The organism is Mesorhizobium sp. M2A.F.Ca.ET.042.01.1.1 (genome assembly GCF_003997405.1).
Classification (GTDB): domain Bacteria; phylum Pseudomonadota; class Alphaproteobacteria; order Rhizobiales; family Rhizobiaceae; genus Mesorhizobium.
Window position 1 is genome coordinate 1 of record NZ_RZRX01000018.1, and the last position, 42,439, is coordinate 42,439.

Genomic DNA, 42,439 nt, shown 5'->3' on the forward strand with positions numbered 1-42,439 from the left:
GCGGGATCGACCGGCCGCCCAACTTTGCCCGTTCCAAGGCGATGCTGGAGAAAGCAAAACGTTTCCTGCCCGGGCTCGACCCGTCAGGCGGCCGCGAGTGGATGGGCTATCGCCCGTCGCTGCCGGACTCATTGCCGGTGATCGGCGCGGCGCGCGCGCCAAATGTCTGTTATGCTTTCGGCCACGGCCATCTCGGCCTGACCCAATCGGCGGCGACCGGCCGCTTGATCCGCGATCTCATCCTCGGGCAGACTCCGCCGCTCGACCTCACCCCTTTCCGTGCGCAACGGTTCTGACAGTCAGGAAAAATCCATGGCCAAGAAATCCTTCTTCTGCATCGACGGCCACACCTGCGGCAATCCGGTGCGTCTCGTCGCCGGCGGCGGTCCGCTGCTCGAGGGCTCGACGATGATGGAACGGCGGGCGCATTTCCTCGCCGAATATGACTGGATCCGCACCGGGCTGATGTTCGAGCCGCGCGGCCATGACGTGATGTCGGGCTCTATCCTCTATCCGCCGACGCGCGAGGATTGCGATATCGCCATCCTGTTCATCGAGACGTCGGGCTGCCTGCCGATGTGCGGCCACGGCACGATCGGCACGGTCACGATGGCGATCGAGCATGGGCTGGTGAAGCCGAAGACGCCGGGCGTGCTCAGGCTCGATACGCCGGCCGGCCTGGTCATCGCCGAATACAAGCAGGTCGGCGAATATGTCGAGGAGGTGCGCATCACCAATGTGCCCTCCTTCCTCTATGCCGAAGGCCTGACCGTCGAATGTCCGATGCTCGGTGAGATCAGCGTCGATGTCGCCTATGGCGGCAATTTCTACGCCATCGTCGAGCCGCAGAAGAATTACCGGGACGTGGCCGACTACACGGCGGGCGACCTCATCGCCTGGAGCCCCGTCGTGCGGCAGCGTCTCAACGAGAAATATTCCTTCGTGCATCCGGAGAATCCCGGCATCAACCGGCTGTCGCACATGCTGTGGACCGGCAAGCCGAGGAATGCGGAGGCCGATGCGCGCAACGCCGTGTTCTATGGCGACAAGGCGATCGACCGCTCGCCCTGCGGCACCGGCACCTCGGCGCGGATGGCGCAGCTTCATGCCAAGGGCAAGCTCAAGGAGGGCGACAGTTTTGTCCACGAATCGATCATCGGGTCGCTGTTCAAGGGCAGGGTCGAGAAAGAGGTTTCCGTTGCCGGCAAGCCGGTGATCATCCCTTCGATCGGTGGCTGGGCGCGGATGACGGGGTTGAACACCATCTTCATCGACGACCGCGATCCGTTCGCGCATGGCTTCATCGTGACGTGATCGTCAGCCGGAATATCCAGCCGGCTTGCTGTCAGGCCTCGGCTTTGGCCGATACCTGATCGCGGAACCATTCGGCGAACCTGGCCTCGGCAGACGAGGGCTGCGCCGACATCGTCAGGAAATAACCCTTGTCGTCGTCCGTCGAAATATCGGAGAGGACGACGAGGTCGCCGCGCCTGAGCTCCTCGCGAAAAACCTCGACCGGGCACAATGCCACGCCGTGCCCGGCGATGACCGCGGTCGCCAGTATGTTGAAATCGGCAAAAACCGGGCCGCTCCCGACATCGCGCTCTTCGACCCCGGACTTGGAAAACCATTCCTGCCAGCCCTGGCGCGTCTCGTCGTGCAACAGGTCCGCCGCCGCGATGGCCGCCGCCGTTTCCAGCCGCCCCTTGCGCGCAAGATAGTGCGGACTGCAAGCAGGCCGGCTGATGCGGGAAAACAGCTTGAGGCTCGTGACATGCGGCGAGGGATCGGCGCCGAGCGTGATCAGGATGTCGTTGTCGTCCTCGAGCCGATCCTCGGCCTTGGCGTAGGCTACACGGATCGCGATCTCGGGATGGCGCGCCGTGAAATCCGACAGGCGCGGCACCAGCCAGCGGCTGGCGATCGAGGGAATGCAACCCACCGACAGCGATGCCTGGGCGGCGCTTCTGCGAATGCGGCGACAGGTCGCGCCCAGCTCCGACAGCGCCGCGCCCGCTGACGCCTGCAGGATCAGCCCGGCCTCCGTCAGGCGCACCTTGCGGGCGTCGCGATGAAACAATGCGACGCCAAGCCACTCCTCCAGCCGCCTGATCTGGTGACTGATGGCAGGGTGGGTGACATGCAGTTCCTCGCCGGCAGCGGAGAAACTGAGGTGGCGAGCGGTCGCCTCGAAGGCCCGGATGGCATTCAGCGGCAGATAGTCCATCTGTAAAATTCTCTAACAGAAAGGGCCAAAATCCATCATTTGAAGCATGGCGCAACCTGAGTCATTGATCTGGGCCGACGGCGCAAAATCTAACCAGGCCAGACCAAAAAGTCGATGCCTGCCGTCGAATTCGAGGCGCGACGCCGCTTCTCAAACCTGATTTCATGGAAAGACGACGATGTTCACCAGACAATTGGCTGATGTAGAAAAAACTGACTTCTTTGTCGATTGGGGCAACGGCACCAGCCATCGGCTGCTGACAAGCCAAGACGGCATGGGCTTCACCATATGTCACACGGTGGTGCGCGCCGGCAGCGAATCGCGACTGCAGTATCGGCGGCACCTGGAGGCCTGCTACTGCATCTCCGGCAGCGGCGAGGTCGAGGACATGACCGGCGCCGTCCATCGCGTCGAGCCGGGCACGGTCTATGTGCTTGATGCCCATGACGACCACTTCCTGCGCGCCGACAGCGCCGGCGACATGGTGCTGGTGAGCGTCTTCAATCCGCCGCTCAAAGGCACTGAAAAGCACAGTCTCAATGGCGAGGGAGGCTCTGCCTACTGAGACGTCGCTTCAAGGTTCTTTATTGTGGCGCGGCGCCTTCGACCGAAGGGCGCCGCACCGTCACATGCCCGTGACAGATGACGGAATCCTGACCTTGCGGAAGGTGCGGTGACAGGAAACCGGGCGCTTCGGTTGGCGCAAGGATTCTTCTCATCAACTTATTTTGACGCTGGTTTCTTCGACACGAGGCCCATCATAGGGTTGAATCGTCAAAGACATTGCGTTGTGCCAATGCTAGGGTCCGCGATAGTCCAGGGGTCGGGTGTGAAAAAACGGGCAATCGGACGGCGTGCTTCCAAACCACGCAGAGCGATTGAAAAATCACGTTGCAATCCGGGCTCGAAACTTTACGACTAGGGGAAATACGACAAGGAGTGCGATCCGAAAACGGGCGACATTCCAGGGGAGCCGCGTAAATATGCAGTACTTCGTCCAGCAGCTTATCAATGGGCTGACGCTGGGATCTATCTATGGCCTGATCGCGATCGGCTATACGATGGTCTACGGCATCATCGGCATGATCAATTTCGCCCATGGCGACATTTTCATGGTCGGCGCCTTCACCGCGCTCATCGTCTTCCTGATCCTCGGCGCGTTGTTCTATTCGGTGCCGGTCGTGGTGGCGCTTCTGATCATGATGATCGTGGCGATGCTTCTGACCAGCCTCTACAACTGGACGATCGAGAAGGTGGCCTACCGACCGCTGCGCGGTTCGTTCCGGTTGGCGCCGCTGATCACCGCCATCGGCATGTCGATCGCGCTGTCCAACTTCGTGCAGGTCACACAAGGTCCGCGCAACAAGCCGATCCCGCCGCTGGTCAGCCAGGTCTACACGATCGACGGCATCAGCATCTCGCTGAAGCAGATCATCATCGTGATCGTTACCATCGCGCTGCTCGCGGTCTTCTGGTACCTGGTCAACAGGACGGCGCTCGGTCGCGCCCAGCGCGCCTGCGAGCAGGATCGCAAGATGGCGGCGCTGCTCGGCATCGACGTCGACCGCACCATCTCCATCACCTTCATCATGGGCGCCGCCCTTGCCGCCGTCGCGGGCACGCTGTTCCTGATGTACTACGGCGTCGTGGTGTTCTCCGACGGCTTCGTGCCGGGCGTTAAGGCCTTCACCGCGGCCGTGCTCGGCGGCATCGGCTCGCTGCCCGGCGCGGTGCTCGGCGGGCTCCTGATCGGCTTCATCGAGAGCATGTGGTCGGCCTATTTCTCCATCGACTACAAGGACGTGGCCGCGTTTTCGATCCTGGCGATCGTGCTCATCTTCCTGCCCTCCGGCATCCTCGGCCGGCCTGAAGTCGAAAAGGTCTGATCCTCATGGCCGTTACCGTGTCCTCGGAGCGCGACACCGTCGCCACTCCCATCCAGCGCGCTTTTCGTGAGGCGCTCTATGCCGGCGCCATCTCGCTCGGCCTGTTCGTGCTGTTCATCGGTCTCAGGACAGACCAGAACATCAGCAACGAACTGATCCTGGTGCAGCGCTGGGGCCTGCTCGCCATCGTGGTCATTGCCGTCACGCTCGGCCGCTTTGTCTATGTGGCGTATGCGATTCCGGCGATGGAGCGGTCGAAGGCCGAGAAGGCGACGGCACCCGCCGTCGTCGCCGAACCGGGCTTCCTGAAGCGGAACTTCAACAGGATCGGCCTCGTCGTCCTACTGCTCTATCCAATCGCGATGGTGCTCCTGTTCGGCTTCCAGGGCTCGCTCAAATGGGTCGACAATTTCGGCATCCAAATCCTGATCTATGTGATGCTGGCCTGGGGCCTCAACATCGTCATCGGGTTGGCCGGCCTGCTGGATCTGGGCTACGTCGCCTTCTATGCCGTGGGCGCCTATGCCTACGCGTTGCTTGGCACGCATTTCGGCCTGTCGTTCTGGATCCTTTTGCCGGCCGCGGGCTGCATGGCGGCCTTCTGGGGCGTCATGCTCGGCTTCCCGGTGCTCAGATTGCGCGGCGACTATCTGGCGATCGTGACCCTTGCCTTCGGTGAGATCATCCGCCTGGTGCTTATCAACTGGCGTGAGGTCACCAATGGTTCAGCAGGCATCTCGGGCATTCCGAAAGTGTCGTTCTTCGGCCTGATGTCTTTCAACGTCTCCGACCCGAATTACATCGCCAAGGTTCTGCACATTGCCCAATCAGGGGCCTACTACAAGATCTTCCTCTACTATCTCGCCCTGGCGCTCTGCCTGCTCACCGCCTTCGTCACCATAAGGCTTCGTCGCCTGCCGGTGGGACGCGCCTGGGAAGCGTTGCGCGAAGACGAGATCGCCTGTCGCTCTCTCGGCATCAACACCACCACCACCAAGCTGACGGCGTTCGCCACCGGCGCCATGTTCGGCGGCTTTGCCGGCTCGTTCTTCGCAGCCCGTCAGGGTTTCGTCAGCCCTGAATCCTTCGTCTTCCTCGAATCGGCGATCATCCTCGCCATCGTCGTTCTCGGCGGCATGGGTTCGCTGGGCGGCATTGCCGTGGCGGCGCTGGTCATGATCGGCGGCACCGAGATCCTGCGCGAACTTGACTTCCTCAAGGCCGTGTTCGGACCCGACTTCACACCGGAACTCTACCGCATGCTGCTGTTCGGCATGGCCATGGTCATCGTCATGCTGTGGAAGCCGCGCGGCTTCGTCGGCAGTCGAGAACCGACGGCCTTCCTGAAAGAACGAAGAGCGGTCTCGGCGTCCTTCACCAAGGAGGGGCACGGCTGATGAACGCGCAAGCTTCCGCAAACGACTTCATCCTGCAGGTCGAACATCTTTCGATGAAGTTCGGCGGCCTGGTCGCCATTGGCGACCTGTCCTTCCAGGCCAGGCGCGGCGAGATCACCGCGCTGATCGGACCGAACGGCGCCGGCAAGACAACCGTGTTCAACTGCATCACCGGTTTCTACAAGCCGTCGGAAGGCATGCTGACGCTGAACCGGCGCGACGGCTCGACCTACCTGCTCGAGCGCCTGCCCAACCACGAGATCCCGGCGCGCGCCAAGGTGGCGCGCACTTTCCAGAACATCCGCCTGTTCTCGGGCATGACGCTCCTGGAAAACCTTCTGGTCGCGCAGCACAACAAGCTGATGAAGGCTTCGGGCTACACTTTCCTTGGCCTGTTCGGCTTCCCGAGCTATCGACAGGCGTCCGCCGAGTCGATCGACCTTGCCAGGCACTGGCTGGAAAAGGCCGACCTCGTCGATCGCGCCGACGATCCGGCCGGCGATCTGCCCTATGGCGCGCAGCGGCGCCTGGAGATCGCGCGCGCCATGTGCACGGGGCCGGAGCTTTTGTGCCTGGACGAGCCGGCCGCCGGCCTCAACCCGAAGGAATCGGCGGCGCTGAACGACCTGCTGATGGACATCAAGAACAACACCGGCACGTCCATCCTGCTCATCGAGCACGACATGTCGGTGGTCATGCAGATTTCCGATCACGTCGTGGTGCTCGAATACGGCCGCAAGATTTCCGACGGCAATCCGCAATCGGTCCGTACCGATCCGCGCGTCATCGCCGCCTATCTCGGCGTCGACGACGAAGAGGTCGAGACGGTGCTGACCGAAGTCGGCGACGAGGACGTCATCGAGCAGCTCGATACCGGTCCCGACTCCGCGCATGGCCCAGGCAACTCCGCTTCGATGATGGCGGGTCCGGTTTCCGACAGTGTCGAGCACGCGGACGAGGGCGAGCGGGTCACCGTATCCAAGGGCGCGTCGAAAGCGGCGCAGGTCGACGCCCGCGCCGCCTCGATCGCTGGTAAACCCCAATCGGCAGCCAAACCGGCCGCGAAATCCAGCGCAGCGAAAGCGGCGCCTAAAAAGCCGGCCGCCAAGGCTTCAGCCACGAAAGCCGGAAGCGCTTCGAAGGGCAAGGAAACAGCGGCCAAGCCCACAGCGGGCAAGCCTGGAGGGCGCAAGTAATGGCCGGCACAACGCTGCTCGACATCAAGGGGATCGAGACCTACTACGGCAACATCCGGGCGCTGAACGGCGTCGATGTCAGCGTCAACCAGGGCGAGATCGTGGCGCTGATCGGCGCCAACGGCGCCGGCAAGTCGACGCTGATGATGACCATCTTCGGGGCCCCGCGCGCCCGCGCCGGCACCATCACCTTCGCCGGCACCGACATCACCAAGATGCCGACGCATGAAATCGCGCGGCTGCGCATCGCGCAATCACCGGAAGGCAGACGCATCTTCCCGCGCATGACGGTGATGGAAAATCTGCAGATGGGCGCCAGCCTCGACAATCTCAGGCATTACGACGAGGACGTCGAGAAGGTGTTCACGCTGTTCCCGCGCCTGAAGGAGCGCATCGGCCAGCGCGGCGGCACGCTATCGGGCGGCGAGCAGCAGATGCTGTCGATCGGTCGCGCGCTGATGGCGCGGCCGAAGCTCCTGCTGCTCGACGAGCCGTCGCTGGGTCTTGCGCCGCTGATCGTCAAGCAGATCTTCGACGCCATCCGCGAGCTCAACAAGACGCAGGGGCTGACCGTGTTCCTGGTCGAGCAGAATGCCTTCGGCGCCCTGAAGCTCGCCGACCGCGGCTATGTCATGGTCAACGGCAATGTGACCATGAGCGGCTCCGGCAAGGAACTGCTCGCCAATCCGGAAGTGCGCGCCGCCTATCTCGAAGGCGGTCATCACTAAGAGAGGTCTTCATCATGCAAGGTATTCTCTACGAAGAAGCCTCGATCTGGCAGTTCCTGTTCGTCACCTGCCTGCTTGGCGGCTGGGCGGCATGGATGACCGGCAAGGCGGCGGCGCAGACCTGGAGCAGCCACGTTCAGCTGTTCTTCTACATGCTCGGTCTCGGTATCGGCATCCGGTTCATCCATCACGCGCTGTTCGGCGGCACGATGTTCTCGCTGCATTACTATATCGTCGACACCATCGTGCTGATGGTCCTGGGCTTCCTCGGCTATCAATACACGCGCACCAACCAGATGGTGACGCAGTATAACTGGCTCTATGAAAGAGCTTCCTTATTAAGCTGGAAGCCGAAGGTTTGACGTTTATGATTAGCGCCTTTTCGGGGATAAATTGGCGTGACAAGTGCCTGAAAATCGGCATTCTATGCTTTCTGCGATAAGGGTGGGCATCGCATGAAAGTATCATCCACGCCCACTCCGTAAATGGGAGCGTTTCAATGAAAAAATCACTCTTGTCCGCCGTTGCGCTGACCGCGTTCATCGCGTTCAGCGGCAGCGCGTGGGCCGATATCCTGATCGGCGTCGCCGGTCCGATCACCGGTCCGAACGCGGCCTTCGGCGCACAGCTGCAGAAGGGCGCGGAACAGGCTGTCGCCGACATCAACGCGGCAGGCGGCGTCAATGGCCAGCAGCTCAAGCTCGAGATCGGCGACGACGTCTCCGACCCCAAGCAGGGCATCTCGGTCGCCAACAAGTTCGTCGCCGACGGCGTCAAGTTCGTCGACGGCCACTTCAACTCGGGCGTGACCATTCCCGCGTCGGAAGTCTATGCGGAAAACGGCATTCTCGTCATGACCCCGGCCGCGACCAATCCGAAGCTCACCGAGCGCGGCCTGTGGAACACCTTCCGTACCTGCGGTCGCGACGACCAGCAGGGCAAGGTGGCGGGCGACTATATCGCCAAGAACTTCAAGGATGCCAAGATCGCCATCATCCACGACAAGACGCCTTACGGCCAGGGCCTCGCGGATGAGACCAAGAAGAACCTCAACGCCAACGGCATCACCGAAGTGCTTTATGAAGGCGTGAATGTCGGCGACAAGGACTTCTCGGCCCTCATCGCCAAGATGAAGGAAAGCGGCGTCACCCTGATCTACTGGGGCGGCCTGCACACGGAAGCCGGCCTCATCATCCGTCAGTCGGCCGACCAGGGCCTGAAGGCGCCGCTGTTCTCAGGCGACGGCATCGTCTCCAACGAACTGGCCTCGATCGCGGGTGACGCGGTCGCCGGCACGCTCAACACCTTCGCTCCGGATCCGCGCAAGAACCCGGCCGCGAAGGAAGTGGTGGAGAAGTTCCGCGCCGCCGGCTTCGAGCCGGAAGCCTACACGCTCTACTCCTATGCCGCCGTGCAGATCATCTCGCAGGCCATCGCCAAGGCCGGCTCGGCCGACGATGCGCAGAAGGTTGCCGAGATCATCAAGTCCGGCGGTCCGTGGAAGACGGCTATCGGCGAGATCGGCTACGACTCCAAGGGCGACATCACCCGTCCCGACTACGTCATCTACGAATGGAAGAAGGGTGACGACGGCAAGTACAGCTACTTCGAGAAATAAGCCGGCAAATAGAAGCCGACTTGCAACGGATGCCCGGCGCTTGCGCCGGGCATTTTTTTGCGCGGCCGCGGCCGGCCGGAAGCCTCGCCCGGCGAGCTCGGAACGCGCCCTCGCCGCCCGCGACAGACCGGCGGAGGAGCAACAACGGCGCGCCTGCCGCAAACAAGCGAGTTAAACCGTTTTAGGTGTCGCGCAAATTTGTTTGCGCTGCAGCATTTTCACGTTAATCATTGCGCCGTTCACCTCCTTTACGCTGCTGGAGCCCAGTCCTTGGCCATCACGAAGATCCTCGTCGCCAATCGGTCCGAAATCGCCATCCGCGTGTTCCGCGCGGCCAATGAGCTCGGTCTCAAAACCGTGGCGATCTGGGCGGAGGAGGACAAATATTCGCTGCACCGCTTCAAGGCCGATGAAAGCTACCAGGTCGGGCGCGGGCCGCATCTCGCCAAGGACATGGGTCCGATCGAGAGCTACCTGTCGATCGAGGAGGTGATCCGGGTCGCCAGGCTGTCGGGCGCCGATGCCATCCATCCCGGTTACGGCCTGCTGTCGGAAAGCCCGGAATTCGCCGAGGCCTGTGCGGAGGCCGGCATCACCTTCATCGGCCCGAAGCCGGAAACGATGCGCCGGCTGGGCAACAAGGTCGCCGCGCGCAACCTGGCGATCGAGGTCGGCGTGCCGGTCGTGCCGGCAACCGATCCGCTGCCCGACGACATGGACGAGGTGAAGAAGCTCGCCGCGCAGATCGGCTATCCGGTGATGCTCAAGGCCTCATGGGGCGGCGGCGGCCGCGGCATGCGCGCCATCCGTGCCGAGGCAGACCTCGCGCGCGAGGTGATGGAAGGCAAGCGCGAGGCCAAGGCCGCCTTCGGCAAGGACGAGGTCTATCTCGAAAAGCTGATCGAGCGCGCCCGCCATGTCGAGGTCCAGGTGCTGGGCGACACCCACGGCAATGCGGTGCATCTGTTCGAGCGCGACTGCTCGATCCAGCGCCGCAACCAGAAGGTCGTTGAGCGCGCGCCAGCACCTTACTTGAGCGAAGAGCTGCGCCAGGAGCTTTGCGGCTACGCGCTCAAGATCGCGCGCGAAACGAGCTATATCGGCGCCGGCACGGTCGAGTTCCTGCAGGACGCCGACACCGGCAAGTTCTACTTCATCGAGGTCAATCCGCGCATCCAGGTCGAGCACACCGTCACCGAGCAGGTGACCGGCATCGACATCGTCAAGGCGCAGATCCATATCCTCGACGGCTTCGCCATCGGTACCAAGCAATCAGGCGTGCCGGCGCAGAAGGACATCAGGCTCAACGGCCACGCGCTGCAGTGCCGCATCACCACCGAGGATCCGGAGCACAATTTCATCCCGGACTATGGCCGCATCACCGCCTATCGCGAGGCTGCCGGCTTCGGCATCCGGCTCGACGGCGGCACCGCCTATTCGGGCGCGGTCATCACCCGGTTCTACGATCCGCTGCTCGAAAAGGTGACGGCCTGGGCGCCGACGCCCGGCGAGGCGATCTCGCGCATGAACCGGGCGCTGCGCGAGTTCCGCATCCGGGGTGTGGCCACCAACCTCACCTTCCTCGAAGCGATCATCAACCACCCGCGCTTCGCCGACAATTCCTACACGACCAAGTTCATCGACACGACGCCTGAACTGTTCGAGCAGGTGAAGCGGCAGGACCGCGCCACCAAGCTGCTCACCTATCTGGCCGATGTCAGCGTCAACGGCCACCCCGAGACGCGCGGCCGCCCGGCGCCGAAGGCGAATGCGGCCGCACCCGTGGTGCCCTATCTCAACGGCCATATCCCGGATGGCAGCAAGCAGAGGCTCGATGCGCTCGGCCCGGAGAAATTCGCGGCCTGGATGCGCGAGCAGCGCCAGGTGCTGGTCACCGACACGACGATGCGCGACGGGCACCAGTCGCTGCTCGCCACGCGCATGCGCACCTATGACATCGTGGGCATCGCCGGCACCTATGCGCGCGCCCTGCCGCAACTCTTGTCGCTGGAATGCTGGGGCGGGGCGACGTTCGACGTCGCCATGCGCTTTCTCACCGAGGACCCTTGGGAGCGGCTGGGCAAGGTGCGCGAGGCGGCGCCCAATCTGCTGCTGCAGATGCTTTTGCGCGGCGCCAACGGCGTCGGCTACACCAACTATCCCGACAATGTCGTGCAGCATTTCGTCAAACAGGCGGCAAGCGGCGGCGTCGACCTGTTCCGCGTCTTCGACTGCCTGAACTGGGTCGAGAACATGCGGGTCGCCATGGACGCGGTCGGCGCCGAAGGCAAGCTGGTCGAAGCGGCCATATGCTACACCGGCGACATCCTCGATTCGGCGCGGGCGAAATACGACCTCAAATACTATGTTGGGCTGGCCAAGGAGCTGGAAGCGGCCGGCGCCCACATCATTGCCGTCAAGGACATGGCCGGGCTGCTCAAGCCGGCCGCGGCGCGCGTGTTGTTCAAGGCGCTGCGCGAGGCGACCGACCTGCCGATCCATTTCCACACGCACGACACGTCGGGCCTCTCGGCGGCGACGGTGCTGGCGGCGGTGGAGAGCGGCGCCGACGCCATCGACGCGGCGATGGATTCCTTCTCCGGCAACACCTCGCAGCCCTGCCTCGGCTCGATCGTTGAGGCGCTGAAGGGCACCGAGCGCGACCCCGGTCTCGACCCGCAATGGATCCGCCACATCTCCTTCTACTGGGAGGCGGTGCGCAACCAGTACGCGGCCTTCGAAAGCGATCTCAAGGGGCCCGCCTCGGAAGTTTATCTGCACGAGATGCCGGGCGGCCAGTTCACCAACCTCAAGGAACAGGCGCGCTCGCTCGGGCTGGAGACACGCTGGCATGAGGTGGCGCAGGCCTATCACGACGTCAACCTGATGTTCGGCGATATCGTCAAGGTGACGCCGTCGTCCAAGGTGGTGGGCGACATGGCGCTGATGATGGTCAGCCAGGACCTCACCGTCGCCGATGTCGAGAACCCGGCCAAGGACATCGCCTTCCCGGATTCGGTCGTGTCGATGCTGCGCGGCGATCTCGGCCAGTCGCCCGGCGGATGGCCGGCGGCGCTGCAGAAGAAGGCGCTGAAGGGAGACAAGCCGATCACGGTCAGGCCCGGCTCGCTGCTGAAGCCCGCCGACCTCAAGGCCAGCCGCAAGGACATCGAGACGAAGCTCGAGCGCAAGCTCTCGGAGTACGAGTTCGCTTCCTGGCTGATGTATCCGAAGGTGTTCACCGACTTCGCCGCCGCGCAGGAGACCTACGGGCCGGTGAGCGTGCTGCCGACGCCGACCTATTTCTACGGCATGAAGTCGGAAGACGAGATCTTCCTCGACATCGAGAAGGGCAAGACGCTGGTGGTTCGCTGCCAGGCGTTCGGCGATGTCGACGACAAGGGCATGGTCACGGTCTTCTTCGAGCTCAACGGCCAGCCGCGCCGCGTCAAGGTGCCGGACCGGGCGCATGGCGCTTCCGCCGCCAAGGCGCGCCGCAAGGCCGAGCCCGGCAATGAGGGCCAGGTCGGCGCGCCGATGCCCGGCGTGGTCTCGGCGCTAGCCGTCGTGCCTGGACAGGCGGTCAAGGCGGGCGACGTGCTGCTGTCGATCGAGGCCATGAAGATGGAGACCGCGCTGCACGCCGAACGCGACGGCGAGATCGCCGAGGTGCTGGTCAAGGCTGGCGACCAGATCGATGCGAAGGATCTGCTCATAGCCTTTAAGTGACGGTCGGAGCGCGATGCCTGGCGGGCGGCTGACAGCAGCCGTCCACAGCCGCTCGACAAGTGTCTTGACCCGCCGCGCCCGCTCGGGCAGGGAACCCGCTCCAATTCGCCGTGGTGGGAATCGCCTTGGCTTCAGAAGACGCGGAGAGAAAAATGGCCGACGAAATCACCGAGACCAGCCAGACTGTAGCCGCCGGCCAGCTGCGCACCATCATCGAGCGCATCGAGCGGCTCGAGGAAGAGAAGAAGACGATCTCCGACGACATCAAGGATGTCTATGCCGAGGCCAAGGGCACCGGCTTCGACACCAAGGCGATCCGCACCATCGTGCGGCTGCGCAAGAAGGACCAGGCGGAGCGGCAGGAAGAGGAGTCGATCCTCGATCTATACAAGGCCGCTCTCGGCATGGTCTGAGGAGACTGTTTGGAAATTCTACTCCGGCGGCCATCTGATGGCGTTTTCTGCGCTTCCGTTGCTCACGGACCCAAATGTCCGCTGCGCTACGGTTCTCGAAACCGCCACCACATGACTCGCCAGAGCGAATTTCGAAACAGTCTCGGCCAGCGGGGCAACCGGTCATGACCGAATTCGACTTCGGTGGCCGTCGCGCCTCGGAGTTCCGCCATCGCGGCTTCTGGGCCCTGTTCGCCGAACGGCATCCGCAAGAAAGAGCCACGCTGGCGCGACGCGGACCTTGGTTCTGGCAGCGCGGGTTGCCGGATTTCGCCCTGGTGCTTTCGATGTATGTCGCGCCGGCGCAGAACCATGTCGGCGTGTTCTTCGGGCGCAACGAAAAGTTCGGCGCGACGGACTCATGGTCGCGGCTGAAGCCGTTTCAGCCGGCCATCGAGGCGAAGCTGAAGCTCAAGCCCGAGCAGAGCTCGCAAGGTCTCGGCATCAATTCGCTTTGGCACGTGAACTGCTATGCCGAGGACAACTGGCCGGCCATGACCGACTGGCTGGTGAGGGAATGCTCGCGCTTCGAAGAAGCCGTGACCGACGTCCTGGGGCGGAGATAGGTCGCCGGGATGACGGATTTTTTCCGCACGCGCTGGAGGGGTGAAGCGCCGCTCGATCGGCTGTTCTGGCGCGACATGCTGCTCGTCGCGACGATCCTGAGTATCGCCTCTTCGGCGCTTGCGTTGATGCTGCTTGGATTGAAGCTGCCGCTCTGGCTGGTGCTGGCGGTGCATTTCCTGCCTGTTCCCTACAACATCTTCCTGACCATCGCCGTCTGGCGGACGGCGGAGAAGAGTGGCGGGTTCAAGGTGCAGTTGATGATGCTGGGTTCGGCGCTCTGGCTGATCGCGACGGTCGTGGCATGATGATCTTTCCCGGAGTAATTCCGTGCGGAAGGCTACGGCGAAGGCGCCGAGCCCAACCGCGTCGCACTTTCCCTAGAATCGCTCCAGACGAAAAAGGGCGGCCGAAGCCGCCCTTTGCGAGGTCATATCCAAAACAGGTCAGGCCGCAGGCTCGAAGCGCAGCGCCACGCCGTTGATGCAATAGCGCAGGCCGGTGGGCGGCGGGCCGTCGTCGAAGACATGACCGAGATGGCTGCCGCAGCGCGAGCAGTGGCATTCGGTGCGGACCATGCCGTAGCTGCGGTCGACAGTGGTCTCGATCGAGCCCGGGACCGGATCGTTGAAGCTCGGCCAGCCGGTGCCGCTCTCGAATTTCAGCTTGGATTCGAACAGCGGCTGGTCACAGCCGACGCAAAAGAAAGTGCCGGCGCGCTTCTCATAGAGCAGGGCGCAGCTGCCGGGGCGCTCGGTGCCGTGGTTGCGCATGACGGCATACTGCTCCGGCGTCAGCCGGGCGCGCCACTCGGCATCGGTGCGGGTGACGGGATAGGCGTGGGTGTCCATGAAATCTCCTCGGCCTTGGCGGCTCGTTGTTGCTTGCAACGGGTATTCGTCGGAACATAGGCGTTTGTTACAGATATATTCAGGTGAGGCCGGTCTGCAAATGCCGGCATCCTGCGCTTCCGGTGCTCACGTACTTTAAGTACGCTCCGCTCCGGTTCTCGGATGCCACCATTTTCGACTCGGCCTGACCTGAATTTCAACGTTGCAACCAGCAGTTCAGCGCTTGCGCGACAAATGCCTGGTCGCGGCTTCCAGCCCGGCCAGTGTCAGCGGGAACATGCGGCCGCCGAAGATCTCGCTGATCATGGCGATCGAGTGCGTGTAGCGCCAATTCTTCTCGGCTTCCGGGTTCAGCCAGATCGCGTTCGGCCATTGCTGCAACAAGCGCACCAGCCACACGCTGCCGGCCTCCGGGTTCCAGTGCTCGACCGAGCCGCCCGGATGGGCGATCTCGTAGGGGCTCATCGAGGCATCGCCAACGACGATCACCTTATAATCCGGCCCGTATTTGTGGATCAGGTCGAAGGTCGGGATCGTCTCGGCCAATCGCCGGCGATTGTCCTTCCAGACGCGCTCGTAGAGGCAATTGTGGAAGTAGAAATATTCGAGCTGGCGGAACTCGGCGCGCGCGGCCGAGAACAGTTCCTCGACGCCCCGTATATGGTCATCCATCGAGCCGCCGACATCGAAGAACATCAAAAGCTTCACGGCATTGCGCCGCTCGGGCCTGGTCTTGACGTCGAGATAACCGTGCTCGGCGGTAGCGTGGATGGTGCCGGGCAGGTCGAACTCTTCCTCGGCGCCCTCGCGCACCCAGCGGCGCAGCCGCTTCAGCGCCACCTTGATGTTGCGGGTGCCGAGCTCGACGGTGTCGTCGAAATTCCTGAACTCGCGCTTGTCCCAGACTTTCACCGCGCGGCGGTGCCGGCTTTCATGCTGGCCGATGCGCACGCCTTCCGGATTGTAGCCATAGGCGCCGAAGGGCGAGGTGCCGCCGGTGCCGATCCATTTCGAGCCGCCCTGGTGGCGGCCTTTTTGTTCCTCGAGCCGCTGCTTCAAGGTTTCCATCAGCTTTTCGAAACCACCCAAAGCCTCGACCAGCTTTTTCTCCTCCTCGGTCAGGTGCTTTTCGGCCAGCCGGCGCAGCCATTCCTCGGGGATGTTGGCGACATCGACAGCATCAGGGCCGCCAAGCGCCTCGACGCCCTTGAAGACATGCGCGAAGACCTGGTCGAAGCGGTCGATATGGCGCTCGTCCTTCACCAGGGCCGAGCGCGCGAGGTAGTAGAAAGCCTCGACGTCATAGTCGACCAGCCCGGCCTCCAGCCCTTCCAGCAGCGACAGATATTCCCTGAGCGAAACGGGAACCCGCGCGGCCTTCAGTTCGAGGAAGAAGGGGATGAACATGGTTGAATTGTTATCTTTGTCCCTCGATCTTCTCGCGTGCCGCGCTTGCAATGAACGCAGAGCGGGTAAGGCCGCGCCGGCCCGCTTCTTCGTCTATTGCTGCCAACAGACCTGCATCAAGGGACAGATTGGCTCGGACAGGTCTCCCTGAATCGATCAGCACGGGGATCATCACCGCCGATTCGCCGGCAGTGCTATCAATCTCACCTGACCGCAACAATTGCGTCATCGTGCGAGGGGCAGGCATCGGCAGTTGCTTTGCTATTCGGGCCTCAGCCCATTCACGCATGGCCGACGTCGCGTCGGCGATTGCTTCCTCGGGATTTGCCCCGCCGCCATGGCAGCCGGGAAGATCGGGGACCCGTACGCCCCAGACGTCGTCGGCTACGTCGAGTATTCCGACATAGTGCGTCATGTGAATAGTCCTCAAATCCATCCAGCAAGTCGAGCGATCGAACGCGCCACGCCCAGGGACTGTTCGCGGTGACGAGGCACGATGATCGTTACGTCCGGCCTTTCCGGATGCTCATACTTTTCATGCTTGCCGCCGCCGACATTCAACCAACTTTCGCGCAAGAGCCTGCCATAACCCGTGATTACAGCAGATCGTACTCGATAAAGCCCGTCCGCCTTGCCACATGATCATAGAGCCGGCGCGCCGTGGCGTTGGTCTCGTGCGTCATCCAATAGACATTCTTCACGCCGATCTTGCCGGCCTCGTCCTGCACCGCTTTGATCAGCGCGGCGCCCACGCCTTTGCCGCGCACCTCGGGGTCGGCGAACAGGTCCTGCAGGTAGCAGTTGTTTTTCTCCGACCAGCCGGAGCGGTGGTAGAGGTAATGGGTCAACCCAACCGCCTTGCCGTCGAGCGTGGCGATGAAACCTTTCGGCTCGAACTCACCGTCCGTGAACAGCCGCTTCCAGGTGATGGCGTAGACCTCTTCCGGGAGCTTCATCTCGTAGAAGGTCAGATAGTCGGTCCAAAGCCGGCGCCAGTCGGCGTGATCGGACTGCGCGAGCGGGCGGATGGTGATCTCGGACATTTCATTCTCCTCCGAAGCCTGGGCTCCGCAATGGAATCAGGCCCAGAAGACTCCTTTGCCCTATCCCGGCGGCAAATTGTACTCGCGAAATGCGGTGGTGAGCATGCTGAGCGCCTCTCGCGCCCGCGGCGCCAGGGCGTGCGAATGCAGGACGATCTCGGAAGACGGAATTGGTGGCAAACCCAGCTTGCGGCCGACATCTATCAGGCCGTGAGGAATGACGCGATGGGCAAGCGCGGCAACGGCGAAACCCGCGGACACCGCGATGTTGACGGCGGTGCCGCCGCCACCCAGGAACGCCTCGTCCCAGGCGATGCCGGCCCGGTCCAGCGCCTCGATCGCTCTCAGACGATCCGGACAGGTGCATACCGTGCTTAAAAGCGCTAAGCGCAGCGGCGTCCCGTGCCGCCATTCGAATGTGGGCGCGGCGAACCAGCCATATTGCGTGCGCGAGAGTGTCTTGCCTCGGCGGTCGCTTTCGCGGTGGACGATCACCGCATCGAGCTCGCCGCGGTCGAAGGCTTCCTCCAGCAGAGACGAGGTCTCGATCCTCATGCTGAGCGCTAGCGACGGATCATGCGCGTGAAGCTGCGCCAAAAGCACGGAAAGCTCCGGTCCGGCGACGTGGTCGACAAAGCCGAGCGCGAGGCGACACGGTGTGGTGGAAAACTCGGCCATGGCACGCTCATGAGCGGCAAGGAACTCGCGCGCTGCGGGCAGGAAGACGGCTCCCCTTGCCGAGAGGCTCACGCGACGCGGGGTTCGCTCGATTAAACGCGCGCCCAGCTTCTCCTCAAGCCGGCGCAACTTGACGCTGATCGTCGCCTGCGTGCTGTCGAGTGCCGCGGCCGCGCGCGTGAAGCTCTGCAACTCGGCCACCATCACGAAGGTCCGCACGGCATCGACGTCAAGGCTGGTCATTGTGTGCATTCCATTTTGTCATGTCTGAAATAGATACGCATAGCCTTTTTTCATGGTCAAGCCTCCTCTATGTCCTCGGCGACTGCCGTTGAAAAACGGCGGCGCCCGTTCTTCAAGCCAGATCGAAAGTGACCGACATGACGTTTCATCGAAACACCATTGCGCTTACCGGCGTTTGTCTTGCCTCGCTGCTGTTCGGTCTCGAAATCTCCAGCGTGCCGGTGATCCTCCCGAAACTTGAAAGCGTGCTTGCGGCCAGTTTCAAGGACCTGCAATGGATCAGGAACGCCTATACCATTGCCTGCACGACGGTCCTCATGGCGACGGGGACGCTGGCCGACCGTTTGGGCCGCAAGCGCGTGATGGTGATCACCACTGTCGCCTTCGGACTCGCCTCGCTGCTGTGTGGCCTTGCGCCGAGCGCGTGGCTCTTGATCGTTGCTCGGTTCCTGCAGGGCCTCGCTGGCGGAGCGATGCTGACCTGCAGCGTCGCGGTGCTGTCGCACCAGTTCCAGGACGGCCGCGAACGCGGCAAGGCGTTTGTCGCCTGGAGCGTGGTCTCGGGCATCGGCCTCGGCTTTGGGCCTGCGATCGGCGGCTTTATCGTCGCGCTGTCGAGCTGGCAGTGGGTGTTCCTGATCCACGTGCCGCTCGCGATCCTCGCTTTGGCCTTCATCGGCGCCGGAGTCACGGAATCGCGCGACCGCAACGCTCAGAAGCTCGATTGGGCCGGCATGCTCACGCTCTCGCTCGCGGTGTTCGGTTTCTCCTATCTGATCACCCAAGGGGCGGAGCTCAGCTTGGGTGTCCGCATCGGCGTGACGGCCGCGGCGGCCGTCTCCTTCGTTGTGTTCCTTGTCGCGGAGACGATCAGTTCCTATCCGATGTTCGATTTCTCCGTGTTCCGCATCCGCCAGTTCTCTGGCGCGATCATGGGCGCCATCGGCATGAATTTCAGCTATTGGCCGTTTATCATCTACCTGCCGATCTATTTCTCGGGCGTTCTCGGCTACGACAGTACCACCACCGGCCTGCTGCTGCTCGCCTACACGCTCCCCTTCATGCTGATGCCGCCGATTGCGGAGCGCCTGCGAGCCCGCTATCAGGCACGAGTCGCGGTGCCGCTCGGGCTGCTCACATTGGGGATCGGGTTCCTCGCCATGCGGATCGGCTCGGGCCTCGATGGCGCCAATTGGCTGACCATGTTGCCCGGCACGCTGATCGCCGGCATCGGCATCGGCCTGACCAATTCGCCGACCACCCACACCACAACCGGGTCGGTATCGCCCGATCGCGCTGGCATGGCGTCGGGCATCGACATCAGCGCGCGCCTGATCACTTTAGCCATCAACATCGCCGTGCTCGGGCAGTTGTTGACGCAAGGGATCGTTTCCCATCTGCGTGCCGCATTCGGGCCCGCCATCGATGGGAACGAGCTGCGCTTGCTGGCGGAAAAAATTGCCGGCGGCAATCTCGATGATCTGACGCAAGCCTCGCCGGAACTCGCTGCTCTCGATCCAACCGGCGCGATCGTTCACGCCTCTCTGGTCAACGGCTTTGGCTGGGTCATGCTCTATAGCGGGATCGGCGTGCTTCTGCTGTCGGTGATTGGCTTCGTCATCTTCGGCCCGGGCAGCGCCCTCTCAGCAGAGAAGGACTCGGCCCGGAGCGTGGCGGAGGCCTAAATTAGGCGCCAGATGCGAGAACCGCGCGTCATCCCTGCCGTTTGGCCATGAACGCGAGCCGCTCGAACAAATGCACGTCCTGCTCGTTCTTGAGCAGCGCGCCGTGCAGTTTCGGCAACATGTTCTTCGGCTCGGCGCGCAAATCCTCTGGTGCGATGTCGTCGGCGACCAGCAGGCGGATCCAGTCGAGCGCCTCGGAGGTCGACGGCTTCTTCTTCAGGCCCGGCACCTCGCGGATCTCGTAGAACTGGGTTAGAGCCGCGCGCACCAGATTCTGCTTGATGCCGGGGTAATGCACCTCGACGATGCGGTGCAGCGTGTCGATGTCGGGGAATCGGATATAGTGGAAGAAGCAGCGGCGCAGGAAGGCGTCGGGCAGTTCCTTCTCATTGTTCGAGGTGATGATGACGATCGGCCGGAACTCGGCGCGGATCGTCTCGCCGGTCTCGTAGACGAAGAACTCCATCCGGTCGAGCTCCTGCAGGAGGTCGTTGGGGAATTCGATGTCGGCCTTGTCGATCTCGTCGATCAAAAGCACGACCTTCTTTTGCGCCGCGAAGGCGTCCCATAGCTTGCCGCGCTTGATGTAGTTGGCAATGTCGTTGAAGCGCTCGTCGCCGAGCTGGCTGTCGCGCAGCCGCGACACGGCGTCATATTCATAAAGGCCTTGCTGCGCCTTGGTGGTCGACTTGACGTTCCATTCGATGAATTCGAGCCCAAGCGCTGACGCCACCTGGCGGGCGAGCTCGGTCTTACCGGTGCCGGGCTCGCCCTTGACCAGCAACGGCCGTTCCAGCGCGATCGCGGCGTTGACCGCGACCATCAGATCCTTGTCGGCGACGTAAGCCGCGGTGCCTTCGAAACGCATTTTTTCTCCTGTCCGTGGGGCTGGACCGTAAGGAGGCGAGGCCGGCCGCGCAAGGGCGGTTGCCGAGAGCCTCTGATCGAGATGGTCCGCAAGGCGAATTACGCGTAATTGGTCGCTCGTGTCTCTGGCGAACGGCTAACCATCGGCCTATATTTGTCCCCGGCGGTCTGTGCTTCCCGGCAGGAGAAACTTATCCCCGGGGCCTTATCGATCCTTAGGGAGCTGTCCCTGGGAAGACCCGTGGGTTTTCTCACACGGCGCCCACCTACTTTGTAGGCACCCGGGATCGACCTCTCCACCGGTTGTGTGGATCGTCACTCTCCCGATTTCGGGAGACATGCGCTAGAAAACGTCGTTCCTAAGACTCCACCCAATTCCGGCCCTTTCTAGCGTCTGAGCATGAACTCACCGAAAGACCTGAAGAAACAGCTTCGCAAGGAAGCGCTGGCGCGCCGCGATGCGCTCGACGAATTCTGGCGCGTCGAGATCGCGCTCGAAATGGCCGAGGCGGCAAAGGAGAAGATCGACTTCGAGCCCGGCCGCATCGTCTCCGGCTTCTGGCCGATGCGCTCGGAGGTCGATGTGCGGCCGCTGATGTTCGCGCTGCGCGAGAAGGGCGCCAGGCTCTGCCTGCCGGCGATCCTGGACAAGACCACGATCGTCTTCCGCGAGCTGGTGCGCGGCGCGCCGATGGTCGATATGGGCTTCGGCACGGTCGGCCCGCATGAAGAGGCGGAAGTGCTCGACCCGACGCTGATGCTGGTGCCGCTCGCCGCCTTCGACGACCGCGGCCACCGCATCGGCTACGGCGCAGGCTATTACGACCGAGCGATCGCCAGGCTGGCCGACAAGGGCATCACGCCGAGGCTGATCGGCATCGCCTTCGACTGCCAGGAAGTCGAGCGGGTGCCGGAAGAGAACCATGACGTCATCATTCCGGAAATACTGACCGAGAGCGGGTTGCGCCGCTTCGATGTCGCTTAAAATATCGCGATCTGCTTAACGCGTTTCAAAGAACCGTCGGGTGATATTCCTGCGCTATAGTCCGAACCGACGGGGTCGTGGTGTTTATCTTCGCGCGTTACTTGCTGATGCCTTTCGCCCTGATCGCTGCGGTGCTGTTTGCGATGGGAGCGCACATCATCGGCACAAGCTTGCATCACCAGGCCGCCTGGCAGCGCACGGTTGCCACCGTAACGGATGCCAGCCCCTACAGCGAAACGCGGGCGAACGGTCTCACCACGGACGGCATCAATGTCGTCGTCAGCTATGTTGCCAATGACGCGCCGATGACGTGGTCCGGCAAGGACAAGGACATCGGTCTCTACAAGGCAGCCAGGGCCGACAGGATAGAGTTTTACTACGACCCTGCCGATCCGTCGAACCTCGACACGGCCGCGATGAAGGGCTGGCGCGGCGGGCTGCTGCTGCTCGCCGTCACCGGTGGGTTCACCTTGTTCTACATCTGGTTCTTCTGGTTGCGAGGACGCAAAACGCCGCCCATGGCGCCATCGACCGTTCGCGTTGCCGGCGCTGGAGCGGGGCCAGCCGATCAGCAACGCGGCACTTTCGGCCGGCGTTAAGGACCTCGGTGCCGCTTGCCTAGTGTCCACAGCTCTGGATAGAAGTGGCTATGAGACTCCTCTTTCTCGGCGACATGGTTGGCAAAACAGGGCGCACGGCAGTGTGGGAACAGCTGCCGGGGCTGATTTCCGACTTCAGGCTCGACTTCGTAATCGTCAATGGCGAGAACGCCGCCGGCGGCTTCGGCATCACCGAGGACATCTTTCGCGAGACGCTCGCTGCGGGCGCGGATGTCGTCACCACCGGCAACCATGTCTGGGACCAGCGCGACGCGCTGATCTTCGCGCCACGCGAGGAGCGTTTCCTGCGGCCCTCCAATTTTCCCAAGGGCACGCCAGGGCGCGGCTCCGGCGTCTACATCGCCCGCAACGGCGCGCGCGTGCTGGTCGCCAACATCATGGGCCGCGTCTTCATGCACCCGGAGCTGGACGATCCGTTCCAGGCCGGCGAGCGGGAGATTGCCGCCTGTCCGCTCGGCGAGCAGGCCGATGCGGCGATCGTCGATTTCCATGCCGAGGCGACCTCGGAGAAGATGTGCTTCGCGCATTTCGTCGACGGCCGCGCCAGCCTCGTGGTCGGAACGCATACGCATCAGCCGACCGCCGATCATCAGATCCTCAATGGTGGCACCGCCTATATCTCGGACGCCGGCATGTGCGGCGATTACGATTCCTCGCTGGGCATGGACAAGGAAGAGCCGCTCAATCGGTTTCTTTCCAAGGTGCCGAAAGGCCGCTTCGAAGCGGCGACTGGACCGGCGACTCTCTGCGGCGTCGGCGTCGATATTTCCGACCGCACCGGGCTTGCGGAAAGGATCGCGCCGTTTCGTCGCGGGCCTCGGCTGGAAGAAACGGCGCCGTCTTTCTGGTCCTGACATTGATATAGGCGAGGTCAGTGCCTAACTGGCGACGAAACTGCTCTAGATCGTAGAGGGGACGACCTCCATGCAGCTTGTCGAATTCCTGGCGCCGCACTTTGCCTTTGTTTCCGACCCGACCGCCTGGGTTGCGCTTTTGACACTGGTGGTGCTCGAGATCGTGCTCGGCATCGACAATCTGATCTTCATCTCGATCCTGACCAACAAGCTGCCGGAAGCGCAGCGCGCCCGCGCCCGCCGGCTGGGCATCTCGGCGGCGCTGGTCATGCGGCTCATCCTGCTCGCCACGATCTCGATCATCGTGCAGCTGACGACGCCGGTGTTCACTGCGTTCGGCCACGGATTTTCCTGGCGCGACCTGATCCTGATCGCCGGCGGCCTGTTCCTGGTCTGGAAGGCGACCAAGGAAATCCATCACACGGTCGACCCGCAGGATCATCAGGACACGATGGTGGGTACGCTGCAGCTGAGCCTTGCCGGCGCCATCTTCCAGATCCTGCTGCTCGACCTCGTCTTCTCGATCGATTCCATCATCACCGCCGTGGGCATGACCGACGAGATCGCCATCATGTATATCGCTGTGATCGTGGCGGTGAGCGTCATGATGCTGGCAGCGACGCCGCTCGCCAACTTCATCGCCAGGAACCCCTCCATCGTCATGCTGGCGCTGGGCTTCCTGTTGATGATCGGCATGACGCTGATCGCCGACGGCATGGGCTACCACGTGCCCAAGGGCTATATCTACGCCGCCATGGGCTTTTCGGCGCTGGTCGAGGGTCTCAACATGCTGGCGCGGAATCGCAAGAAGCAGGGGTCTGGCGGCGGGCATTGATGGTGGCAACGGCAGAGTGTGGCTGTTGCTCCCGCCGCAGGATCATTTGCTTTCCGACGTCGGCAGTTCACCGCGCATTTCGCTGGGGTAGAACCCTTCACGCAGATTGATGCCGTACTCGACGTAAGCTTTCATGCAAGACAGCATCTGCGACCAGCCCTCGCAATTGCCGTAGGATGATTGGCGGCCGGCCTCGTCCTCGCGCCATCCGCTTTCGGCAATGGTGACGAAGGTGCCACCGTCATCCAAGGCTTCGAAGCTCATTTCGATCGTGGTCTTGTAAGCCGGTACAACGCCGGGGCCGCTGCCATCCCAGCGCAGCACGATGCGCTCGTTGGGCACCACTTCATCGACCTCGACGGGCACGGTCTTCCACCATGTGACCGTGGTGCCGGGGACCAGTGGCGCCGAGGCGCCGCCAAGCGTCGTAAAATACCCGCTGAGCTTCGTCGGGTTGACCACCGCGTCGAAGACCTCGGCGACTGGTTTGCCGATGCGTCCGGAAATCCTGAATCCAAGGGACATATCCACAGCTCCTTCCTTGCTCAGTGGAACAATATGTTATAGAAACATAACATGTCAAGCCAAACCGCGGACGACCATGTTTTCAAGGCCTTGGCGCATCCACGCCGGCGCGAGTTGCTGGATCGCCTGAAGGATCAGCCGCAGACCACCGGCGCGCTTTGCGAGGCGTTCCCGGACATGGACCGCTGCACGGTGATGATGCATCTGAAAGTGCTGGAGGAGGCCGACCTGGTGGTTGCGAGGCGCGAGGGACGCGAGCGTTGGAACCATCTCAATGCCTTGCCGATCAAGCAGATCCACGATCGCTGGATCAGCCAGTATGCCGGCCACGCGATCAGCATTCTCGACCGGTTGAAGTCCGATCTCGAGAGCTGAGCGGCCTCTCCGGCGCCGGAGTTACGGCGCGTCTGGACGAATTGAGCCGATTTATCTATAAGCCGGCCATTCCGACAGAGAGCGCCGTGTGCCTTCGAGGCATGCCTGGAGCGTTCTGAAAATTTGAATTCGAGCAATTTGCGGATAGCGAGGTGATCCCATTTCGCTCCGCGGTGCTCTAGCCGAACACGACAGGGGTGCCATGGCTGGCCATTCGCAATTTAAGAACATCATGCACCGCAAGGGCCGTCAGGACGCGGTGCGGTCGAAAATGTTTTCCAAGCTGGCGCGCGAAATAACCGTCGCGGCCAAGACCGGCACGCCGGACCCGGCGATGAACCCGAGGCTTCGCCTTGCGGTGCAGAACGCCAAGGCCGTGTCGATGCCGAAGGACAACATCCAGCGCGCCATCAACAAGGCTTCCGCGGGCGACGGCGAGAACTACGAAGCCGTGCGCTACGAGGGCTATGGCCCGGGCGGCGTGGCGCTGATCGTCGAGGCGCTGACCGACAACCGCAACCGCTCCGCATCCAATGTGCGCGCCGCCTTCACCAAGGCCGGCGGGGCGCTCGGCGAAACCGGCTCGGTGTCGTTCATGTGGAACCGCGTCGGCGAGATTTACTATCCGGCTTCGGCCGGCAGCGCCGACAAGGTGATGGAAGCCGCGATCGAGGCCGGCGCCGACGACGTCGAGTCCGATGAGGAAGGCCACACCATCTATTGCGGCTTCGAAAATCTCGGCGAAGTGTCCAGGTCGCTCGAAGCCGCGCTCGGCGAGGCGGAATCGGTCAAGCCGATCTGGCAGCCGCAGAACAACGTCCCGGTCGACGAAGAGCGGGCGCAGTCGCTGATGAAGCTGGTCGCCACCCTCGAGGATGACGACGACGTGCAGAGCGTCTACGCCAATTTCGAGGTCGACGACGAGACCATGGCCAAGCTCAGCGCGGCCTGACCGGCAACGCGATCCGATATGAGCGAAGCTCAATCTCGTATGACCGACAAGCCGCTTCCCGTCATCCGCATCACCTATTGCACGCAATGCCAATGGCTGTTGCGTGCCGGCTGGATGGCGCAGGAGCTGCTGTCCACCTTCGGCACCGATCTCGGCGAGTTGACGCTGGTGCCGGGCACCGGCGGCATCTTCACCATTTCCTGCAACGATCAGCTGATCTGGGACCGTAAGCGCGACGGCGGCTTTCCGGATGCGGCGAAGCTCAAGCAGCTGGTCCGCGACGTCATCGATCCGGATCGGGATCTCGGCCATGCTGACCGCAAAACCCACAAGAAGACCGACCCCGCCTGAGGCGGGGGCCTTTTGCATCGCGGCTGCGTATCCTCAGATCAATGCCATGATGAAGCAGGCCATCGCCACGATGGCAGTGACAGTGCGGACGTGGTTCCACATCACCCATTGGCTGAGATGGTTCGCCCAGACGGCGGCGCCGTTGGCGCTGTGCGGATCGACGGCGGCTAAAGCGTCGTTGAGCGGAACGTTGAAGACCATGGTCACGAGCGGATTGCCGACGAAATAAATCACGGCGCCGGCAAGCAGCCAGTATGAGCCGGACTGGCTCCAGCCGAAGAGAACGGCGGCAATCAACGCCAGGCAGATGAGACCGGTGCCGAACAGCGCCGTCATGAAGGTCGGCGTGATCACCGTGACATTGATCGAATTCATCGCCGCGATGCCGCTTGGGACGGGCAGCCGCGCGAGTGCCGCCATGACGAAATTGGAAAAGGCGAAGAACACGCCGCCGACCACGCCGGAGCCGATCGCGGCGATGAATGTGAGGGTGGGGAGAAGTTTCATCATCTCAGTTGGCCCCAGATGTCGGTTGGTGTTGCAAATGTGATAAATCCTCACATTTGCAAAACGTGATAAACCCTCGTATTTTGTAAGTCAAGCTGGTGTTGGAAAATCGCCTGTAGGGAGCCATGGACGAGAAAGTCACCGCCAAGCCGGACCAAGCCGCCATCGCCTCGCCGCGCCGGTCGCCGAGCCAGCAGCGCAGCCGCGAGCGGGTCGAGCGCATGCTTGCCGCCGCCTCGGCCTTGATTGCCGAGCAGGGCAGCGATGCCATGCGCATGGGCGAGGTGGCGGAGCGGGCAGGGGTGTCGATCGGCTCGCTCTACCAGTTCTTCCCGGACAAGCGGGCGATCGTCTGGGCGCTGGCCGAGCGCTACACGGCCGAGAGCCAAGCCTGCATCTCGGCGGCGCTGAAAGATGTCAGGGACGCCGAAGGGCTGAAGCAGGCGTTTTCGGAACTGGTCGACATCTATTACCAGCTGTTCCTGGCCGAGCCGGTGATACGCGACGTCTGGTCGGGCACGCAGGCGGACAAGGCCCTGCGCTCGCTCGAGCTCGCCGACAGCCGAGCCAATGCCGAATTTCTGGTCGCGGTGCTGAAGCGGCTGAGGTCCGATGCCGATCCGGTCGAACTGGAGACGACGGCCTTCCTCGTCTGGCAGATGGGCGAGGCGGCCGTGCGACTGGCGATCTCGGTCGATCGGGAGGAGGGTGACAGGTTGGTTGAGGCCTACAAGCGCATGGCGCTGCGAGAGTTGGTGGGGGAATAACGGCCTTCCTCCGCGCAGCGTACGCGATTGGCGAAATCGCCGGCGAGAGCGTCCCCTCTCCCCGTCACTATACGGGGAGAGGATGCCGGCAGGCAGGTGAGGGGCAGCGCCGGCCTATGAAAAGTGCACTGTCACCGAATTTCTCTGATGTATTTCTGTTGTTGCTGATGGTCAGCTTGCCGACGCCGGCGCTGCCCCTCATCCGCCCTTCGGGCACCTTCTCCCCGTTGAACTGGGAGAAGGAAGAAAACAAAAAACCCGCCTCGAAGGCGGGTTTTGCAAAATCTGCCGAGGTATCCGGCTTAGAGGCCGAAACCTTCGAAGCGCTTCTTGAACTTCGACAGGCGGCCGCCGCGGTCGAGCAGGGTCTGCTGGCCGCCGGTCCAGGCCGGGTGCGTGGTCGGGTCGATGTCGAGGTTCATCGTGTCGCCTTCCTTGCCCCAGGTCGAACGGGTCAGGTATTCGGTGCCGTCGGTCATGACGACCTTGATGGTGTGGTAGTCGGGATGGATATCGGCCTTCATTGTCTTATGTCCTGGCTTGCCGGCGCCGGTGACGGGCCAATGGCCTGCGTCGATGCGCCCCTTTTTAAAACTCGAAGCCGCAGCTAATGAAAAGCCACGGCTTCTAAAACGGTCGGCGAGCCTATACATCAGCCGGAATTGAATCACAAGGCCGCGGCAAGCGCATATTGAAGCGCGGTGTTGACCAGCGGCCAGAGGAAACGCTCATGGCGGATATCGGTGCCAGTGGAGACCAGCGCAGGCGCTCGGTCCGGCCGCTGAGAAACCTTTTCCCCTATATCACCCGCTACCGGAAGCTGGCGGTCGGCGCCATCATCTCGCTGATCGTGGCGGCCGTGACGACGCTCGCCTTGCCGATGGCCGTGCGGCGCATGATCGACCATGGCTTCCAGACCACGGGCTCCACCTTCATCGCCGAATATTTCGCCGCGCTGGTGGCGATGGCGGCGCTGCTCGCGGCGGCTTCGGCCAGCCGCTATTATTTCGTCATCACGCTGGGCGAGCGGGTCGTGGCCGACATCCGCCGCGACGTTTTTGCCCATGTCACGACACTATCGCCCGCCTTTTTCGATCGCGCGCATTCGGGCGAGATCGTGTCGCGGCTCGCCGCCGACACCACGCAGGTGAAGTCGGCCGTCGGCGCCACCGCCTCTGTCGCGTTGCGCAATGTCATCCTTGGCATCGGCGCGGTGGCGATGATGGTCGTCACCAGCCCGAAACTGTCCGGGCTGGTGATCGCGGCCATTCCGCTGATCGTGCTGCCGCTGGTCGCCTTCGGCCGCTCGGTGCGGCGCAAGTCCCGGCAAGCGCAGGATACGCTCGCCGAGGCCACCGCCTACGCCAGCGAGCAGATCGGCGCGGTGCGCACGCTGCAGGCCTTCACCAATGAGAAGCTGGTCACCGGCCGTTTTGCGGACGCCGTCGACGCGGCCTTCGAAGCGGCGCGGGCCTCGGTGTTCGCGCGCTCGTTCCTGACTTTCTTCGCCATCTTCATGATCTTTTCCTCGGTGGTCGCGGTGCTGTGGTTCGGCTCGCGCGACGTGCTTGCCGGCACGCTGTCGCCGGGCACGCTCAGCCAGTTCCTGCTCTATTCGGTGTTCGCCGCCGGCGCGCTCGGCGCGCTGTCGGAGGTGTGGAGCGAGCTCTCGCAGGCGGCCGGCGCCGCCGAACGGCTGACCGAGATCCTGGCCGAGACGCCAACGATCCAGCGGCCGGTCGATCCGCTTCCGTTGCCGGCCACCGCCAAGGGCGCGATCAGCTTCGACGACGTTTCCTTCTCCTATCCGGCGCGGCCGGACCGCGCCGCCGTGCATGGGCTGAGCTTCCAGGTGAAGCCCGGCGAGACGGTGGCGATCGTCGGGCCTTCGGGCGCCGGCAAAAGCACCGTCTTTTCGCTGATCCTGCGCTTCTACGATCCCGAGAGCGGCCGCGTCGCCATTGACGCCGTCGACCTGCGCGAGGCCGATCCCGCCGCCATCCGCCAACGCATCGCGATCGTGCCGCAGGACGTCACCGTCTTCGCGGCAAGCGTGCGCGACAATATCGGCTTCGGCCGGCAGGGCGCCGGCGACGCCGAGATCGAGGCAGCGGCCAAGGCAGCCCTTGCCGACGAATTCATCGCCAGGCTGGACAACGGCTATGACAGCCAGGTCGGCGAGCGCGGCGTGACGCTGTCGGGCGGCCAGCGCCAGCGCATCGCGATCGCCCGCGCCATCCTGCGCGACGCGCCGATCCTTTTGCTCGACGAGGCGACCTCGGCGCTCGACGCCGAGAGCGAAACCCTGGTGCAACGAGCGCTGGAACGGCTGATGCGCGGCCGCACCACCATCGTCATCGCGCACCGGCTGGCGACCGTGCTCAAGGCCGACCGCATCCTCGTCATGGAGGGCGGACGCATCGTCGAGGAAGGCACGCATCAGAGCCTGGTTGCCAAGGGCGGCATCTACGCGCGGCTCGCCAAGCTGCAGTTCGAGGCAGGCGCCGACGCCTTCAGGGGCGCGGCGGAATAACCCTCGAGGCAATCGAGTGAGCGGCCGTCCCAGTTCATGCGCTGGATGCGCAGAAAATCGGTCGTGCTTTCGCCTCTTGTGCTGGACACGCGCGGCAATTCATCCAGCATTTTCTTGAGGCGCTTGGCTGCAATCGCACGCAATGCCTGCTCGACGGGCCTTTTCACGAAACAACCTCCTGCTTCGGCGCTGCGTCCTCAACCTCGCGCTCTACGCCTGCCTCGATAGAAAGGCAACCGAGCGCGTTATGCCTCGCCGTAGCGCTTGCGCAGATGCTCCGTGAAGTAAGCAGCGTTGAGCTTCTCGCCGGTGGCGCGCTCGAGCAGCTCGGGCGTCGACCAGCGCGACCCCTGCGACCAGATCTTTGCGCGACGCCACTCGTTGATGGCGCTGAAATCGCCCTTGGCGAGGTCCTCGTCGGCGGACGGGTGCTCCCTTGTCAAAGCCGTCCATTGCTGCGCCGCCATCATGGCGCCCAGCGTGTAGGACGGGAAATAGCCGAAGGCGGCGCCCGGCCAGTGCACGTCCTGCATCGGGCCGTCGGCCGGGTTGTCGACGGTCGAGAGGCCGAGATAGTCGCGCATCCTGGCGTCCCAGGCCTCAGGCAGGTCGGCGACCTCCAGCCGGCCGGACACCAGCTCCTGCTCGAGTTCGTAGCGCAGGATGACATGCAGCGGATAGGTGACCTCGTCGGCGTCGACCCGGATCAAGCCGCGCTCGACATGGTGGACATGCGGCAGGATGTCGTCGAGCGACCAGGCTTCGCCGAGATGTCTTTCGACTATCGGCAAAGCCCAGCGCCAGAAGGCCGGGTTGCGGCCGACCTGCTTTTCGACGAACAGGCTCTGGCTCTCATGCACGGCCATGCCGCGCGCCTTGCCGAGCGGCCAATGCGACCAGGCCTTCGGCAGGTTCTGCTCGTAGAGTGCGTGGCCGGTCTCGTGCAGCACGCCCATCAGCGCGGAGAGGAAATCGGAGGTCTTGTAGCGGGTGGTGATGCGCACATCGGTCGGCACGCCGCCGCAGAAGGGATGGTGCGATACCGACAGCGAGCCATGGGTTAGGTCGAAGCCGACGGCCGCCATCATGGCCAGGCCGAGCTCGCGCTGGCGGTCGACGGCGTAGCTGCCTGACAGCGGCTTCAATGGGTGCTTCGCCAGTCGCGCATCCTGCACGGCCAGGGCGTGCGGCAGGAAGTCCTTGAGAAAGGCCTTCAGCTCGGCAAACACCGGCGTGATGTCGGCGGCGCGGTTGCCGGGATCATACTGCTCCATCAGCGCGTCATAGGGTGCGAGGCCGAGCGCATCGGCGCGCAGCGCCGCCTCTTCCCGCACCAGGGCCACGACGCCTTCCAGCGCCGGCAGAAAGCCCGCCCAGTCGTTCCTGGCGCGCAAGCTCCGCCAGAGCTGCTCGGAGCGCATGCGCGCTACCGTCTGACGCTCGACAAACTCGGCCGGCAGGCAGGTGAGGTTGGTGTATTGCCGGCGCAGTTCCCGGACCGCCGCCTGCTGCTCTTCGCTCAGCGGCTCGGCTTCGGCGGCCGAAATCCAGTCGCCGATCTCCGGCGCGGTCGCCTGGCGATGCAGCATGCCGGCAAGCGAGGACATCGCCTCGGCGCGTTTCTCGCCGCCGCCAACCGCCATATGCGTCGCCTCGTCGGCGCCAAGGATGGCCAAAGCATGCTCGAGCGCTTCGAGCTTGTGGCCGAGGTCGTCGAGTTTCTGGAACGACATGATGGATACCCAGCTTCAGTGTGGCTGGCGCGAAAAGATACCAACGCACCGCGCTTGGCAACCCTGATCGATCGGGATGGAACCAGTGGTCTTGCCTTGTGGGGCGGCTGCGTGATCAATGCCGGGAACAAACCGCTGGAGGGGACGATGATCGGCAATATCCTGGTCGGGCTGGTGGCGCTGATTCATTGCTATATCGTCTATCTGGAGATGGTGCTTTGGGACACGCCGCGCGGCCGCAAGGCGTTCGGCGTGACGCCGGAATTCGCCAGCGCTTCGAAGGTGCTTGCCGCCAATCAGGGGCTCTACAACGGCTTTCTTGCCGCGGGCCTGATCTGGGGTCTCTACCTCGGCACTGCGGGCTTTCAGGTCAAGATGTTCTTCCTGCTCTGCGTCGCGACAGCCGGCCTCTACGGCGCGGCAACTGTCGGCCGCAAGATTCTCTTCGTTCAGACGGTTCCGGCAGTGCTTGCGATCCTCGCGCTTTGGCTCGGCCTATAACCAAAACGATACGCGATCGAAAAAGGACGCCCTCGGGGCCAGGTCCCGCGGGCGCCAAATGGTCCGTTTCTGCCGGAGACGTCAGCCGTTCGGGTAGTTCCCGCCGTCGGAGCCGTCGCCCATCATGAAGCCGCTGCCGGTGTCGTTCATCAACCTCTGGTCGACATTGTCGAGGCGGCGCAGCAGTGCATGGTATTGCGCGGACGGGATCCGGCCGTGATCCGAAGCCGCGACATGCTCCGCGGCCTGGCTGATGCGAGCGGCGCGCATGTGCAGTTGCTGCGCTTCGGAAGCCGAAATGTTGTTTGCCTGCCGGGCATCGGTGATGCCCTGATCCACGCCTTGGACCTGATCGATAAGACCGGCCGCGCGGGGGCCGACGAAATCGGCCGTAGGGGTCGCGTCGAGAGCCCCCTTGCGGTGTCCGGCCGCATAGGCGCCGGCGAGCGGGGCCGCGATCAACGCGGCAGCCAGGGTCATAGTCTTGAGAGATGTTGAAGCGCGCATGGCGGCGCATCCTCCGATAGGGAAGGCTGCGGCCCTGCCGCATTGCCTTCCGACCTTTGCGGGCCGTCCGGTTCCGTCGCGTCGCGATGGGAGGCATCGCCGGCGGTCCCCGGCCCTGCGCGGCAAATTAGGTGCGTCGATTGCCGATGTGTAGTTAAAAAATGATAATGTTTTCAGGCCTTGCCGGCGGGACTTGGCACGCTAAGTATTGAGCCGACAAACAACTTGCCGTGACTTATCCGTGATAATGGATCACCGTTCGGTGAGCTTCAGTTCAATGCGGCGGTTCTTGCTGCGCGCCTCGTCGGTATCGGCGGGATCGAGCGGCTGGAACTCGCCGAAGCCGGCAGCCACCAGCCGGTTGGCCGGCACGCCGTTCTCGATCAGGAACTTCACCACCGAGGTGGCGCGCGCGGTCGACAGTTCCCAGTTGTCGCGATAGCGGCCGGTGCCGGACAGCGGCTTGTTGTCGGTGTGGCCGTCGACGCGCAGCACCCAGCTGATCTCCGGCGGGATTTCCTTCTGCAATTCGATGATGGCGTCGGCGAGCTTCTTCATCTCGACCTTGCCGGCGTCGTTGATTTCGTCGGAGCCGGTCGGAAACAGCACCTCCGACTGGAAGACGAAACGGTCGCCGACGATGCGGATGTTCTCACGGTCGGCGAGGATCTCGCGCAACCGGCCGAAGAAGTCGGAGCGGTAGCGGTTGAGCTCCTGGACGCGCTGCGCCAGCGCGACATTCAGACGGCGGCCGAGATCGGCGATCTTGGTATTGGAGTCGCGGTCGCGCTGCTCGGAGACGTTGAGCGCGTCTTCCAGCGCGCCGATCTGCTTGCGTAAGGCGGCAATCTGCTGGTTGAGGATCTCGACTTGGCTCAGCGCCTGCTGGCTGATCTGGCGCTGGTTGCTGAGCTCGCCGGAAAGCTGGTCCGCCCGCTTGTTGGCCGCGTCGCCGGCGCCGGCGCCCTGCGCCAGCAATTGCTCGAGCCGACTCTTTTCGGCCTGCGCCGCCGACAGCGAGGCCTGCAGGTTGGCGAGCGAATCCTCCTTGTCCTGGCTGTTCGTGCGCTCCAGCGCAAGCAGCTGGGTCAGCTCGTTGATCTGCGAGTTGAGGCGATTGAGAACCGCATCCTTGCCGGAGATCTCGCGGCTGAGCAGGAACTGCGCCAGCACGAAGACGGTGAGCAGGAACATGATCGCCAGAAGCAGCGTCGACAAGGCGTCGACGAAACCCGGCCAGTAGTCGATGCGGCGGTCGGCGCGCCGTCTTGCCAGCGCCACGTCAGTGGACCCCTTGCTTCTTCAGCGCGTCGGCAATCTTCTCCAGCGTGTTGCGCATGGCCTTCTGCTCGTCCGACTGGGCCTCGACCCAGTCGCGCATGATCTGCTGCTCGGAGCGCATGTTCTTGACCAGCCCCGAAATGCCGTCGGCGAGATTGGCCATGGCGGTGGCGACGCGCGGATTGGAGCCGCCGCCACTCTCCTGCAGGCTGCGCAGCCGCTCGGACAGCAGGCGGATGTCCTCGGAGGATTCGGTCTTGGCGGTGTCGGAGACGACGATGTCCGACGACAGGTCGGTGACCGAAGACAGCCAGTTCTCAAGCTCGGTGTAGAAGCGGGTCTGGGCGCGGCCGGCCTGCAGGTCGAGAAAGCCGAGCACCAGCGAGCCGGAAAGGCCGAACAGCGAGGACGAAAAGGCGGTGCCCATGCCGGCGAGCGGCGCCGACAGACCCTGCTTCAGCGCGTCGAGCACGGCGGCGGCATCGCCGGTGCCGGGGTCCAGCGCCTCGATCGTCTCGCGGATCGAGGCGATGGTGTTGAGCAGGCCCCAGAAGGTGCCGAGGAGGCCAAGGAACACTAGCAGGCCGACAAGATAGCGTGAGGTGTCGCGGCTCTCGTCGAGGCGGGTAGCGATGGAATCCAGCATCGTGCGCATCGACGAGGTGGAGAAGGCGATCGTCGACGAGCGGCCGATCATCGCCTTCATCGGCGCCAGCAGCACCGGCTCGGTGGTTTCGGAGCCGGCGCGGAAGGAATTGACCCAGCGCACCTCGCGGAACAGCCGCCCGACCTGGACGAAGGCAAGCAGGATGCCGACCGCCAGCACGCCGACGATCAGCCCGTTGAGGCCCGGATTGCTGGAGAAGGCGGTCGAGATCTGGCGAGTGAGGATGGCGGCGATGAAGGCGACGATGATCAGGAAGATCACCATGGTGAGCAGGAAGACCTGCGGGCTCGACAGCTTGTGCGGATCGTAGACCAGGACGTCCGATCGCCTGCCGAAGGATCTGAGAAAAGCCATCCGTGCCCCGTTTCCGATGCCGCCCGCCGCAGAATTGCCGCGACTCTAAACGGAATTGTGACCAAATTGAATGGTGCTTGGCAATATCGCCTATGTCATGGATTAGAACCGGTTGACGACCAGGCAGTCGACCATGGCGGCCAGATGAAGGCCGGCGCCGGTGACGACGAAGCCGTGCCAGACGGCATTGTGGAAGCGCAGGCCTTTCCAGGCGAAGAAGATGACGCCGCAGGAATAGACGATGCCGCCGGCGACAAGCAGCGCGACCGAGACGGTCGGCAGTGTGGTGACCAGCGGTCCGGCCAGCACCACGCCGCTCCAGCCGATGGCGAGGTAGAAGACGATGGCCAGCCGGTCGTAGCGGCCGGGCAGGAACATCTTGATGGCGATGCCGGCCGCTGCTGCGCCCCACACGACGACGATCATGGGCAGCGCCAGCGGCGAGTTGTCGAGTTGGGCTAGGAAGGGCGTGTAGGTGGCGGCGATCAGGAGATAGATCGCGGCGTGGTCGAAGCGGCGCAGGATCCATTTCGCCGGCCAGGATACCGGCCACAGATTGTAGGCCAGCGACACCGACAGCACGGTGAGCAGCGAGACGACATAGAACACAGCGGCGGCATACTCGCCGGGGCCGGCATGGAAAGCCGCGAGCGCCAGGAAGGCGGAGCCCGCTGCGATCGCAAGCATGATGCCCACCGCGTGAACGATGCCATCGGCGATCATTTCGGCGCGCGAATAATGCCAGCGCCCCACAAAGGGGATTTCAATCTGCGTATCGGGCCGCGCGTCGTTCATCACATGATCCTGCAACCCTAATCTGGGCAGTCGCGGACCAGTATTTCAAGCTTCGGTTGCGGTTTTGCGACTGCGGCGCCGCGCGTCCTTTCGACGCGCAAAAAAACGCTGTGGCGCGTTGATTTGCGCATGATCCCTTACGAAAATCGATTCCGACTTTCGCAGTAGGGCGCTGATCGCGACGCCGCGCTCAGCGAGGCGCCAACGGCTTCTTCACGGTCTTGAGCAGCGCACGCTGGATGATCTCGTTGCCGGCGACGACCTCGCCATTGTCCAACATGTCCTGCGCGCCATCCTTGTCGGAGACGAAGCCGCCGGCTTCGCGCACCAGCAGGATGCCGGCGGCGATATCCCAGGACGACAGGCCGGTTTCCCAGAACCCGTCCATGCGTCCGGCCGCGACATAGGCGAGGTCAAGCGCGGCGGAACCGAGGCGTCGGACGCCCGAGACTTCCGCCATGACGTTGCGCAGCTCGATCAGGAAGTTGCCGTGCTGGCCGCGGCCGAGATGCGGCACGCCGCAGCCGATCACCGCGTCGGTCAGCTTGGAGCGGCCGGCAACACGCAGCCGGCGGTCGTTCATGAAGGCGCCGCCGCCGCGCTCGGCGGTGTAGAGCTCGTCCATCGCCGGATTGTAGACGACGCCGGCGACGATCTGGCCCTGGCGCTCGAGCGCGATCGAGACCGAGAAGAGCGGGATGCCGTGCAGGAAGTTGGTGGTGCCGTCGAGCGGATCGACAATCCAGCGATGCTGGGCGTCCTCGCCTTCGACCGCGCCGCGCTCCTCCATCAGGAAGGCGTAACCCGGCCGCGCCTTCGACAGCTCGGCGTAGACGATCTCTTCGGCCTTGCGATCGGCCTGGCTGACATAGTCGCCCGGTCCCTTCATCGAGACCTGCAGGTTCTGCACCTCGCCGAAGTCGCGCGACAGCGAGCGGCCGGCCTTCATCGCGGCCTGGACCATGACGTTGAGGAGAGCGGAACGCGCCATTTTTTCTTCCTGGCTTTGTCTTCCTACCGGCCGGCGCTCAATCGGCGCGGCGCATGTAGGTGATTTCGTTGGTGTCGACGATGATGCGCTCGCCGGCCGAGATGAAGGGCGGGACCAGCACGCGGATGCCGTTCTCCAGCACCGCCGGCTTGTAGGAGGACGCGGCCGTCTGGCCGCGCACCACCGGATCGGCCTCGGTGACGGTCAGCGTCACCTGGTCGGGCAGCGAGATGCCGATCGGCCGCTCTTCGTAGAGCTGCACCGTCACCATCATGCCGTCCTGCAGGAAAGCAGCGCGCTCGCCGACGAAGTCCTTGGCCAGCTCGAGCTGCTCGTAGCTTTCAGTGTCCATGAACACCAGCGCATCGCCCTGCTCGTAGAGGAACGAGAAATCCTTGAGGTCGAGCCTTATCTGCTCGACGGTCTCGGCCGAGCGGAAGCGCTCGTTGAGCTTGGTGCCGTTGATCAGGTTCTTCAGCTCGACCTGGTTGTAGGCGCCGCCCTTGCCGGGCTTGACGGTGTTGGTCTTGACCGCCACCCACAGCCCGCCATCATGCTCGATGACATAGCCGGGACGGATTTCGTTGCCACTGATCTTGGCCATGATGAACTGATCCGGAATGAGATTTCTGGCGCGGGTCGCGCTTTTGGCGCCTCCAAGACCACAAATTGCACATAGTGGCAAGGGAGGGAGGGGGAAGGTTGCGCCGGCGAGCCGGTGTCAGTTATCGCCCGCGATCGCCTTGCCGACGGCTTGAGCGATGGCATCCGCCACCTTTGCCAAGGCGTTGAGGTGCGGAGAACATAGCGCTACGACCCACATCGAAAGGTCGAGATCGCCGGCGTCGATAAGCGCAAGGCCGTCGGGAATCCCGCGAGCCGCTAGCCGCGACGGCATCAGGCCAAGGCCATGCCCCCGACGCACCCATGCCATCTGCATTGCGGGGTCCTGAATTTCCGCCGCCACGACGAGCCGGCGCCGTTCGTCGCGCCCCATCCCGGACAGCAGCGTTTGCCGGGCGTCGCAGGGCTCGGGACTCAGCACCCAAGGCATCGAAGATTGGGTTTCGAGATCATGCGCACTCCCGCCGGACTGCGCGATGACGCTGAGGCGCTCGATGCCGAGCGCACCGGGACCCTCATAGTCGAAGGGTCTCAGGACTATCGCCATGTCGAGTTGGCCGCGGTCGAACTGATCGACGAGCTCCGCGCTCCAGGCGGTTCGCAGGCGCAGCGAGGCTTTTGGAAACGCCGTGGCGGCGCCGGCGATGGCATTGGCGACAGCGGCGTCGGATAAGCCGTGCGCCAGGCCGACGCGCAGTACACCTCGCGGTTCGGCTTCAGCCGCAAAAGACTTCAGAGCCTCCACCGAGGCGAGAATGTACCTGGCGCGCGTCAGAACCTCCAACCCTGCAGCCGTCAGCCGCGGCGGCTTTTGCCGGCGATCGAGCAACGTCGTGCCGAGCACATCCTCCAGCCGCTGCAACTGCCGTGTCACCGCCGGCTGTGTCAGCGGCAGGCGGCGCGCGACTTTCTGGATCGAACCCTCCTCAGCGAAGAGGACGAGAGTGCGAAGTTCCTCCAGCATCATTCATGTTTCATATGCATAATCATTCTGATTATTATGAATTTGAAAACCAACGCAGCGCAAGCGATTTTCCTGCCGACACTCCAATCGAAGGAAGCCAAAATGCGCGCGATCGAATTGCAGGCCCCGGGCGGCATCGAGAACCTCAAGCTGGTCGAGCGACCGATGCCGGTGCCGGGCCGTCAGGAAATCCTCATCAAGGTCAAGGCGAGCGCGCTCAATTACCGCGATGTCGAAATCGCCCGCGGCAGCTATCACACCAAATTCGACCTGCCGCTGGTGCTGCTTTCCGATGGTGTCGGCGAAGTGGCGGCCGTTGGCGCGGAGGTCAGCCGGTTCAAGGCTGGCGACCGTGTCTGCGGCACGTTCTGGCAACGCTGGGTGGCCGGCAGCTTCGTCATGGCCGAGGCGTCCTATCAGCGCGGCGGGCCAATCGACGGCATGCTCAGTGAGTATGCGCTGCTCGACGAGCAGGCGGCGGTGCTCGCGCCAGCCCACCTCAGCGACCTCGAGGCGGCAACGCTGGCCTGCGCGGGTGTGACCGCATGGCACGCGTTGTTCACCGAAGGCAAGTTGAGGCCGGGCGAGACGGTTCTCACTCTTGGCACCGGCGGCGTGTCACTGTTTGCCGTGCAGCTTGCGAGGACCGCCGGCGCGCGCGTGATCGTCACATCGAGCAGCGATGAAAAGCTCGCCCGGGCAAAGGAACTCGGCGCGCATGAGGGCGTGAACTATCGCGACAACCCGGACTGGGCGGAGGGCGTGCTGGCGCTGACGGATGGGCGCGGCGCCGACCACATCATCGAGGTCGGTGGGCCGCAAAGCTTTGCGCAGTCGCTCAAGGCGGCGGCGCGCGGTGCACAGATCAACGTCATCGGTTATCTCGGCGGCAGCGATGGATCAGTCAATCCGCTCGACATCTTCCGCCGCCAGGTCACGGCGCGCGGCATTCCGGTTGGGTCGCGCCAGTCCTTCGAGGCGATGAACCGGGCGATTGCCGTCAACGGCCTGCGTCCAGTGATCGACAAGGTGTTTGCCTGGCACGAGGCCGCATCGGCGCTTCGCTACCTCGAGCACGGCTCGCCCTTCGGCAAGGTCGTGCTCGACCATATGCGGTGAGGAGGAGGGCTACGGCAGGCGATTTGCCGTTTGCAGCGCCTGCTTGGTCTGGTCGTCGTCGAGGCCCTGGAGGAAATCGTCCATCTGCGGATCGATCAAACCGGCGCGGCGAGCGACGATATACCAGGCGCCGGCGAGGATCAGGTCCGGGTCGGTGCCGATGCCGCCCATATAGAGCTTGGCGAGGCGGTTCTGGGCGGCGACATTGCCGCCTTGCGCCGCCCGCCTCATCCAGGCAAAGCCCGATTTCAGGTCGCGCTCGCCACCGCGCCCCTCGATCATCCAGGCGGCGAGGTCGATCTGCGCCGTGTCGTAGTTTTGCCGCGCGGCTTGCGTCAGGAGGATACGCGCCTGGGCGTCGTCATGCGGCTTGCCGCCGGCGCCGTTGGCGTAGAGTTGCGCCATCGCATATTGCGCGTCGGCAAGGCCGGTGGCGGCCGCGCGTTCGTAGTAGACGGCGGCCTTCACAAGCCCGTCATCGCCAGGATCCTGCTGGACAAGCAACTGCGCGAAGTTGAACTGCGCAAGCCGGTTGCCGGCCTCGGCCGAGGCCTGCATCAGCGCGAAGGCGCCCTTTTCGTCCTTCTTCACATAGCGGCCATCGAGCAGCATCAGCGCATATTGGAACTGCGCCTCCGGCACGCCCTGTTCGGCGGCCAGCCCATACCATTTTGCAGCCTCGGCCGGATTGAGCGGCACGCCCAGCCCGCGCGACAGGATTTCTGCCACCAGCGTCTCGGCGGCCGGATCGCCGTTCTTGGCGCGCTCCACGGCAAGATTGTAGGCGGTCTTGTAAAGGCCGCGCTGGAAGGCGCCATAGGCGGCGTCCGGCTGCTTGGCGCCGAAACGGTCGGGATTGACGGTGTCGGCCGATGGCGGAGTCATGGTGGCCGGCTGCGGCAAGGTGTTCTGGATCGGCTTGTCGATATGCGGATCGCCGCCGAACCGGCTCGCATCCGGGGCGCCGGCGTCCGGCGTGGCTGTGTCCGGTTTGCCCTTATCCGGCGTGCCCGTGTCCGGTGAGCCTGCATCCGGCTTGGCTGCGTCTGGCGCGCCCTTGTCCGGCGCACTCGTCTCCGGCCGGGGCTGGGGCAGAGGCACGGTCTCAGTCGCGCTCGCCGTTGCGCCCAGCCAGCAAGCCGGAACCAGCAAGCCGGCCAGGACGGCCAGAGGAAGCACACGCAAGCGCATGTCAGTCCTCGAAACGCGGAGCGGTTTCATCGAGCAGCGCGTTGGCGGCGGCGACCGCCGCCGCGGGATCGCGCCCATCGGCGAAAACGGCGCTGGACAGCGCCACGAATTCGGCGCCGGTCGCGGCCACCGCCTCGACGGAAGCAAGCTCGGAGCCGCCCATGACGATGCAGGGGATCGAGATCATCTCAGCCCACCATTCGCCGAGGGCAAGGTTGCGGTGATGCGGCTCCGGCTTGTTGTCGTAGCCGAAGCGGCCGAAGAACATGTAGTCGGGCCGCTCCTCGCCGAGCTCCAGCGCCTCATCGCGCGTCTTGGCGCCGCCGGCGCCGACCATCATCTTGCTGGCCAGGCGCTCGATCGTCTCGGCGAGCTCCCGCGGCTTTGCCTCGACATGGATGCCGTCGGCCTGGACGCGACCCGCGATGCGGCTGTCGCCGGCGATGATGACGGCGATGCCCGCGCCTTGAGCGATCGGCACGATCCGTTCGGCGAAAGCCTGGAAGGAGGCGTCGTCCATGCCGTTGTCCGGCAGGATCAGCGAGGCGATGTCGCCGCCCTCGAAGGCTGCGCAAATCTGCTCCGCCGGTACGAGCGGCGGCGCGATCAGCACGATGCGGCAGCGATTGGGCGGGGTTAAATCGTTCATTGGCCTTCGATCCCGGTTTCGCCTATGCCGGGCGAAGATGGTTGCATTGCGGCATAGAGCAAAGCGGCCAGCTTGAACAGGAGGGCGAAGCAGGATCGTCGAGCGCGGGGACGTCGGCGGATCGCCGTGCTCCGTCGTGTACAGAGCCGGTTCGCGGAAACGCCGAACCGCTCCAGGATCACCCGTCCGGCAGGCTGAAGACGGCGCACGGTCTGACAATTCCACGCAATTGGTGTTCGCCCAACGGGACCAAGGGCGTCGTGGTTTCCGCGGCGACAGCGCCGGAGATCAGGACGCTCCGTCCAAGCGGCCGACACAGGCCTTCGAGCCTGCTGACGAGGTTCACGGCCGGGCCGATTGCGGTGAAATCCAGACGGTCGGCTGTGCCGACATTGCCCCACACCATGTCGCCGATGTGCAGCGCCATGCCGAATTGCAGCTCGGGCATGCCCTGTCCGCCACGAACCTGATTGAGCTGCGCCATCCCCGCCCGCGCCGCTGCGACCGCGCGCAACGCCGCCTCGCAAGCCTCTGAGACCGAGCGCTCGCCGACAGGAAAGATCGCCAGCACGCCGTCGCCGATGAATTTCAGCACCTCGCCGCCAAACGCGTGAACGGCGCCGGCGATGCGATCGAAGCTGGCGTTGAGCGCCGCCACGACCTGCTCGGCGTCCGTCTCTTCCGACAGGGCGGTAAAGTCGCGCAAATCGCTGTAGAGCAGGACCGCGCGGATTGTCTCGCCAACCTCGCGCCGCGAACGGCCGGCCAACACCTGCGCCGCGCTGCGTTGCCCAAGATAGGCCTCAAGCAGGGCCGACAGCGTCGACCTAGCGGCGAGAGCGGCAAGCGGCGCCACGGCGAAGCGCGCCACCTGGTCCAGTGTTTTCGATTCGTGCTCCGCGAGAGGGCGTGCCGCGGCCCAGTTCAGTTTTGGATTCCCCGATTGCGCATCCTCGCGCTTGGGACCAACCGTGTAATCGTGCACGACACCGGTTCCCAGTCCCGCCAGCCATTCGCGTCCGAGATCTGCCTCTCCGGTTCCAGGCATCATGCCGGCGCCAAAACCCAGCGCCTCCATGACGACGCCTGTCTGCGCCTGCCACAGCCAGGCGCGGCGCGTTATGATCGGATGCGGCGGGGCGAGCGGCAGGGCCCCACCGACGAGCGGCAAACCGTCGTCAACCAGCC

45 protein-coding genes, 1 other RNA gene and 1 pseudogene are annotated in these 42,439 nt (G+C 63.8%); 26 read left to right on the forward strand and 21 right to left on the reverse strand.

Translation table 11 applies throughout. The features are described from left to right. On the forward strand, positions 1 to 296 hold a 296-nt coding region (locus tag EOA23_RS04685; protein WP_145966397.1), incomplete at its 5' end, for an FAD-binding oxidoreductase. A 16-nt stretch (positions 297 to 312) separates the two neighbouring features. Next, on the forward strand, positions 313 to 1,314 hold the full coding sequence (locus tag EOA23_RS04690) for a 4-hydroxyproline epimerase (RefSeq protein WP_127303049.1): 1,002 nt from the start codon (positions 313 to 315) through the stop codon (positions 1,312 to 1,314). Positions 1,315 to 1,345: 31 nt separating this feature from the next. Here EOA23_RS04690 and EOA23_RS04695 read toward each other — a convergent pair whose 3' ends face one another. Continuing rightward, a complete protein-coding gene (locus EOA23_RS04695; RefSeq protein WP_127303050.1) occupies positions 1,346 to 2,227 on the reverse strand; it encodes a LysR substrate-binding domain-containing protein in 882 nt (293 codons plus the stop codon). Between the two features lie 178 nt (positions 2,228 to 2,405). Between EOA23_RS04695 and EOA23_RS04700 the strand changes: the two genes are divergently transcribed. From EOA23_RS04700 to EOA23_RS04750, 11 genes and pseudogenes are all read left to right on the forward strand, one after another. Next, positions 2,406 to 2,792 carry an ectoine synthase gene (locus tag EOA23_RS04700; protein WP_127303051.1) on the forward strand — a complete coding sequence of 129 codons (387 nt, stop codon included), beginning with the start codon at positions 2,406 to 2,408 and terminating at the stop codon, positions 2,790 to 2,792. Between the two features lie 418 nt (positions 2,793 to 3,210). Continuing rightward, a complete protein-coding gene (locus tag EOA23_RS04705) occupies positions 3,211 to 4,113 on the forward strand; it encodes a branched-chain amino acid ABC transporter permease (protein WP_042645691.1) in 903 nt (300 codons plus the stop codon). A gap of 5 nt (positions 4,114 to 4,118) precedes the next feature. Then, complete coding sequence (gene livM / locus EOA23_RS04710) at positions 4,119 to 5,510, forward strand: high-affinity branched-chain amino acid ABC transporter permease LivM (RefSeq protein WP_127303052.1); 1,392 nt, start codon at positions 4,119 to 4,121, stop codon at positions 5,508 to 5,510. Further along, a pseudogene (locus EOA23_RS04715) lies at positions 5,510 to 6,637 on the forward strand (ABC transporter ATP-binding protein); the annotation flags it as partial. The gene livM and the pseudogene EOA23_RS04715, both read left to right, overlap by 1 nt. Positions 6,638 to 6,705: 68 nt before the next feature. Continuing rightward, positions 6,706 to 7,434: an ABC transporter ATP-binding protein gene (locus EOA23_RS04720; protein WP_127303053.1), complete on the forward strand. Its 729-nt coding sequence runs from the start codon at positions 6,706 to 6,708 to the stop codon at positions 7,432 to 7,434. A gap of 14 nt (positions 7,435 to 7,448) precedes the next feature. Then, on the forward strand, positions 7,449 to 7,796 hold the full coding sequence (locus EOA23_RS04725) for a DUF6867 family protein (protein ID WP_126063959.1): 348 nt from the start codon (positions 7,449 to 7,451) through the stop codon (positions 7,794 to 7,796). Positions 7,797 to 7,933: 137 nt separating this feature from the next. Further along, positions 7,934 to 9,052, forward strand: a complete 1,119-nt coding sequence (locus tag EOA23_RS04730; protein WP_042645695.1) for a branched-chain amino acid ABC transporter substrate-binding protein — start codon at positions 7,934 to 7,936, stop codon at positions 9,050 to 9,052. A 270-nt stretch (positions 9,053 to 9,322) separates the two neighbouring features. Continuing rightward, entirely contained in the window at positions 9,323 to 12,781 is a 3,459-nt protein-coding gene (gene pyc / locus EOA23_RS04735) for a pyruvate carboxylase (RefSeq protein WP_127303054.1), read from the forward strand. A gap of 152 nt (positions 12,782 to 12,933) precedes the next feature. Continuing rightward, positions 12,934 to 13,194, forward strand: coding sequence for a DUF2312 domain-containing protein (locus tag EOA23_RS04740; RefSeq protein WP_040991643.1), 261 nt, complete (start codon positions 12,934 to 12,936; stop codon positions 13,192 to 13,194). 164 nt (positions 13,195 to 13,358) lie between these two features. Next, the gene (locus EOA23_RS04745; protein ID WP_126063961.1) at positions 13,359 to 13,799 is read left to right on the forward strand and encodes a hypothetical protein; all 441 of its coding nucleotides are present in this window, start codon (positions 13,359 to 13,361) and stop codon (positions 13,797 to 13,799) included. A 9-nt stretch (positions 13,800 to 13,808) separates the two neighbouring features. Beyond that, positions 13,809 to 14,105 (forward strand): hypothetical protein, encoded by a 297-nt coding sequence (locus tag EOA23_RS04750; RefSeq protein WP_127303055.1) that lies wholly within the window; start codon positions 13,809 to 13,811, stop codon positions 14,103 to 14,105. A 138-nt stretch (positions 14,106 to 14,243) separates the two neighbouring features. On the opposite strand, the gene msrB is transcribed toward EOA23_RS04750, so the two are convergent. From msrB to EOA23_RS04775, 5 genes are all read right to left on the reverse strand, one after another. Continuing rightward, the gene (gene msrB / locus EOA23_RS04755) at positions 14,244 to 14,648 is read right to left on the reverse strand and encodes a peptide-methionine (R)-S-oxide reductase MsrB (RefSeq protein WP_127303056.1); all 405 of its coding nucleotides are present in this window, start codon (positions 14,646 to 14,648) and stop codon (positions 14,244 to 14,246) included. Positions 14,649 to 14,864: 216 nt separating this feature from the next. Continuing rightward, positions 14,865 to 16,055 (reverse strand): VWA domain-containing protein, encoded by a 1,191-nt coding sequence (locus EOA23_RS04760; protein ID WP_127303057.1) that lies wholly within the window; start codon positions 16,053 to 16,055, stop codon positions 14,865 to 14,867. A 10-nt stretch (positions 16,056 to 16,065) separates the two neighbouring features. Continuing rightward, positions 16,066 to 16,470, reverse strand: a complete 405-nt coding sequence (locus EOA23_RS04765; RefSeq protein ID WP_127303058.1) for a type II toxin-antitoxin system HicB family antitoxin — start codon at positions 16,468 to 16,470, stop codon at positions 16,066 to 16,068. A gap of 181 nt (positions 16,471 to 16,651) precedes the next feature. After that, on the reverse strand, positions 16,652 to 17,098 hold the full coding sequence (locus tag EOA23_RS04770; RefSeq protein ID WP_127303059.1) for a GNAT family N-acetyltransferase: 447 nt from the start codon (positions 17,096 to 17,098) through the stop codon (positions 16,652 to 16,654). A 60-nt stretch (positions 17,099 to 17,158) separates the two neighbouring features. Next, positions 17,159 to 18,019, reverse strand: coding sequence for a LysR family transcriptional regulator (locus EOA23_RS04775; RefSeq protein ID WP_127303060.1), 861 nt, complete (start codon positions 18,017 to 18,019; stop codon positions 17,159 to 17,161). Between the two features lie 137 nt (positions 18,020 to 18,156). Between EOA23_RS04775 and EOA23_RS04780 the strand changes: the two genes are divergently transcribed. Next, positions 18,157 to 19,704 carry an MFS transporter gene (locus tag EOA23_RS04780; protein WP_127303061.1) on the forward strand — a complete coding sequence of 516 codons (1,548 nt, stop codon included), beginning with the start codon at positions 18,157 to 18,159 and terminating at the stop codon, positions 19,702 to 19,704. A gap of 28 nt (positions 19,705 to 19,732) precedes the next feature. On the opposite strand, the gene EOA23_RS04785 is transcribed toward EOA23_RS04780, so the two are convergent. Then, a complete protein-coding gene (locus EOA23_RS04785) occupies positions 19,733 to 20,572 on the reverse strand; it encodes a MoxR family ATPase (protein ID WP_127303062.1) in 840 nt (279 codons plus the stop codon). A 161-nt stretch (positions 20,573 to 20,733) separates the two neighbouring features. Between EOA23_RS04785 and ssrS the strand changes: the two genes are divergently transcribed. From ssrS to EOA23_RS04810, 5 genes are all read left to right on the forward strand, one after another. Beyond that, positions 20,734 to 20,889, forward strand: a non-coding RNA gene (ssrS, locus tag EOA23_RS04790) — 6S RNA. Positions 20,890 to 20,971: 82 nt separating this feature from the next. Further along, a complete protein-coding gene (locus EOA23_RS04795) occupies positions 20,972 to 21,556 on the forward strand; it encodes a 5-formyltetrahydrofolate cyclo-ligase (RefSeq protein WP_127303063.1) in 585 nt (194 codons plus the stop codon). A 77-nt stretch (positions 21,557 to 21,633) separates the two neighbouring features. Further along, a complete protein-coding gene (locus tag EOA23_RS04800; protein WP_127303064.1) occupies positions 21,634 to 22,155 on the forward strand; it encodes a DUF3592 domain-containing protein in 522 nt (173 codons plus the stop codon). A 50-nt stretch (positions 22,156 to 22,205) separates the two neighbouring features. After that, positions 22,206 to 23,030 carry a YmdB family metallophosphoesterase gene (locus EOA23_RS04805; protein WP_126063971.1) on the forward strand — a complete coding sequence of 275 codons (825 nt, stop codon included), beginning with the start codon at positions 22,206 to 22,208 and terminating at the stop codon, positions 23,028 to 23,030. 70 nt (positions 23,031 to 23,100) lie between these two features. After that, the gene (locus EOA23_RS04810) at positions 23,101 to 23,865 is read left to right on the forward strand and encodes a TerC family protein (RefSeq protein ID WP_127303065.1); all 765 of its coding nucleotides are present in this window, start codon (positions 23,101 to 23,103) and stop codon (positions 23,863 to 23,865) included. Positions 23,866 to 23,907: 42 nt separating this feature from the next. Here the strand turns inward: EOA23_RS04810 and EOA23_RS04815 are convergent, their stop codons facing one another. Then, a complete protein-coding gene (locus EOA23_RS04815) occupies positions 23,908 to 24,390 on the reverse strand; it encodes an SRPBCC domain-containing protein (RefSeq protein ID WP_127303066.1) in 483 nt (160 codons plus the stop codon). A gap of 51 nt (positions 24,391 to 24,441) precedes the next feature. Here EOA23_RS04815 and EOA23_RS04820 point away from each other — a divergent pair, with 51 nt between their 5' ends. The 3 genes from EOA23_RS04820 to EOA23_RS04830 all read left to right on the forward strand — a co-directional run bounded on the left by EOA23_RS04820 (position 24,442) and on the right by EOA23_RS04830 (position 26,068). Then, the gene (locus EOA23_RS04820; protein WP_042645707.1) at positions 24,442 to 24,765 is read left to right on the forward strand and encodes a helix-turn-helix domain-containing protein; all 324 of its coding nucleotides are present in this window, start codon (positions 24,442 to 24,444) and stop codon (positions 24,763 to 24,765) included. Positions 24,766 to 24,967: 202 nt separating this feature from the next. Then, positions 24,968 to 25,717: a YebC/PmpR family DNA-binding transcriptional regulator gene (locus EOA23_RS04825; protein ID WP_127303067.1), complete on the forward strand. Its 750-nt coding sequence runs from the start codon at positions 24,968 to 24,970 to the stop codon at positions 25,715 to 25,717. Between the two features lie 39 nt (positions 25,718 to 25,756). Then, positions 25,757 to 26,068: a SelT/SelW/SelH family protein gene (locus EOA23_RS04830; protein WP_127303080.1), complete on the forward strand. Its 312-nt coding sequence runs from the start codon at positions 25,757 to 25,759 to the stop codon at positions 26,066 to 26,068. Positions 26,069 to 26,101: 33 nt separating this feature from the next. On the opposite strand, the gene EOA23_RS04835 is transcribed toward EOA23_RS04830, so the two are convergent. Next, entirely contained in the window at positions 26,102 to 26,578 is a 477-nt protein-coding gene (locus EOA23_RS04835; protein ID WP_127303068.1) for a DUF1772 domain-containing protein, read from the reverse strand. Positions 26,579 to 26,700: 122 nt separating this feature from the next. Here EOA23_RS04835 and EOA23_RS04840 point away from each other — a divergent pair, with 122 nt between their 5' ends. Next, entirely contained in the window at positions 26,701 to 27,342 is a 642-nt protein-coding gene (locus EOA23_RS04840) for a TetR/AcrR family transcriptional regulator (RefSeq protein WP_127303069.1), read from the forward strand. 302 nt (positions 27,343 to 27,644) lie between these two features. On the opposite strand, the gene rpmE is transcribed toward EOA23_RS04840, so the two are convergent. Continuing rightward, positions 27,645 to 27,866 (reverse strand): 50S ribosomal protein L31, encoded by a 222-nt coding sequence (gene rpmE, locus EOA23_RS04845; protein ID WP_040974396.1) that lies wholly within the window; start codon positions 27,864 to 27,866, stop codon positions 27,645 to 27,647. Positions 27,867 to 28,072: 206 nt separating this feature from the next. Between rpmE and EOA23_RS04850 the strand changes: the two genes are divergently transcribed. Then, positions 28,073 to 29,875 (forward strand): ABC transporter transmembrane domain-containing protein, encoded by a 1,803-nt coding sequence (locus EOA23_RS04850; RefSeq protein WP_127303070.1) that lies wholly within the window; start codon positions 28,073 to 28,075, stop codon positions 29,873 to 29,875. Between the two features lie 245 nt (positions 29,876 to 30,120). Here the strand turns inward: EOA23_RS04850 and EOA23_RS04855 are convergent, their stop codons facing one another. Beyond that, positions 30,121 to 31,608 carry a carboxypeptidase M32 gene (locus EOA23_RS04855; protein ID WP_127303071.1) on the reverse strand — a complete coding sequence of 496 codons (1,488 nt, stop codon included), beginning with the start codon at positions 31,606 to 31,608 and terminating at the stop codon, positions 30,121 to 30,123. A 147-nt stretch (positions 31,609 to 31,755) separates the two neighbouring features. Between EOA23_RS04855 and EOA23_RS04860 the strand changes: the two genes are divergently transcribed. Further along, positions 31,756 to 32,109, forward strand: coding sequence for a DUF1304 domain-containing protein (locus tag EOA23_RS04860; RefSeq protein WP_127303072.1), 354 nt, complete (start codon positions 31,756 to 31,758; stop codon positions 32,107 to 32,109). Between the two features lie 81 nt (positions 32,110 to 32,190). On the opposite strand, the gene EOA23_RS04865 is transcribed toward EOA23_RS04860, so the two are convergent. The 7 genes from EOA23_RS04865 to EOA23_RS04895 all read right to left on the reverse strand — a co-directional run bounded on the left by EOA23_RS04865 (position 32,191) and on the right by EOA23_RS04895 (position 38,295). After that, entirely contained in the window at positions 32,191 to 32,616 is a 426-nt protein-coding gene (locus tag EOA23_RS04865; RefSeq protein WP_127303073.1) for a hypothetical protein, read from the reverse strand. A gap of 252 nt (positions 32,617 to 32,868) precedes the next feature. Next, positions 32,869 to 33,897: a peptidoglycan -binding protein gene (locus tag EOA23_RS04870; RefSeq protein WP_126063982.1), complete on the reverse strand. Its 1,029-nt coding sequence runs from the start codon at positions 33,895 to 33,897 to the stop codon at positions 32,869 to 32,871. Position 33,898: 1 nt separating this feature from the next. Next, entirely contained in the window at positions 33,899 to 34,918 is a 1,020-nt protein-coding gene (locus EOA23_RS04875) for a MotA/TolQ/ExbB proton channel family protein (protein ID WP_127303074.1), read from the reverse strand. A 102-nt stretch (positions 34,919 to 35,020) separates the two neighbouring features. Continuing rightward, positions 35,021 to 35,713, reverse strand: a complete 693-nt coding sequence (locus EOA23_RS04880) for a hemolysin III family protein (RefSeq protein WP_127303075.1) — start codon at positions 35,711 to 35,713, stop codon at positions 35,021 to 35,023. 190 nt (positions 35,714 to 35,903) lie between these two features. Then, on the reverse strand, positions 35,904 to 36,704 hold the full coding sequence (locus EOA23_RS04885) for an inositol monophosphatase family protein (RefSeq protein ID WP_127303076.1): 801 nt from the start codon (positions 36,702 to 36,704) through the stop codon (positions 35,904 to 35,906). Positions 36,705 to 36,741: 37 nt separating this feature from the next. After that, positions 36,742 to 37,308, reverse strand: a complete 567-nt coding sequence (efp, locus tag EOA23_RS04890; RefSeq protein ID WP_042645720.1) for an elongation factor P — start codon at positions 37,306 to 37,308, stop codon at positions 36,742 to 36,744. Positions 37,309 to 37,425: 117 nt separating this feature from the next. After that, entirely contained in the window at positions 37,426 to 38,295 is an 870-nt protein-coding gene (locus tag EOA23_RS04895; RefSeq protein ID WP_127303077.1) for a LysR family transcriptional regulator, read from the reverse strand. A 99-nt stretch (positions 38,296 to 38,394) separates the two neighbouring features. On the opposite strand from EOA23_RS04895, the gene EOA23_RS04900 reads away from it, so the two are divergent. After that, positions 38,395 to 39,411, forward strand: a complete 1,017-nt coding sequence (locus EOA23_RS04900) for an NAD(P)-dependent alcohol dehydrogenase (protein WP_127303078.1) — start codon at positions 38,395 to 38,397, stop codon at positions 39,409 to 39,411. Between the two features lie 9 nt (positions 39,412 to 39,420). Here EOA23_RS04900 and EOA23_RS04905 read toward each other — a convergent pair whose 3' ends face one another. The 3 genes from EOA23_RS04905 to EOA23_RS04915 all read right to left on the reverse strand — a co-directional run. Then, on the reverse strand, positions 39,421 to 40,602 hold the full coding sequence (locus EOA23_RS04905) for a tetratricopeptide repeat protein (RefSeq protein ID WP_245473994.1): 1,182 nt from the start codon (positions 40,600 to 40,602) through the stop codon (positions 39,421 to 39,423). Between the two features lies 1 nt (position 40,603). Next, a complete protein-coding gene (locus tag EOA23_RS04910; protein WP_127303079.1) occupies positions 40,604 to 41,251 on the reverse strand; it encodes a thiamine phosphate synthase in 648 nt (215 codons plus the stop codon). A gap of 178 nt (positions 41,252 to 41,429) precedes the next feature. Next, a partial coding sequence (locus EOA23_RS04915) for an adenylate/guanylate cyclase domain-containing protein (RefSeq protein WP_145966398.1) occupies positions 41,430 to 42,439 on the reverse strand: 1,010 nt, incomplete at its 5' end.

Bases quoted from the DNA above. Each gene is read 5' to 3' on its own strand.
- EOA23_RS04690 (WP_127303049.1), top strand. From the start codon at position 313: ATGGCCAAGAAATCCTTCTTCTGCATCGACGGCCACACCTGCGGCAAT.
- EOA23_RS04695 (WP_127303050.1), bottom strand. From the start codon at position 2,227: ATGGACTATCTGCCGCTGAATGCCATCCGGGCCTTCGAGGCGACCGCT.
- EOA23_RS04700 (WP_127303051.1), top strand. From the start codon at position 2,406: ATGTTCACCAGACAATTGGCTGATGTAGAAAAAACTGACTTCTTTGTC.
- EOA23_RS04705 (WP_042645691.1), top strand. From the start codon at position 3,211: ATGCAGTACTTCGTCCAGCAGCTTATCAATGGGCTGACGCTGGGATCT.
- livM (WP_127303052.1), top strand. From the start codon at position 4,119: ATGGCCGTTACCGTGTCCTCGGAGCGCGACACCGTCGCCACTCCCATC.
- EOA23_RS04720 (WP_127303053.1), top strand. From the start codon at position 6,706: ATGGCCGGCACAACGCTGCTCGACATCAAGGGGATCGAGACCTACTAC.
- EOA23_RS04725 (WP_126063959.1), top strand. From the start codon at position 7,449: ATGCAAGGTATTCTCTACGAAGAAGCCTCGATCTGGCAGTTCCTGTTC.
- EOA23_RS04730 (WP_042645695.1), top strand. From the start codon at position 7,934: ATGAAAAAATCACTCTTGTCCGCCGTTGCGCTGACCGCGTTCATCGCG.
- EOA23_RS04740 (WP_040991643.1), top strand. From the start codon at position 12,934: ATGGCCGACGAAATCACCGAGACCAGCCAGACTGTAGCCGCCGGCCAG.
- EOA23_RS04745 (WP_126063961.1), top strand. From the start codon at position 13,359: ATGACCGAATTCGACTTCGGTGGCCGTCGCGCCTCGGAGTTCCGCCAT.
- EOA23_RS04750 (WP_127303055.1), top strand. From the start codon at position 13,809: ATGACGGATTTTTTCCGCACGCGCTGGAGGGGTGAAGCGCCGCTCGAT.
- msrB (WP_127303056.1), bottom strand. From the start codon at position 14,648: ATGGACACCCACGCCTATCCCGTCACCCGCACCGATGCCGAGTGGCGC.
- EOA23_RS04760 (WP_127303057.1), bottom strand. From the start codon at position 16,055: ATGTTCATCCCCTTCTTCCTCGAACTGAAGGCCGCGCGGGTTCCCGTT.
- EOA23_RS04765 (WP_127303058.1), bottom strand. From the start codon at position 16,470: ATGACGCACTATGTCGGAATACTCGACGTAGCCGACGACGTCTGGGGC.
- EOA23_RS04770 (WP_127303059.1), bottom strand. From the start codon at position 17,098: ATGTCCGAGATCACCATCCGCCCGCTCGCGCAGTCCGATCACGCCGAC.
- EOA23_RS04775 (WP_127303060.1), bottom strand. From the start codon at position 18,019: ATGACCAGCCTTGACGTCGATGCCGTGCGGACCTTCGTGATGGTGGCC.
- EOA23_RS04780 (WP_127303061.1), top strand. From the start codon at position 18,157: ATGACGTTTCATCGAAACACCATTGCGCTTACCGGCGTTTGTCTTGCC.
- EOA23_RS04785 (WP_127303062.1), bottom strand. From the start codon at position 20,572: ATGCGTTTCGAAGGCACCGCGGCTTACGTCGCCGACAAGGATCTGATG.
- EOA23_RS04795 (WP_127303063.1), top strand. From the start codon at position 20,972: ATGAACTCACCGAAAGACCTGAAGAAACAGCTTCGCAAGGAAGCGCTG.
- EOA23_RS04805 (WP_126063971.1), top strand. From the start codon at position 22,206: ATGAGACTCCTCTTTCTCGGCGACATGGTTGGCAAAACAGGGCGCACG.
- EOA23_RS04810 (WP_127303065.1), top strand. From the start codon at position 23,101: ATGCAGCTTGTCGAATTCCTGGCGCCGCACTTTGCCTTTGTTTCCGAC.
- EOA23_RS04815 (WP_127303066.1), bottom strand. From the start codon at position 24,390: ATGTCCCTTGGATTCAGGATTTCCGGACGCATCGGCAAACCAGTCGCC.
- EOA23_RS04820 (WP_042645707.1), top strand. From the start codon at position 24,442: ATGTCAAGCCAAACCGCGGACGACCATGTTTTCAAGGCCTTGGCGCAT.
- EOA23_RS04825 (WP_127303067.1), top strand. From the start codon at position 24,968: ATGGCTGGCCATTCGCAATTTAAGAACATCATGCACCGCAAGGGCCGT.
- EOA23_RS04830 (WP_127303080.1), top strand. From the start codon at position 25,757: ATGACCGACAAGCCGCTTCCCGTCATCCGCATCACCTATTGCACGCAA.
- EOA23_RS04835 (WP_127303068.1), bottom strand. From the start codon at position 26,578: ATGATGAAACTTCTCCCCACCCTCACATTCATCGCCGCGATCGGCTCC.
- EOA23_RS04840 (WP_127303069.1), top strand. From the start codon at position 26,701: ATGGACGAGAAAGTCACCGCCAAGCCGGACCAAGCCGCCATCGCCTCG.
- rpmE (WP_040974396.1), bottom strand. From the start codon at position 27,866: ATGAAGGCCGATATCCATCCCGACTACCACACCATCAAGGTCGTCATG.
- EOA23_RS04850 (WP_127303070.1), top strand. From the start codon at position 28,073: ATGGCGGATATCGGTGCCAGTGGAGACCAGCGCAGGCGCTCGGTCCGG.
- EOA23_RS04855 (WP_127303071.1), bottom strand. From the start codon at position 31,608: ATGTCGTTCCAGAAACTCGACGACCTCGGCCACAAGCTCGAAGCGCTC.
- EOA23_RS04860 (WP_127303072.1), top strand. From the start codon at position 31,756: ATGATCGGCAATATCCTGGTCGGGCTGGTGGCGCTGATTCATTGCTAT.
- EOA23_RS04865 (WP_127303073.1), bottom strand. From the start codon at position 32,616: ATGCGCGCTTCAACATCTCTCAAGACTATGACCCTGGCTGCCGCGTTG.
- EOA23_RS04875 (WP_127303074.1), bottom strand. From the start codon at position 34,918: ATGGCTTTTCTCAGATCCTTCGGCAGGCGATCGGACGTCCTGGTCTAC.
- EOA23_RS04880 (WP_127303075.1), bottom strand. From the start codon at position 35,713: ATGAACGACGCGCGGCCCGATACGCAGATTGAAATCCCCTTTGTGGGG.
- EOA23_RS04885 (WP_127303076.1), bottom strand. From the start codon at position 36,704: ATGGCGCGTTCCGCTCTCCTCAACGTCATGGTCCAGGCCGCGATGAAG.
- efp (WP_042645720.1), bottom strand. From the start codon at position 37,308: ATGGCCAAGATCAGTGGCAACGAAATCCGTCCCGGCTATGTCATCGAG.
- EOA23_RS04895 (WP_127303077.1), bottom strand. From the start codon at position 38,295: ATGATGCTGGAGGAACTTCGCACTCTCGTCCTCTTCGCTGAGGAGGGT.
- EOA23_RS04900 (WP_127303078.1), top strand. From the start codon at position 38,395: ATGCGCGCGATCGAATTGCAGGCCCCGGGCGGCATCGAGAACCTCAAG.
- EOA23_RS04905 (WP_245473994.1), bottom strand. From the start codon at position 40,602: ATGCGCTTGCGTGTGCTTCCTCTGGCCGTCCTGGCCGGCTTGCTGGTT.
- EOA23_RS04910 (WP_127303079.1), bottom strand. From the start codon at position 41,251: ATGAACGATTTAACCCCGCCCAATCGCTGCCGCATCGTGCTGATCGCG.